Below are 56,981 nucleotides of genomic sequence, written 5' to 3' on the forward strand. Positions count from 1 at the left end.
GCGATGGAACACAACCTGGGCCTGACCTGCGATCCGATCGGCGGGCTCGTGCAGGTCCCGTGCATCGAACGCAACGCGATCGCCGCCGCCAAGGCCATCAACGCCGCCAAAATGGCGCTCTGGGGCGACGGCACGCACCGGGTCTCCCTCGACGAGGTCATCGTGACCATGCGCGAAACCGGCAAGGACATGAGCTCCAAATACAAGGAAACCGCAATGGGCGGCCTTGCCGTCAACGTCGTGGAGTGCTAGGAAGCTGACCGCCGCCGGCCGGGGCTGACGTGGCGCTGGCCGGCTGCTCCGGCCATGCGGCCTACAGCTGTGCGGCCTGCAGCTGTGCAGGCGCTAGTTGTGCAGTGCCGCCCACAGGTTCAGCGAGGATGCGTACACGATCCACGACAGGTAGGGCAGCATCAGCAGTCCTGCCGTCCGACTGATCGGTCCGAAGAGCACCACCGTCACGGCCACGGCCACGGCCAAAGCCACGATGATCCCGAACGCGATCCACAGCGCCGGCGTCCCGAGCGCCGGGTACAAGGCGAAGAAGACCGGCGTCCAGAGCAGGTTCAGCCCCAACTGCACGCCGTAGGCTGTCAGGGCCGCTTTGGACCCCGGGGCGCGGCTGCGCCAGACCAGCCACGCCGCGACGGCCATGGCGGCGTACAGGACCGTCCAGACGGGCCCGAAAACCCAGTTCGGCGGGGACCACGGGGCCTTGTCCGCGGTGGCGTACCAGCCGTTGACGTGGTTGGCCGTGGCCAGGCCGCCCAAGGCCGCAACGAGCGCCGACGCGCCGAGGAACAGCAGCAGCGCGACCACGTGGGAGAAGCCGCTGCCCGCGCCGCTTCCAACGCCCTTAGAGTGGCCGCCGGGCGCCCCGGGACGGCCTTCCAGCGGTTGTTGCTGAGCCTGCATGAGACCAGCCTAACCGCCTGACCCGGACCGGCGGCAGGGTGCGGACCGATAGACTTGGGGCTGCATGTCCGCATGCCGCCGAAGCTCGTACCGCAATGATTGGATACCGCACCCTTGCGAGAATTCACTGCCCGTTTTGCCTCTGCCGAAGAGATTGCCAACTGGGATGCCCACGTCACGGCGAACCCCAACGGCGGCAATCTCCTGCAATCGGAAGCCTTCGCCGAGGTCAAACAGCACTTTGGCTGGAAGCCCTTGCACCTGGTGTACGAGTCGGCCGATTACACGAGCTACAACCTGGTCCTGGAGAAGTCCTTTCCGGTCCTCGGCAAGCTGTGGTACCTGATCAAGGGACCCGACGTGGCGTCGGTCGAGGACATCCCCGGGATCGTCGCGGCGAACGCGGACTTCGTCAAAAGGGCCAAGCTGGGCGTCTTCGCGATCAAGATCGAACCGGATGTTGTCTTGTCCGACGACGCCGCGCGGATCCTTGAGGCCGCCGGACTGGTCAAGACCCACAACCTGCAGCCGAACGACTCCACGGCGCTGCTCGATATTGCGCCCGAGGAAAACCAGCTGCTGCGCAACCTGCACTCCCGGGGCCGCAACGCCGTGCGCCGCGCCATCCGCGAGGGCGTGGAAGTCCACAACGTCGAGCCCACGGAAGAGAACTTCCGGGCCATGTATGCCCTGATGACCACCACGGTGGAAGCCAAGTCCCAGGTCCGGGTGCGCGAGTACGAGTACTACCGCCAGTTCTGGACCAACTTTCTGAAGCGGGATCAGGGCAGGCTGCTCTTCGTGTACGAAAACGGGGTGCCCTCGGTGGGCGCATTCGTGATCAACTACGGCCGCAAGGGAACGTACAAGGACGGCGGCTCCCTGCAGAAGCGTGGCCAGTACGGCGACTCGCACCTGGTGCAGTGGACCGCAATCAACCAGGTCAAGGACCTTGGCTGCACCGAATACGACTTCTGCGGCACGCCGCCGAGCGACAAGCTCAAGGACACCTCAAACCCGTTCCATGGCCTGGGCCTGTTCAAGACGAGCTTCAGCAAAACCGTGACCGACTTTGTCGGCTGCTATGACCAGGTCCTGAGCCCGCTGAAGTACAAGGCCTGGATGATGGCGGGGGAGCGCGTGGCCCGCCAGGTCTACACCCGGCGCACGGGCCAGCAGTTTTACTAAACAGCCGACGAGGACAGTGAGGAGGCCGGAATGAACAACGGAAACGACGGCCACCGCAGGCCACCCACGGACGGCCTGCCCCGGACCCAGCCAATGTCGGCCATGCAGGTGCGCCAGAACGCCGCCGCCAAGAGGATGCTGCGCCGCCTGGTCCAGGGCGAAAACCCGCCCACCGCGCCGATGAGCATCGTCGACCGGCTCGCCGGCAGCCCCTACGCCAATCCGATGATCCAGGTTGGCGGGGTGGACGCCTCTGCCCGCAAAACCATCGACTTCGCCCTGAAGCTGGCCGAATCCATGTTCCGGTACGGGGCCGGCGCCCTCGAAGTCGAGACCAGCATCATCGCCATCACCGCCGCGCTTGGCCTCAAGAACATCGAGGTGGACATCACCAACCAGTCGGTGGCCATCAACTACGCACCCAAGGACCAGACGCCCATCTCACTGCTGCGCGTGGTGCGGTCCTGGACCAACAACTACGCGGGCCTCTCTCAAGTGCACCAGCTGGTGACGGACATCGTGGCCGGCGGCGTCGGCCGCGAGGAAGCCGTGCGCCGGCTTGAGGACATCACCCGCAGCGCCAAGCCGTTCCCGCGGTGGATGGTCACCGTGGCCTTCGGCGTGTTCTCTGCCGTTTTCGTCGGTGTCCTGGGCGGCGGACTGGGCGCCTCGGTCGTCGCGTTCCTCTCCAACCTTCTGGTCAGCCTGCTGGCCCGCCAGCTGGGCCGCTGGCGTACGCCGGACTTCTTCATCACTGCCTCGTGTTCGTTCCTGGTGACCATCATCGCCCTGCTGTTGTGGCGCTTCGGCAGCCCGCTGGGAGTGCAGATTGCTCCCGAGATCGTGGTGGTCGGCGGGATTTTGCTGCTCCTGCCGACGGGACGCCTGGTGTCCTCGGTGCAGGATGCGATCAACGGCTTCCCCGTCACGGCGGCCGGCCGGTTCCTGTCCACCATGCTGACTTTCGGGGCGCTGGTCGCCGGAATCGCCGTCGGGTTCGTCGTGGGGGACATGACCGGCATGGATCCCATAGACGTCACCAAAACATTCCCGCCCAAGTATGACTTGTGGGTGATCGTCATCCTGATCGCCATCGCGGTGCTGATGATCGGCATCACGGAACAGACCAGCTGGAAGCTGCTGCTGCCGACGGCGGCCGTGGGGGTGGTGGGCTACCTGGTCCTCATCGGCGGCGACGCCCTGGGCATCGGATCCCGCTTCGCCCCGGCCCTCGCTGCCGTGGTGATCGGCCTGCTGGCCCGCGTCGTGGCCCTCCGGATGGGCGCCCCACAGCTGGTGGTGGCCGTTCCCGCCGCGCTGATTCTGCTCCCCGGACTCACTATATTCCGGTCGATGTATGTATTGACCATCGAGGAATCGGAGATTCTCATGGGCGCCGGCGGCATGCTCAACGCCGGGGCCATCGTGCTCGGTGTCGCTGCCGGCATCGTGCTCGGCGACACCTTGGCGCGGCCCCTGACGCGGAGCCTGGCGAGCAACGAACGGCGCAGGGCACGCCGCCGCTAGATCTTGCGAGGAATGCCCGTCCGGCTCCCCTAAGGCGCCGGGTTTCCCCACTTTTGCCGGGACGCGACGGCGTGTCAGCCCGCCGCGCCGGCGTGTCCCGGCGTCGTGGTGGCAAAGGTGGGGAAACTCCGCAGCGCCACCCGCCGGACAGCCAGGGGAGGCGAGCCGCTAGATCTTGCCTATCGGCAGCTTCTTCTCCGCCTGGAAGTCGTCCTCCACCCGGCCCGTGGCCCAGTAGCCCGAGAGGGACACCTGGGCCCGCTCCAGCCCGCGCTGCACGTAGAACACGTCCCGGAGGCCCTTCATGTAGCCCCGCTCGCCGTGGGCAAAGACCTGCACCCGGCCCTCGGGCCACTCGGCGTCGCGCACCGCGGTGACCAGCAGTTCGCTCTCACCGGCGGGTGCGCCGCCGCGCAGCAGCCAGCGCAATTCGACGCCGGCCGGCCCGGCGATGGCCTGGACGTCGGCGTCGCTGTCCACTTCGAGCAGGGCGAGGCCGCGGGCATCTTCCGGCAGGGATTCGATCGCCGCGCCGATGGCCGGCAACGCTGATTCATCGCCGGCAAACAGGTACCAGTCCGCGGCCGGGTCCGGGTTGTACCCGCCGCCGGGGCCGGTGAAAGTCAGGCGATCGCCGGGCTGGGCCGAGGCCGCCCAAGGGCCGGCGAGCCCCTCGTCGCCGTGGATCACAAAGTCAATGGCCAGTTCCTGCGCCGCCGGGTCCACCCAGCGGACCGTGTAGGTCCGGGTATGCGGCCACTGACTGCGCGGCATGGTTTCCCGGATGGCCCACAAATCCAGCGGATCCGGGTATTCGACGCCGGGTTGCGGAAAGACGATCTTGACGTACCGGTCCACATAGTCGTTGTTGACGAACCCGGCGAAGCCGGGGCCCCCGGCGATGATCCGGACCATGTGCGGGGAGAGCTGCTCCCTGCGCAGGACCATCAGATCGGTCTGGGGGCGCGAGTTCCGGGTGGCGGTGGTGGCTGCGGGGACGGATGTCATGCAGCTAAGCCTAACCAAGAACCCCCGGCGGGAGCTTTGCGCGGAGGCCTGTTACGGCAACGGCGGAAGCTCCCAGTCGACCGTCCCGCTGCCTTGTTCCAGCAGCAGGGCGTTGGCCCGGCTGAACGGCCGGGACCCGAAGAAGCCGCGCGAGGCCGAGAGCGGGCTGGGGTGGGCGCTGGCGATCACGGCGGCGGACCCCAGCAGCGGCCGCACGGACTCGGCATCCTTGCCCCACAGGATCGCCACCAGAGGGGCATGGCCCGCACCGGATACGGACGAGCGGCCGGCGACTGCCCGGATGGCCGCCGCCGTCACGGCCTCCCAGCCCTTGTTCCGGTGCGAGCCCGCCGCGCCGGCACGGACGCTGAGCACCCTGTTGAGCAGCAGTACGCCTTGGTCCGCCCAGTGGCTGAGGTCCCCGTGGACGCGCGGGGGGAAGCCGAGATCGGCCTGAAGTTCCTTGTAGATGTTTGCCAGGCTGCGGGGGATCGGCCGGGTGGCGCCGTCCACGGCGAAGGACAACCCCACGGCGTGCCCCGGCGTCGGATACGGGTCCTGGCCCACCACCAGCACGCGGACGCCGGCCAGGGGCTGCCGGAAAGCCCGCAGCAGGTTTGCCGGCGAGGGCAGAACGCCGTGCCCGGCGGCCACTTCGCCCGCGACAAAGGCGAGGGCTTCGCGCAACTGCGCCTCCACCGTCGCCAGCGGTCCCGCCCAGTCCGGAGCAACCAGCGCGTCCAGCGGCCTGCGTGCCAGGTCCGCGAAGCTAAGGGTGTCCGCGGCTGCGGGCTCCAGCTCGAACAGCGCGTCGGGTTCACTGGCGGGGTCAAACTCGGCATCAAACACAGCACCCATTCTTCCCCAGCTAAGGCCCGTTTCTGCGCCCGCCCGAATGACAACCCTGTCATTCGGCCGTAGCATTGGGACTGACTTTTTAACGGATACCAGCCAGGTTTTTCGGAATCAACCAGGAGTGTGTCGTGGCCGAAACAGCGCAAGAGCACGTGCTCGCGGGGGATTCTGCCGGATTCCCAACCGCCGGCGCGGGCCCGGACGGGGTGTCCGCGGAGTCTGCGCTGAGCGCCCGCGACCAGCAGATGCTGGCCTTGGAGCGGCAATGGTGGAAGTACGCCGGGGCCAAGGAACAGGCCATCCGCGAGCTGTTCGATCTGTCCGCCACGCACTACTACCAGATCCTCAATGCCCTCATCGATACCGAGGATGCGCTGGCCCACGATCCCATGCTGGTCAAGAGATTGCGTAGACTACGTACATCACGCCAACGTGCCCGCACTGCCCGTCGTCTGGGAACAGATTCGTAAAGTCGCGTCACGAGCAGCCGGATGCGCACGTCCTGTTGCGTCCGTTCCGGCCTCGGGCACCCCGTATGAAATCAGCAAGGACGTCGTTTTACCATGACCAAATACGCTCGGGATGAATTTGATCGGGTCCCGGAGACCTCTACCCGGCAGGGAGTCCACCGGGCCGTCGCGGCATCGCGGCGGCGGAGCCTGGCGCCGATCCTGGCGGCTGGCTGCGTAGCCCTGGCCATCGGCCTGGTGGCCTTCCTGATCCTGCCGAAGCTCGGCTTCTCCGCAGGCCAGGCCGCGGCTGTGACCGCCGGTGGCAGCGCGTCCGCATCTGCCAGCAGCAGCCCGTCCGCCACAAGCACCATGAGCCCCAGTCCCACGCCGACGAGCCCGGAGCCGGCCGGCACGGACGCCGCCGCCGCCGCGCCGGCGGCTTCGCCGTCAGCTACGCCGAGCGCCACAGCCGCCGCCGTCGACAAGACGCAGCCGGTGACGATCTACAACGCGACCACCACCGCCGGCCTCGCCACCCGCGTCGGCGGCACCGTCACCTCCGACGGCTGGGTCCTGGGCGAGACAGGCAACTGGGGCGGTGTCCCGCAACAGACGTCGGTGATCTTCTACAGCGGCGTCGAGCAGAAGGACAATGCGGAGGCACTCGGAGCCCTCCTCGGCGTCGACACCCTCGTGGACTCTGCCGAGTTCAACATGCCCCTTGTCGTCGTGCTCGGCCCCGGCTACCAGTAGCCAATCCGGTTACGCCTCAATAACTATTAGGCGGCGGCCCTGCCCGCCGCCGGCGTTCCTGGGGGACGCTGTGGGTACAGTATCTGCGGATTTCTTTTCGCAGTCCGCGGCGCACATCGAGGTGGGCCGCACGCAAGCTAGCTGAAAGTGTGGACACCATGGCACTGGGAACCGTCAAATGGTTCAACGCCGAAAAGGGCTACGGCTTCATCGCCGTGGACGGTTCCGAGAACGACGTCTTCGTGCACTGGTCCGCGATCGTCGGGGAAGGCTACCGCGCCCTGGACGAGGGCCAGCGGGTGGAACTGGAAGTCGGCGAGGGCGAAAAGGGCCCGCAGGCCGAAAGCGTCCGGCCCGCCTAGTGGTACTGGCTGCCGTCACGAACGCCCAAAGGAACGCGGCCGGGCGCCGCGGAGGACATTTGCCGCTGGGCCGCGCCCTGGCGGCGGGCACAGTAGCGGCCCTGGCCCTGACGGGCTGCCTTGGCCCCGCGGGCAGTGCCCGCGTGGCCAGCGCCGACGCCAGCGGTGACGGCATCCTGCGCATCGGCATGATCCTGGACAACACGGGCAAGCAGAACTTCCTCAACGCCTCCGAGCTCGCGGCGGCCAAACTTGCCGTCAAGGAGATCAACGCTGCCGGCGGGCACAAAGGCAAACCGGTGGAGCTGCTGCCGGAAACCATCAGCACGGACACCGCCGCCCAGGCGAAAGCGCTGGTTGCCGCCAAGGCCGACGTTGTGATCGGCCCGACCGATTCCAGCCGTGCCCCGGCCGCCATCGACGTGCTCGCCAACGCCAAGGTAGCCGTGATCTCCCCGGCCAACACCGCCGCCGCGCTCAGCAACTACAAGAGCGGCGGCTACTATTTCCGCACCTCGGCCGCCGACATCGCCCAGGCATCCGTCCTCGCCAAACTGGTCAAAGACGGCGGCGCCAGGACCCTGGCGGTCCTGCATGAGGAAGGCGACTACGGCAAAGACGTCGCCGCCGCCGTCGGCGGCGCGGCGAAACAGTCCGGACTGGAGGTCGTGGCGGACTCGGAGTTCACCCCCGGCCAGGCTCAGCAGGCTGTCGCCGCCGCTAAGGCCGCCAACCCCGACGCCGTCATCCTGGTCTCGCGCGACGGCGCACAGGGCGCCATCGCCGAGCTGAACAACGCCGGCCTCGCCGGCAAGAAGCTGGTCCTCAGTGACGGAGCAGTCAGCAAGTACGGCTCTGGCCTGGGCGCCCGGGCGCTCGAGGGTGCACGCGGGATCCTGCCCGGCGTGTTTCCCTCCGCCGCCTTCCAGGCGGACCTCGTGGCCGTTGATCCCGGGCTGAAGGACATGGTGTTCGCCGCCGAGACGTACGACGCCGTCGTCCTGGCCGCCGTCGCCGCCGCCGCCGCAGAGGACGACGCCGGCACTTCCATCGCGGCGTCCCTCGTCGCGGTCTCCGGCGGAACCCCGGCAGCAGGCGGAACCGGGGCCGGCGGCAGCCAGCCGCCCGGCGAGTCATGCACGAGCTACAAAGACTGCGTCGGCGTCCTCCGGGCAGGCCAGCGGCCGGACTACGACGGCCAGTCCGGACGGATCAACTTTGATGCCCACGGCGACATCACCGAAGCGAACTACATGGTTTCGACCTACGGCGAGGACAACCTGCCCACGGTGGACGGCACAGAAGCCGCGAGCAGCAGCGGCGGCTGATCGCTCGTAGCGTATTGTGCCCGCGTGGCGGCCGGTTCCGGCCGGCCACTGCTTGCACTCTCCCCGGGGGAGTGCTAATTATTGATTTAGCACTCCAGCGCACTGACTGCTAACACGACGCCCGGTCCGCCCGGCCGCGAAGTGAGGCAGCCGGTCCAGGAGCTAAAGAAACACCTTGCTGGGGTGAGATCCCGGACCCGGCGGCATACAGAGGCCGCGGGGTTGGGATCGTCCGTCGCGGGCACCACAGCGAAGGTTCATTCTTAACGACTGTCCCGAAAGGACTACTGCCGTTATGGCCAAGATCATTGCATTTGATGAAGAGGCACGCCGCGGTCTTGAGCGGGGCCTGAACATCCTCGCCGACGCCGTCAAGGTCACCCTCGGCCCGCGGGGACGCAACGTCGTCCTCGAAAAGAAGTGGGGCGCCCCCACGATCACCAACGATGGTGTTTCCATCGCCAAGGAGATCGAGCTGGACGATCCCTACGAAAAGATCGGCGCCGAGCTGGTCAAGGAAGTTGCCAAGAAGACGGATGACGTCGCAGGCGACGGCACCACCACGGCAACCGTGCTGGCACAAGCCCTGGTCAAGGAAGGCCTGCGCAACGTCGCGGCCGGCGCTGACCCGCTGTCCCTCAAGCGCGGCATCGAGAAGGCTGTTGACGCGGTCACCGTCGAGCTCCTGGCCTCCGCCAAGGAAATCGAGACCAAGGAAGAGATCGCCGCCACCGCGTCCATCTCCGCCGGCGACAACGAGATCGGCGCCCTGATCGCCGAAGCCCTCGACAAGGTCGGCAAGGAAGGCGTCATCACCGTCGAGGAGTCGAACACGTTCGGCCTCGAGCTGGAGCTGACCGAAGGCATGCGCTTCGACAAGGGCTACATCTCCGCCTACTTCGTCACCGACGCTGAGCGCCAGGAAACGGTCCTTGAGGATCCGTACATCCTGATCGTCAACTCCAAGATCTCCAACGTCAAGGAACTGGTTGCTGTCCTGGAAAAGGTCATGCAGTCCAACAAGCCGCTGCTGATCATTGCCGAAGACATCGAGGGCGAGGCCCTGGCCACCCTGATCGTCAACAAGATCCGCGGCACCTTCAAGTCCGTCGCCGTCAAGGCTCCGGGCTTCGGCGACCGCCGCAAGGCGCAACTGGCCGACATCGCCATCCTCACCGGTGGCCAGGTCATCTCCGAGGAAGTCGGCCTCAAGCTTGAGACCGCCGGACTCGAACTCCTTGGCAAGGCCCGCAAGGTTGTTGTCACCAAGGACGAGACCACGATCGTCGAGGGTGCAGGCGACGCCGACCAGATCGCCGGCCGCGTGTCCCAGATCCGCGCCGAGATCGAGAACTCCGATTCCGACTACGACCGCGAGAAGCTGCAGGAGCGCCTGGCCAAGCTGGCCGGCGGCGTTGCAGTCATCAAGGCCGGCGCCGCAACCGAGGTCGAGCTCAAGGAACGCAAGCACCGCATTGAGGACGCCGTCCGCAACGCCAAGGCTGCTGTCGAAGAGGGCATCGTCGCCGGCGGTGGCGTTGCCCTGATCCAGGCCGGTGCCAAGGCATTCGCGAACCTGCAGCTCTCCGGTGACGAAGCAACGGGCGCGAACATCGTCCGCGTTGCCATCGACGCCCCGCTGAAGCAGATCGCCTTCAACGCCGGCCTCGAGCCCGGCGTCGTTGTGGACAAGGTCCGCGGCCTGCCCGCAGGCCACGGCCTCAACGCCGCCACCGGCGAGTACGTCGACCTGCTGGCCGCCGGCATCAACGACCCGGTCAAGGTAACCCGCTCTGCCCTGCAGAACGCGGCTTCCATCGCCGGCCTGTTCCTCACCACCGAGGCCGTTGTAGCCGACAAGCCCGAGAAGGGTGGCGCCCCGATGGGCGGCGGCGACGACATGGGCGGCATGGGCGGCATGGGCGGTTTCTAACCACCCGCGCCAGCCATCACCGGCTGTTCGACGACGGCGGTCCCACCTTCGGGTGGGGCCGCCGTCGCCGGTTAAGCGCGGCCCCTGTCCAAGGGAGCGTCGGTGGGCGTCGGCGGGTTCTGGCAGGATAGGTCAGTGACGATTACAGCAGCGGCCGACGGTTCGGCCTTAGGAAATCCTGGCCCGGCCGGCTGGGCCTGGTACGTGAATGACGACTGCTGGCGGGCCGGGGGGTGGCCCCACGGCACGAACAACCAGGGCGAACTGATGGCGGTGCTGGACCTGTTCCGGGCAACGGCGCACATGCCCGGGGAAGACCTGCTGATCCTCTGCGACAGCCAGTACGTCATCAACGCCGTGACCAAGTGGATGCCCGGGTGGAAACGCAAGGGCTGGCGCAAAGCCGACGGCAAGCCGGTGCTGAACGTGGACCTCCTCAGGGACATCGACCAGGCGCTCGTGGGCCGCAAGTACACCTTCGAATGGGTGCGGGGCCACGCGGGGCACGAGCTCAACGAGGCGGCGGACGTCCGCGCCCGGGCAGCGGCCACGGCGTACCAGCAGGGCGTGGCCGTCCGGCAGGGTCCCGGGTTCGGCACCCCGGAGGGCGAACCGCCAGCGGGCGAACCGCCAGCGGGCAAAACACAGCAGGGCATGACACAGCAGGACAAGATGCAGCCCGCCGCCCAGTCCGCCGCCCCACCCGCAGCCGCCCCTGCGGCCGCAACCCGGCCGCAGGCAGCCCCGGCGCCAGCCGGCCAGCAGGAACTCTTTGGCGCGCCGGGGACCTACGACGAACCGGACCTCTTCAGCGAACTCGAAGAAGAACCTGCCGTAGACCGGGCGGAGGCCAGCGCCGAAGCCGTCGTCGAGTCCCTCGAACGCGAACTGCTCCGCCCCGAAACCCGGGCAGACCTGGGCCGCACGGGCGTGCTGCTCCACCCGGGCTTCACCGAAATCGGCAGCTCCGGCCGGATCTGGACCCGCGACGCCATGATGATGTCACTCGAGGACAACCCGGGCGGAGCCGTGGAGCTGGAACTGTTGGGCGCGGACCGGCTGGGTGAGAAGACTATCCTGCTGACCTACCGCAGCCACACCCGTGAGGGATCAGCCCTGCGCAGCTCCCTGTGGGTCCTTGAAGGCGCCCAATGGCGCCTGCGCTTCCACCAGGGCACACCCGAGGCCTGAGGGCGCGTGCGGCTCACGTGAAGCGCTGCGCATTGCCCAGTTCCGCCTGCGCATAGGTGGCGGCAGCGGAGTTCAGTGCGAGGTTGATGGACGCCAGGGACGCCTCGACCCTGCTTTGGGTCAGCGTCCACTCGGCCACGAGGGTTTGGAAATTAGTCGCCGCGGAGCCCCGCCAGCTGCCCTGGAGCTCGTCCAGCCCCCGTTTCATGGCGTGGACGTCCGCGCTGATCCTCTCCACCGTGGCCTGCACGTTGGCGGACTTCAGCTGGAGGAGTTCGGTATCGACGGAGATGATGCTCATGGAAATGCCTCTCGAATGCTCGGGAGGCGGCCGCGGCCCGGCGGAGCACGGTGAACGTCAGCGGGTCTGCGGTGAGGTATTGCGGTGACATTTTCGGTGAGAGCTGGCGGGGAGCGGCTGCCTCATCCGGATCTTCCGGACACCTCGAGCGTAGGCGGGCGGCGCGCCGGCCGGACACCGCCGTCGGCCCCTATGTGGATAAGTCCGCTGTGGACCGTTCCGTGGCCTCTTCGTCCAGGAGCGGGATGCTGACCACCAGCGTGGCACCGCCGCCGTCGGTCTTCCCGACCCGCACGGACCCGGAATGCGAGCCGACGATGGCGGCCACGATCGCCAGGCCAAGTCCACTGCCGCCGGTCTCCCTGGTCCGGGAGGTGTCGGCCCGGTAGAAGCGCTCGAAAATACGGGCCGCCTCCTCATCCGGAACCCCCGGTCCGTGGTCCCGGACCTCGATCACGGACTGCCGTGTTCCATCCGGTGCGGTCCGGACCCCGACGCCAATTTCGACTGGGGTGCCCTCCGGCGTGTAGCGCAGGGCATTGCCGACCAGGTTGCTGACCACTTGGCGCAGTTTGGCTTCGTCGCCCAGCACCGGGGCGGCGGCCGGGGCCGCGCCGTCAATCCCGGTGAGGGTGATGGTGCGGCTGCGGTCGCTCGCCTGGGTGTCCACCACGGCGTCGTTGGCCAGCAGCAGCAGGTCCGCGGGCTTCTGCTGCAACGGCCGCTGTTCGTCGATCCTGGCCAGCAGCAGCAGGTCTTCGACCATGGCTCCCATGCGTTTGGCTTCGCTTTCGATCCGCCCCATCGCCGTGGCCACGTCTTCCGGGGTGGACAACGCCCCGTGCCGGTACAGCTCGGAGAACCCGCGGATGGTCACCAGCGGGGTTCTCAGTTCGTGCGAGGCGTCGGCGGCGAAGCGCCGCATCCGCGCCTCGGACGCCATCCTGGCGGCGAAGGCCGTCTCAATGTGCGCGAGCATTGCATTGAGCGAGCTCCCAAGCCGGCCCACCTCCGTGCCCGGGTTCTCCACCTCCACACGCTGGGACAAGTCTCCCGCGGCGATCGCGGCGGCCGTCTTCTCCACCCGGGCCAGCGGCCGGAAGGACCGCGAAACAGTCCAGGTGGCAATGAAGAACGCCAGCACGAGCGTCAGCAGGCCCACACCCACCACCACCAGGGCAGCGTGTTCCATCACCGAATCCACGGGGTCCAGCGGCAGCCCGATCACGACGACGGCGCCACGGTTGTTGTTGTCCACCACGCTGACGGCCACGACCCGCCAGCTGCCGCCCTCGGATCCGCGGACCTGGAAGGGCATCTGCTGGCGTTCCCGGGCCTCGACCGAGGAAAAGGTGCTGAGCGCGGGGTGGGATTCCTTGTCGCCGCCGAACGTGTAGGGCGGAAGACCGGGGCTGAAGAGCATCAGCGAGTAGTCGGTGGGGACGGTGGAGTTAGTTTCCTGCAGCTGGCTGAAGGACTGCTGCTGCCGCGCGGATTCGACGGCGGCCCGGAGCTTGTCATCCACCTGGCCCTGCAGGAAGCTGTGCAGCAGCGTCAGCGTGCCCGCCCCGGTAGCCGTGAGGGCCACCAGCATGAGCGCCATCATGATGGCCACGAGTTGAGAGCGCAGCGACGCCGATTTCCAGCGGTACAGCAAGGTCAACGCTTCTCGGCAGTCCGCAGAACGTAGCCGACGCCGCGCTTGGTCTGGATCAGTGCCGGGGCATCGGGATCGATATCCACTTTGCGGCGCAGGTAGGAGATGTACGACTCCACGATCGAGGCGTCGCCGTTGAAGTCGTACTCCCATACATGGTCGAGGATCTGGGCCTTGGACAGGACCCGGTTCGGATTGAGCATGAGGTAGCGCAGGAGCTTGAATTCCGTGGGCGAGAGCTCGATCACGGTCCCGCCGCGGCGGACCTCGTGGGCGTCGTCGTCGAGCTGGAGGTCATCGACCCGGATCACGGCGTCATCGTCGACCTGGGGTTGCGTGCGCCGGAGTACGGCGCGGATGCGGGCCACCACCTCGTCGAGGCTGAACGGTTTGGTGACGTAATCGTCCCCGCCCACGGTCAAACCGGTGACTTTGTCCTCGGTGTCGTCCTTGGCCGTGAGGAACAGGACCGGGAAGTGCTTGCCGGCGGCGCGCAGGCGGCGGGTAACGGTGAAGCCGTCCATGTCCGGCAGCATGACGTCCAGCACCGCCAGATCGGGGGAGTGCAACTCAGCAGCAGCCAGCGCCTCGCGTCCGCTGCCGGCCGAGACGACTTCAAAACCAGCGAAGCGCAGGGACGTGGAGAGCAGCTCGCGGATGTTCGGTTCGTCATCGACGACGAGGAGCTTGGCTTCGGGACCGTTCTTCTTCATGTTCCCATGATGCTCCCAGACTCTGGGAGTTTTCTGAATGGAGGTTGTGTGTTGCATGGCCGCATCCCCGGCCCCCGCCTAGCCCGCGGTGCCGACGTCCTTGGCGTCCATGATCCGGTAGGCGTACCCCTGCTCGGCGAGGAACCGCTGCCGCTTCGCGGCGAAATCCTGGTCCAGGGTGTCCCTGGCCACGAGCGAATAGAACCGGGCGGAGCGGCCGTCCTTCTTCGGGCGCAGCAGCCGGCCCAGGCGCTGGGCCTCCTCCTGGCGGGACCCGAATGAACCGGAGACCTGGATCGCGACCGACGCCTCGGGCAGGTCGATGGAGAAATTGGCGACTTTGGACACCACCAGGGTCTGCACCTCGCCGGCGCGGAACGCGTCGAACAGCCGCTGGCGCTCCTTCACCGACGTGTCGCCCTTGATCACCGGCGCGCCCAGGCGCTCGCCGATCTCGTCGAGCTGGTCGATGTACTGCCCGATCACCAGGAGCTGTTCCCCGGCGTGTTCGGCGACGAGTTCTTCGACCACCCGGGTCTTCGTCTCGGAGGTGGCACACAGCCGGTATTTGTCGGCGTCCTCGGCCATGGCATAGGCCACCCGTTCGTCGCGGGGCAGGTCCACCCGGACTTCCACGCAATCGGCCGGGGCGATGTAGCCCTGGGCCTCGATGTCCTTCCACGGCGCGTCGTAGCGTTTCGGCCCGATCAGGCTGAAGACCTCGCCCTCCCGGCCGTCCTCCCGCACCAACGTGGCGGTCAGCCCGAGCCGCCGACGGGCCTGCAGGTCCGCCGTCATCCGGAAGATCGGCGCGGGCAGCAGGTGGACCTCGTCGTAGATGATCAGGCCCCAGTCGTTGCCGTCCACGAGCTCCAGGTGCGGGTACAGCCCGCCGCGCTTCGTGGTCAGGACCTGGTAGGTGGCGATCGTGACCGGCCGGACTTCCTTAACGGAGCCGGAGTACTCGCCGATCTCCTCCTCAGTCAGCGACGTGCGTTTGAGGAGCTCGTCCTTCCACTGCCGCGCGGCGACGGTGTTGGTCACCAGGATCAGTGTGGTGGTGGAGCTGGTGGCCATGGCGGCCGCGCCGACCAGCGTCTTGCCGGCGCCGCAGGGAAGGACGACGACGCCGCTGCCGCCGGCCCAGAAGTTCTCCGCGGCCAGTTGCTGGTAGGGCCGCAGCTTCCAGCCCGATTCGTTGAGCATGATGGGGTGCGGGGTGCCGTCCACGTAGCCGGCCAGATCCTCGGCCGGCCAGCCAAGCTTGAGCAACAGCTGCTTGAGCTGGCCGCGCTGGGAGGAATGCACCACCACCGTCTCGCCGTCGATCCGTGGCCCGAGCAACGGGGCGATCTTTTTGGCGCGGCTGACTTCCTCGAGCACCGGGTAGTCGGAGGTGCGCATGACCAGGCCGTGCTGCGGGTCCTTCTCCAGCCGGAGCCGGCCGTAGCGGGACATGGTCTCTTCGACGTCGATCAGCAGGGAATGGGGCACGGGGAAACGGGAGTACGTGAGCAGGGTGTCCAGCACTTTTTCGGCGTCCAGCCCGGCCGCCCGGGCGTTCCAGAGCCCCAGCGGCGTCAGCCGGTAGCTGTGCACATGCTCCGGGGCCCGTTCCAGCTCGGCGAACGCCGCGATGGCGTGCCGGGCCTCCGTTGCGAGTTCGTGGTCGACCTCCAGCAGGATGGTCTTGTCACTCTGGACGATCAGGGGCCCGTCATTCACTGGAACAATTCCTCTGTAGCTTCTACGTCGATAATGCGGTGGATGGACAGGACCCGCTCGATTTCCTTGTCCGGATCGAACACCCGCACCCGCCCGCCATTCACAGCTACCGGAACAACCGTCTCGCGGGTGGCATTCCCCATGCTGTCCACGACATTCATGATGACCCGCTGCCTGAGGCGGATCGCCTTCAGCAGGGTCTCGAGGCCCAACTGGGTCGCTTCCTCGCTGCCCGGTGCCGCGGGCGGGTGGGCGCCGGAGCCCGGCGCCCGGGACCCGTTGGCGCGCAGCACGGCCAGCTGGGCCTCGATGTCGGCCTCCGGCGGAGCGGTCCGCGGGGCGGTGTACACCGGCCGGCCACTGCCGGGCGCAGGGGTGCTGCGGCGCAGCCGGACGATGGCGGAGGCAGCTTCCTCCAGGACCGGGGCGAGCCCCAGACCCCGGAGGGCCTGGGCGGTTTCCCGGGGCGCGGCGTGGGAGACGACCACGGTGGGCGCGATGCGCACCAGCCCGAGGCCAGCCACGGCCGGGGCGTTGAGCAGTTCCAGCAGGGCAGCCTCGTCCTCGCTTTGGATAAAACTGGCCGCGGCCCCCACCCGGAGCCGGGAATGGCGCGCGGCGGTGTCTTCGATGAGGTACTGGAGGGGCTGCGGGATGGCGGTGGCCGAATGCTGGCGCAGGAAGTCCAGCATCGCCGCGGCGTCCAGGCCGGTGTCGAGGGCCCGGCGCACGGAGGTGACGGAGAACCGGTAGATGGTGGCCGGTCCCTGCCCTTCGGCCGTGGCCATGGTCAGGAGCCGTTCGCTCAGTTCGGGGTCGAGGTAGCCCGGCGCCACCGCCGTCAGGTCCGCCTGCAGCAACACGTGCTGCAGGGCCGCCGGCAGGTGTTCGCCCAGGATCCCCAGGGCGTCGTCCGGCTGCTCGGCGGCGATCGCGGCGCCCAGCTGGCTCAGCGCCCCAGATCCGATCAGGCCAAGCATCTCGGCCTCCGCGAGGATGCCGCGGATCAGCGAGCTGAAGCGCCTGGCCATCCGGGGCTGCGTCCACTCGGCACGCTCCAGCACGGCGGCGGCATCGAGGACGGGGGCCTGCCCGTCGGGCGCCACGGCCTCAAGGGTGAGTTCGTGCAGGATTTCCAGGACCCTTTTCCGGACCACCGGGGCGTCCGGCCGCTGCGCCTCGGCGGAGAGCGCATTGATGGTGGTCCCGGCCGGGCCCCGGTGCCCGGCCGGGCCCGGGGCGGCAGCATTCACCGGCTGGCCCACGAGGGACGGTGCGCGCTCGCTGGCCAGCCAGGCGTTGACCAGCCACAGCCACTGCTCCTGCCGCGGCAGCGACAGCCACTCCAGCTGCGGCGGCTGCACCCACGCAGAACTGTCGACGTCCAGCCGCAGCAGACCGGCCATTCCGCAGAGCTCCGCGAGGACGCCGGCCTCGTGCACGTCCATCCGCAGGGAATCCGCCAGCCGCTTCATCTCCCGGACCCCGACGCCCCCGCTTCGCAGCGTCGCCAGCGGCTGTTCGCGCACGGTGTAGAGCACTTCGCCGACGAGCCGCAGCGTCTCGGCGATGGCGCCCAGCGCGGCGTTTCGGCGCAGCCCCGCGCTCGTGTTGCCCAGCCGGGGGACAGGCGGCGTGAGCGAAAAGTTCTCGATGACAAACCCGCCGCGCAGCGACACTCCGACGCTGTGCGGCAGTTCGACGTGCGCGGCGTCCAGCGGTACCAGCAGCCCGCGCGCCAGCAGCCAGTCCACGGGGCCGACGTCGGCGCCTTCGTGGAGCACGGACGCCCGGCGCTGCGCCTGCGGGACGGCGCCCATGGCCCAGTTCCCGAACCGGGCCAGAAGGGCGGCGGTCCGGTCCGGTGCGGTGGCCAGGATTTGCTGGAGCGATTCCGGTGTTGCCGTCCAGTGCTGCAGGGACAGGGCGGCTTCCATCGGCGTCGTGGCGGGGGAGACGGACGCCCCGGCGCGGTGAAGTTCCCCCACCAGCTGCACCACGCGCTGCGCGAAAGCAGGCTGGAGCCGCACCAGTTCGGTGTAGCTGCGCCCCAGCCCCGCCGGGTAGATGCCAATCACGTCCTTGAGACTGCCGACCGGAAGGTAGTGGCGCTGCTTGGCGGCGGCGGGGGTCGCGCCGTGCGGCGGATCGGCGCGGTGGACGAGGGCCAGTTCCTGCAGGGAATGGAGGAGCCGGTCGACGGCGGCAACCGAGGAGCCGTTGATCAGTTTCTTCAGCATCGCCGCCGACGCGCTGTGCCCGGTATCGGCGTTGGTGCACAGGTGCAGGGTTTCCAGGACCTGCATCTGCGGGCGGTTGAGCCGTTCGAGTGCCCGCTGGACGCTGACGCGTCCGCTGGCGCGGGCGGCGAGGGCGGCGAAGTCCGGGACGCCGGGAGAAATCAGGTCCGGCCGCGCGGAGAACAAGGCCCGCAACGATTCGTCGCTTCGTGCCTGAAGTTCCTTGCTGAGCGCGCGGATGAGGGACATCGCTCCAACGTTACCTTTCGCCGGGCCCGCGCGGGCGGCGCCGGGCTGCCACCGCGTCGACAACGAGGGCCAGCATGAGCAGGAATGCCACCGGGAGGCCGTAGAGGGCCGTCGAGGTAATCCAGGCGGGCGCCACGGCATTGTTGAAGGCCATCGCCATGACGGCGCCGACGGCAACGAGGGACAGCACAGCAAGGGTGGCCGCTACGATCATCAAAGGCCGCCGGTAACGCGTCAGTGTCATGGGGGCAACGCTAACAGTCCGGCATCGCCCGCGCCTCAAGCCGTTAAAGTGAACCAGGCAGGATAACCTTGGAGATACAGACCAACACGGTCCGGGCAGTCATACCCTGAACCCGCGTATCCATGCGGATGCGGTGACCGCCGGCCGTGTCCCCGCAGAACGAAGAAGGTTGATTACGTGCCTACCGGCAAGGTCAAGTGGTATGACAAGGAAAAAGGCTTCGGATTCCTCGCGGGCGAGGACGGCCAGGAAGTCTTCCTGCCCAAGTCCGCGCTGCCCGAAGGCATCACGGAGCTCAAGGCCGGCACGCGTGTTGAATTTGGTGTAGCCGACGGACGCAAGGGTGCCCAGGCCCTGGGCCTGCGCGTGCTGGACAAGACGCCGTCCATCGCCAAGGCAAAGCGGCCCAGCGCCAGGGACCTTGCCCCGCTGGTCCAGGACCTCGTCAGCGTGCTGGATAACCTGTCCGGGACCCTGTCCGCGGGCAAGTACCCGGAAGGCAACAAGGGCAAGGCGATCGCAGCGGCCCTCCGTAAGGTTGCCGACGAGCTGGACGTATAAGGCTTTTGATGACTCAGGAACCTGATCAGTTGCCGGCGCCGGACGCCGGAACCGCAGCGCCCGCCGGGGCCAAAGCAACCGGCTCCAAGCAGGGAATCCGCCCGCGCGCCGGCGTGCCCGTCTGGCGCACCGGCAAGCCTGACGCCTTTCTGGCCGCCGCCGTCGACGTCGCCCGCACCGCGGTGGAGGGCATTGCCCCCGCCGAGCAGATCGGCGAGCACATCGGTGCCCGGAGCGAGGGCGACCGCCTGGTGACCCACCTGTTCGAATCCAGGCTCCCCGGATACCTGGGCTGGCAGTGGTACGCCGTGCTGACACGCAACTCGCGCTCCAAGGTGGTCACGGTGGACGAACTTGGGCTCCTGCCCTCCGAGGACTCCATCCTGGCACCGGCCTGGGTTCCGTGGGCCGAACGGGTCCGCCCGGAAGACGCGCAGGCTGACGAGGCTGCCGAGGCGCCGTCCGGTTCCGAAGCGCCGTCACAGGCGTCCGACGCCGACCAGCAGGATGACGCCGACGCTGACACCGACGACGACGCTGACACCGACGACGACACCGACACCGACCACGACGACGCTGACGCCGACGCCGACACTGACACCGACGCCGACGAGCGGGAACGCTCCACGGGCGAGGCCGACTAGCGGTTGGAAGCGTCCGGGAGCGTGTCTGGGGAGGGCTGGGGCTGATGTCCACGTTCAAATCCCTGCACATCCTGAACTACCGGATCTGGTTCGTCGGCGCCCTCATTTCCAACGTTGGCACCTGGATGCAGCGCACCGCCCAGGACTGGCTGGTGTTCGCTCACTTGACGGCGCACGATGCCGGGGCGGTGGGAATCACGATGGCCCTGCAGCTGGGCCCGCAACTCTTCCTGGCACCCGTGGCCGGACTGGTCGCCGACCGGTTCAACCGCAAGAGGCTCCTGGTGCTGACGCAGTCCGCCATGGCGCTGCTGAGCGCGGGGCTGGGCATCCTGGTGGTCACGGGCGCGGCGCAGCTCTGGCACGTCTACGCCTTTGCCCTGATGCTCGGGGTGGTCTCAGCCCTGGACGCCCCCGCCCGGCAGACCTTCGTCTCGGAACTCGTCCAGGACGACTACCTGCCCAACGCCGTGGCCCTGAACAGCGCGTCTTTCAATGTTGCCCGGATGATCGGTCCGGCCGTCGCCGGCGTGCTCACGGCCGTCGTCGGGCCCGGCTGGGTCTTCCTCATTAATACGCTCACCTTTGTGCCCCTGTTGCTGAGCCTGGCGAAAATCCCGTCGTCGTCGCTGCGCCGGCTGCCGCGGGCACCGGCGGGCAAGGGCAGGATCCGGGAGGGGCTGCGCTATGTGAGGTACCGTCCGGATTTGGTCGTGGTGCTGGTGGCTATCTTCATCGTGGGAACCCTGGGGCTGAATTTCGCCCTGTTCATCGCGGCCATGGTGGGGACCGAATTCGGCCTGGACGCGGGGGCCTTCGGCCTGATGAATTCGATCATGGCCATCGGATCCGTCGCCGGGGCCCTGCTGTCCGCCGGGCGCGGCAAGCCACGGCTGCGGGTCATCTTCGGGGCGGCCGCCGCCTTCGGCGTGACCTCGGGCATCGCAGCGATGGCCCCGAACTACTTCTGGTACGGCGTCGCACTTGTGCCCGTGGGGCTGTTCGCGATCACCATGATGACGAGCGCCAACGGGTACGTCCAGACCACGACAGAGCCCGTCATGCGGGGCCGTGTGATGGCCCTCTACATGGCGATCTTCATGGGCGGAACTCCCCTTGGTGCGCCGCTCGTCGGCTGGGTGGCAAACACCGCCGGCCCCCGCTGGTCCATGGCGGTCGCGGCGGGCGCCGGCCTGCTGGCGGCCCTGATCGGGCTGGTGTGGATCATCCGCGCGAAGCACCTGCGGCTCCACTTCAACTGCCGCGCCCACGGGCTGCGGTACTTCCGCGTCGAAAGCCGGACCGGGGCGGCCGGTGCCGTCAGGGACGCGCTGCCGGAGGCACAGCAGGGCGGACGGACCTGAAACGACGACGGCGCCGTCACGGCTTAGGTTCTCAGGGGCCGTGGCGACGCCGGACGCAGGGCTACTTCTTCAGTTCCGCCACGACGAAATCGATGCACTCGAGCAGTGCCGAGACATCGTCGGGCTCGATCGCCACGAAGGTGGCGATGCGCAGCTGGTTGCGGCCTAGCTTGCGGTACGGCTCGGTGTCGACGACGCCGTTGGCGCGGAGCACCTTGGCGATGGCCGCGGCGTCGATCGAGTCATCGAAGTCGATCGTGGCGATCACGTTCGAGCGGTCCTCGGCCTTGGCCACGAACGGCGTGGCGTATTCGGACGCTTCGGCCCAGCGGTAGATGCGGCCGGCAGAATCCGTGGTCCGGCCGGCGGCGAAGTCCAGGCCGCCGTTGGCGTTGAGCCACTGCACCTGGGCGTCCAGGGTCACCAGGGTGGCCAGTGCGGGGGTGTTGTAGGTCTGGTTCAGCCGGGAATTGTCGATCGCCGTCTGGAGGTCAAGGAAGTCGGGAATCCAGCGGTTGCCGGCCTTGATCCGTGCCGCCCGTTCCAGCGCGGCCGGGGAGAACAGGCCCAGCCACAGGCCGCCGTCGGACGCGAAGTTCTTCTGCGGCGCGAAGTAGTACACGTCCGACTCCGCCACGTCCACGTCCAGCCCGCCCGCGGCCGAGGTCGCGTCCACGAGCACCAGCGACCCCTCGTCGGCGCCGGCCACCCGCTGGACGGGGGCGGCTACGCCGGTTGAGGTCTCGTTCTGCGGCCACGCATAGACGTCGACGCCGGCCTCCGCCCGGGCGGTGGGGCGGGTGCCGGGTTCGGCCTTGATGATGGAGGACTCGGCAAGGAACGGCGCCTTGTTGGTGGCAGAGGCGAACTTCGAGCCGAACTCGCCGAAGGACAGGTGCTGCGCTTTGTTCTCCACGAGCCCGAAGCTGGAAATGTCCCAGAACGCGGTAGATCCGCCGACGCCCAGCACGACTTCATAGCCTTCCGGTGCCCGGAAGAATTCGCTGAGGCCGCTGCGCACCGAGCCGACCAGGTTCTTCACGGGTGCTTGGCGGTGCGAGGTCCCCAGCAGCTTCGACGATGCCGCGGCCAGGGCGTCCATCTGTTCCGGCCGGACTTTGGACGGGCCGGCGCCGAACCGTCCGTCCTTGGGCAGGAGGTTGGCGGGGATCGTGATGCTGGTGTCGCTCACAGTGGCTCCAATTTTCGGCTGGTTCGTAGCGTGGCTGGGAGGTGGCGGGCAGGGATGGCTACCACGGACACCCCTTTTCATTCTGCCTGTTTCATTCTGCCTGTTTTATTTTGCCTGACAGCTCCCGGCGATACGGAAAAAGGCCTGTCATAGTCCGGTCATTGAGACGCCGGGGACGGCCGGCCGGCTGGGCCTGGGACAATAGCTCCAGGTCGATCGAAAGATTATCCGGAGTAATTCAAAATAGGCTAGGCTGGCATGCGAACGTACGGCGGTTCCCGCCTGGGCGCATCCTGCATGCAGCCCGCACGCGGTACGGTGGGAATGACGCTAGGACTGCGCTCGAGGAGCTGAGCTGAATGACGGATCTGATCGATACCACGGAGATGTATCTTCGGACCATTCTGGAACTTGAAGAAGAAAACATCGTTGCCCTCCGCGCCCGCATCGCCGAACGGCTCCGCCACTCCGGCCCCACTGTGTCCCAGACGATCGGCCGGATGGAGCGCGACGGGCTGGTGGTTGTTTCCGGCGACCGGCACCTTGAACTGACGGAAACCGGACGGAAACGTGCAATCGGTGTCATGCGCAAGCACCGTCTGGCCGAACGCCTCCTCGCGGACGTGATCGGGCTCGACTGGGCCTACGTCCACGAGGAAGCGTGCCGCTGGGAACATGTCATGAGCGAACGCGTCGAGCGAAGAATCTTCGAGATGCTCAACCACCCGACGGTCTCGCCCTACGGAAACCCTATTCCGGGGCTTGCGGATCTTGGCGGTGTGCCCAATGGCGCCCCCGTGGACAGGCCTGTGAACCTGCTGGAGGCCATGGCCGGCTACGGGGTAACTTCCCGGGTTACGGTCAACCGGCTCGCGGAGCCGATCCAGGTGGAGCCGGAGCTTCTGGCCCAGCTCGACGAGGGCGGAATCAGGCCTGGCGCGCTTGTCTCGCTGGAGCGGGTGGGGGAGTACATCTCGGTCCGCGTCCCCGATATCGAAGGTGCCCTGGAACTGCCGCCCGAGGTTGCCGCGCACGTCTTTGTAACAGTCGCCTGACCAGCCACTACGCGCCGGTCATGGGACGACCCATGAGTTGTCCACAATTGCGGTTACGGATTTATTACCGGGCGGCTTAATCGCCTATAGTTAGTGCCCAGTACCGATACCAAAGCGTTACCTGATCCGAAGCCGAGCCCTGCCAGCGGATCAGTCGCAGAACTACCTCCTGGCAGGGGCGGGGGAACCACTTTCGGCTGCTACTTCGGCAGCCTTGGGGTGAAGTCCGTCAGCGGCAAGCAGCTTCCACCGAAGGATCCCCTGGGGATGCATCTGTGCGTGGCTGCTTGCAACGGCGGACCGGGTCTTTGATCTCTCTGACCCGAATCCGACAGCTAACTTCGCAGGCCATCCAGAGAGGAACCGTTCTTGACCACCCAGACCTCCAGGGGCCGTCGCCGCGCGACCGGTCCCGCTCCGGAGCCGCGTCCCGTCGTCGCACACACGGCCGAACGCCCGCGGGACGTGCACCGGGATGAACGCCGTCGCCGTCGCAGTCCGTTCCGCCAGGTCACGGACTTTGCCGCGGCCAGCGGGGTCGGGCAGAAGGCCGGGATCGCCCTGGCCGCAACTGGTCTGGTTCTGACCGTGACGGTCCCCGTCACGAGCCCGGTGATGGCTTCGAATCCGGGCGGGTCCGGCGCACTCTCCGCTGCCGTGCAGCCGGATGTCACCGCTGCCGCCGCCGCCAAAGTCGACTTCAACCGCACGGCCGTCACCACGAAGGGCGATCCGGACGGGAAACTCAAGCAGCTGCTGAGCGCCCAGTCTGTGGGCACCATCACCCGCGCGGCATCGGCCGGCACCCTGGGTGCGCCGCTCGACCAGCTGGTCACGGCCTCGCCCTTCGGCTACCGTGTCAGCCCCATTACCGGGGGCGCGGGGGAGTTCCACCGCGGCCAGGATTTCGCCGCCCAGTGCGGCACGGCGGTCCACGCGGCCGCCAGCGGCACCGTGACCTTCAACGGCTGGCATCCCTTCGGCGGGGGGAACCGCGTGGTCATCGATCACGGCAACGGCCTGGAGACCACGTACAACCACCTGTCCTCGGCCTCGGTCAAGGTCGGCCAGAAGGTTTCCCGCGGTGACGTCGTCGCCATGAGCGGAACCACCGGCGCCTCCACGGGCTGCCACCTCCACTTTGAAGTGATGGTCAACGGCGATGTCGTTGATCCGCTCGGTTGGCTCTAAAAAGCCGATGGGCTGCTCTCAACTTCCTGTGACACGCCGTGATCTGAATGTGACATTGGATCCGGACTGCTGTAGGGTTTGAAGCACGCCAACTTTTCCGAAGTTGGCGCTCTTGAGTGGATTGCCTAGCTCTGCCACCGCTCAAGGTCCGTTCGCATTACATCGTCTGGCAGGGGCGGGGGAACCAATTTTGGCCTTCGAAAGAAGGCCTTGGGGTTAAGTCGTAAAGCTTCCCAGGAAGCAGCGCGGCCGGGTGACTCCCATCCGAATCCGACAGCTCACCTCGTAGGCATTGGGAGAGGCTACTTTCGTGTCTTCACGCCACAATTCTGCGCGCATGCGCACCGGCGAGGCTCTGTCGAGCCCGCTGGAATCCACATCACGTGCCGCCCTTGCCGGCGCCCGGATTGGATCACGTTCCGCAGGCTCAATCTCTAGCGAGCCCGGACAGCATGCAGTTTCCGCTTTTGGCGCGTCTTCGCAGTACACCCTTCGCTAAGTAACCCATTTCGGGGCGATCCGGCGTACCCCCAAGATGCCGGAGCGTCCTCAGTCCGTGCCCGAAAGCGCGCGGTCCAAGGATCACGAAAGAGAGAACTTAATGACTACTCGTGCAAACGTTGCACGGCACCGCGCCGAGGTCACCAAGACCAACTCGCTGGCTGTTATTGCTAAGGCTGTCGGCGACAACGCCGGCGGCGTGGGCCGTCAGGCCGCGGTCATCGCCGCAGCTTCCGGTCTGGTCCTGACCAGCGGAATCGCAGCCAACGCTGCTGAAACCAATGTTCAGCGCGAATCCACCTCCGCTTCGGCCCTGGAAGTCCAGTCCGCAGCTCCGGCCACCATCTCGGCCGCTTCCACCATCGCGATCTCCTACGAGAAGCCCGCCGTGACCACCACGCCGGCTCCCGTTGTCGAGGCTCCCAAGCCCGTTGTCAAGGTCCAGGACGCCACGGCCACCCGCGCCGGCGGCACCGAGCTTGGCGTCAGCGGCGGCGTCGCTGCCCAGGCCCCCGCTGGCATCGGAAGCGGCGCAGGCGCGACCATCGCCGCCGCTGCCTACGCACAGATCGGCGTGGCGCAGGACTGCACCGCCCTCGCCACCAACGCCCTGGCCGCGGCAGGCATCCACTACCACGGCTGGCCGGCAGGTTACCTGTCCCTGGGCCGCACCGTGAGCGCCGCCGAGGCACGCCCGGGCGACCTCGCTTACTACCAGAACGGCGGCGTGGGCATGGCTCACATCGCGGTCTACGTCGGCAACGGCATGGCAGTGCACGGCGGCTGGAACGGCGGCACCACCGCGCTGTACAGCGTCAACGTCGGCTCCGGCCCGGTCTTCATCCGCGTCGGCGCCTAAGCACGAACCCCAGCATTCCGAAAGACCCCCGCCTGCAGGCGGGGGTCTTTTGCGTTGCCGTGCAGTGAACTTTCCGCGCCCGGGACCGCACCGGTGAAAAAATATTCGGTGATCCGGCACTTGAGTGTTTACTCTTGTGTTGTCGATCCATAGCCCGACCATGCAGAGGGCAGCCGGCCCTCGTGCCGCTGGCGGGTGCGGCCGTGAAGAGGTATGCGGATGCGCACTCTCGTTCTGAATGCTGGATATGAACCGCTGGCGGTCATCACCTTCCGCCGGGCGCTCGTCCTTGTCCTGACCGGAAAGGCCAGCGTGGTGGCCGAAGGGGACGACCCCGTGGTCGGCCCCCAGGACATTTTGGGCCGCCCGTCCGTGATCCTGCTGAACCGCTACATCCGGCCCAGGTACAACACAATGACTGCGGTGAGCCGCCGCGGCGTGCTGCGCCGGGATGCCCACCGCTGCGCGTACTGCGGCAAGGCTGCCCACACCATCGACCACATCCAGCCCAAATCGCGGGGCGGGGCCGACTCCTGGGAGAATCTGGTGGCGGCGTGCCTGCGGTGCAACAACGCCAAGAGCGACCATACGCCGGCGGAGATGGGCTGGAAGATCGGTTTTGTTCCGGGCCCGCCAAAGGGTGCCATCTGGCAGATCAAGGAACTCGAGAAGCCGACGCCGGCCTGGGATCCGTTCCTGCTGCCTGAATCGGCTGCCTGATCTGCCCCCTTGCTGATTGATCAGCAGGTGAAGGCGCTGCCGGCGCACGTGACGGCTTGTTCGGTGGCCGCTGTCGCCGCGCTAGGCTGAAACGATGGAGTTCGATGCCATCATTCTCGCCGGGGGGCGGTCCTCACGCCTCGGCGGCGTGCCCAAATCCGGGCTGGTCTACGACGGCGCCACCCTCCTGGAGCGGTCACTGCGGGCCGCCGGCGCGGCGGGGCGCACCGTCGTCGTGGGCCCCGACCCCGGGGGCCTGCCCGGCGGCGTCCTGACCTGCCGGGAAGAGCCGCCCTTCGCGGGTCCGGCCGCAGCCATCGCGGCGGGGCTGGCCGCCCTGGCCGCCGATCACGCGAGCCGGCACGCAGTAGCCGCGCCCTATACCCTCGTCCTGGCGTGTGACATGCCCCGGTCGGAAGGCGCGGTCCATGCCCTGGCCGAGGCGCTGGCCGCGTCCGGTGCAGGCACGCCGGAAAGGGACGCGGCCGACGGCGTCATGGCCGTCTCGGCCGACGGCCGGAAACAGCCGCTCGCGGGCTTTTATGGCACGGCCGTGCTACATCGTTCTGTCGCGGACGCCGCGTCCCGGGACCGGCTGGAAAACGCGTCGGTGTTCGCCCTTCTTGCTAGGCTGGACGTGCGGGAAGTTCGCGTTCCCCCGGGTTCCACGGATGACGTCGACACCTGGGATGACGCGTCCGCACTGGGGGTATCCGGCAGGATTCCCGACGGCGGTCCGGGCTCCGGCCCGGCTCTGCACAGCTGAACTCGACCATGGAGGCAAACGGTGAAAAGCCAGGACGAAACACTGGAAGACTGGTGCCGTGCCCTGCTCCAGGCCCTGGAGCTGGACGACGTTGAGATTGACGTGAATGAGGTCCTCGCCCTGGCCGGCGTGGCCGCCCATTCCGTGGTGCGCCCGGCGGCACCGCTGACCACATTCATTGCCGGCTTTGCGGCCGGCCTGGCCTCAGGCTCCGGGCAGGCCACGGACTCCGTGTCCATGGAGTCCGCGATGGCCGTGGCCCGCCGGCTCGCCAAGGACTACGCAGCCGCCGAAACTTCCGGGGCATGACGGCTGCGGCCCCGGACGGCAACGGCCCCACCACCGCCGCAGGTGGAGATGGCGGCAGAGATGGCGGTGAAGATGGCGTCAACGATACCGGCGGAAATGGCGTCGGAACTGGCGGTGGAGAGGCTCCCGTAGACGGCCCTGGTGGCCCTCACATCGCGGCGCACCAGGATGCAGCGGGCGAAGACACTGCGGACCAGGATGCAGCGGACGAGGAGGCAGGGGACCAGGGCGCCGCGGACCAGGACGCCGCGGACCAGGACGCCGCGGACCAGGACGCCGCGGACGAGGACACTGCCGCGGAGCCGCACAGGCACCTGGCCCACACGTGGCAGGAGGCCCGGCAACTCGCGTTCGAGTGCGCCGTTCCCATCCCGGCCGCCCCTGTTCCGCTGCGGCAGGCGCTCGGCCGGACGCTCGCGGCGGACGTCGTTGCCCGGCAGGACATGCCCCATTACGCTTCCTCTGCCATGGACGGCTGGGCCGTCAACGGCAGCGGCCCCTGGATCCTGGCCGAACCCGGCCAGCGTCTGGCACCACATCAGGCCAGCCCGATTGCCACCGGCGGCCTCATCCCGCCCGGGGCCAAGGCCGTGTTGCGCAGCGAAAGCGGCATCATCGACGTCGACGAGGACGGCCTGCCCGTCCTGAAGCTGGGCGGCACCGCGAAGCCGGGAGACCCGCGCAACGGCGACCACATCAGGAAGGCCGGGGAGGAAGCCGCCGCCGGGGACGTACTGATCAAGCGCGGCACGGTCCTGAACCCGGCCCATCTGGCCCTCGCCGCGCTGGCCGGAAGTGACACCCTTCCCGTGCTCGGCAAGGCCGTGGTCCGCCTCGTTTTCACTGGCTCCGAGGTCGTGACGAGCGGGATACCGGCACCCGGGCAGGTCCGCGACACCTTCGGACCCCAACTGGCCGCCGTGGTGGGAATGCTCGGCGGGATCTGTACCGAAGAAGTGAAAGTCGGCGACACCTACGCCGAGTGGCTCGCCGCCCTCGAGGACACCGATCCTGCCGGTGAAAACCTGCCTGCCGACGTCGTGGTCACCACCGGCGGCACGGGGCGCTCCGGGACAGACCACCTCAGGCGCTCGGTCGCCGAGCTCGGCGGCCGCCTGCTGATCGACGGAATCGCCATGCGCCCGGGCCACCCCGCCGTGCTGGCCGAGCTGCCGGACGGCCGTTACATCCTCGGCCTGCCAGGAAACCCGCTAGCGGCCATGATGGCGCTGTCCACGATCGGTGCCCCACTCCTGGCGGCACTCGGGCACAGCGCGATCCCCCCGCTCAGCGAGGTGCCCTGCGGCTCGACAATTGACGCCGACCCGGGCCGGACCCGGCTCATGCCCTTCCGGCTGCTCTATGGCATGGCATCGCCGGCGCAGCACACCGGCCCGGGAATGATGCGGGGGCTGGCCGCCGCCGACGGTGTGCTGGTGGTCCCGCCCCATGGCGTGCAGCTGGGGGAACTGGTCCCCGCCTTCGCCCTCCCGTGGGGTGCGCCGTTGCCTGACGCGTCGGCAGCGGCCGCCGAACAGAAGCCGGCGGCGAAGCGGACCGCCAGGAAAACCTCGGCCAGTGACGGGCCGGTGGACTGGAGTGCCCTTTTGGGCTGAGTCCTGGCCCGCTGCGCCGGCGCGGAGACAAGGCACGCCGCCAGGATCAGGCACTTACAATGATGGAACCAGCCAAAGATTCAAACAGCCGCTAGCTTCAAACAGCGGCACACTATGTTGCTTAGGAGCACCGGATGGGCCGTGTGACACAGCGCCGCAAGGTGCACAAGATCGTCCTGGACGGGTCCCCGCAGGCCCTCGAATTCCCGGTCCGGCACCGAGAGGACGTCCTTGCCGTCGAGGAACCGCTGGAAATCCGGCTCGGCAACATGTCATTCTCCGTCACCATGCGAACGCCGGGCAATGACTTCGACCTCGTCGCAGGCTTCCTCGTCTCGGAGGGGATCATCTGGGCTCCCGAACAGCTGGTCTCGCTCAGGTTCTGCGCCGGCGAAGACGCCGACGGCATGCAGACGTTCAACGTGGTGGAGGCGCAGCTCAGGCCCGACGTCGTACGACCCGATACCGGACGCAACGTCTTCACCTCCAGTTCCTGCGGCATCTGCGGCACTGACTCGATCGATGCCGTACGGAAGTCCTCGCACTACAGCCCGGCACACGATCCGCTGACCGTCCCCGTCGAAACGCTCGCGGCCCTCCCGGACGCCCTGCGGTCCGCCCAGGAGGTCTTCGAAGTCACCGGCGGCGTGCACGCCGCCGGGCTCTTCAGGATCTCCGACGACGGCTCGGCCGAATTGCTGTGCCTGCGCGAAGACGTGGGCCGGCACAACGCGGTGGACAAGGTGGTGGGCTGGGCGCTCCGCGAAGGCCTGCTCCCGCTCCGGGGCACCGTACTGCAGGTGTCCGGCCGTGCATCGTTCGAGCTCGTCCAAAAGGCTGCCCTCGCCGGCATCCCGGTCCTCGCCGCTGTCAGTGCCCCCTCCAGCCTGGCCGTCGAGCTCGCCGAGGCCAGCGGGATGACACTGGCCGGGTTCAGCCGCGGGACCAGCCTGAACGTGTACGCGGGCCAGCAACGCGTAGCCGTTCCGGCGCCCGCGGCCGGCTAGGGGCAACAGTTGGCCAACGGGTTCTCCGCGGCGTAAGTTTTATCCATCGATTGGAGTCGATCGGACCCCCCAGCGCTGAAGAGGATCACATTGCACGACGACCGCCGTCTTACGGAAGTCCGGCTGGACCGCTTTCTGCGTGACCGGATCGGGCCGGCCGTCTACCCGCGCAGCGTGCCGCTGACGCTAAGCAACTGGGACGCGCCGGACGAACCCGTGCCAGTGCTCGAGGCCCTGCGGCAGGAGTTCACGCCCCAGGAACACGGCGTGGCCTGGGGCCGGCCCTGGAGCACCAAGTGGCTCCGGCTCCGGGGTGAGGTGCCGGACGCCTGGGGAACCGCGGCCGGAACCTCCGTGGAAGTCCTCGTGGACCTCGGCTTCAGCGGCGACCTCCCGGGATTCCAGTGCGAAGGCATTGCCTGGCGGTCCGACGGGACCATCATCAAGGCGATCTCGCCGCGGAACCAGTACATCCCGCTCAAGCTCCTGGGCAGTGGCATGGCCGTTGACTTCTACGTCGAAGCCGCGGCCAATCCCGACTTGTCCCAGAACTGGACTTTCGCCGCCACCCCCTACGGCGACAAGGCGACGTCGGGCAGCGAGCCGAAGTACCGCCTCGGCAGGATCGCCATCGCCGAACGCAACCAGACCGTCTGGGAACTGCAGCAGGACATCCTCACGCTCAGCGGGCTGATGCACGAACTGCCCATGGACCTGCCCCGCCGCCACGACATCCTGCGGTCGCTCGAACGCATGCTGGACATCATGGACCCCGACGACGTTGCCGGGACCGCGGAGGCCGGACGGGCCGCCTTGGCCGGAGCCCTGTCCCGGCCGGCCTATGCCTCGGCGCACCAGCTCGTGGCCACGGGCCACGCCCACATCGATTCGGCCTGGTTGTGGCCGGTCCGGGAAACCATCCGCAAGTGCGCCCGGACGTTCTCCAACGTCGTCGCCCTGATGGACGAGAATCCCGATTTCATCTTTTCGTGCTCCTCCGCCCAGCAGCTCGCGTGGATGAAGGAGTACTATCCGGAGCTCTTCGGGCGCATCCGGGACAAGGTCCGCGCCGGCCAGTTCGTTCCCGTCGGTGGGATGTGGGTCGAATCCGACTCCAACATGCCCGGCGGCGAGGCCATGGCACGGCAGTTCCTCGAGGGTAAAAGCTTCTTCCTGGCCGAATTCGGGGTCGATTGCCAGGAGGCGTGGCTGCCGGACACCTTCGGGTATTCCGCCGCCCTGCCGCAGATCATCAAGGCCGCAGGCAGCCGCTGGTTCCTGACCCAGAAGATCTCCTGGAACCAGGTCAACAGGATGCCTCACCACACCTTCAACTGGGAAGGAATCGACGGCACCCGCATCTTCACCCATTTCCCACCGGTGGACAGCTACAACTCCGACCTCAGTGCCCGGGACCTGGCGCACGCAGAACGGAACTACCGGGACCACGGACGCGGAGGCACGTCGCTGGTTCCGTTCGGGTACGGCGACGGCGGCGGGGGCCCAACCCGCGAGATGCTGGCCGCAGCGCAGCGAACGGCGGATCTGGAAGGATCCCCGAAGGTGCGGGTCGGCTCGGCGGCCAGCTTCTTCAGCCAGGCCCAGGCCGAGTATGAGCCCCTTCCGGTCTGGGTGGGGGAGATGTACCTGGAACTGCACCGCGGCACCTACACCAGCCAGGCCAAGACCAAGCTGGGGAACAGGCGCAGCGAGCACCTCCTCCGGGAAGCCGAGCTCTGGAGTGCCACCGCGGCTGTGCGGACCGGGCACCGCTACCCGGCTGCGGAGCTCAAGCGCCTCTGGCGGCTGGTCCTGCTGCAGCAGTTTCACGACATCCTGCCGGGAAGTTCCATCGCCTGGGTCCACCAGGACGCCGAACGGAACTACGCCGCCGTCGAACGGGGACTGGAAGCGATCATCACGAACGCCGCGGCGGCGGCCCTCGGCACCGGCAGCCGGAAATTCCTGCTCAACGCCGCCCCGCACGAGCGCCTGGGCGTGCCGGCCCTGGCGGCTGCTGAACCGGTCCGGCCCGGGCAGCCGGTAGAGGTCACTGAGGACGGCGGCGGCTACATCCTGGACAATGGCATCATCCGTGCCGTGGTGGATGCCCGCGGACTGCTGGTCTCCCTCACGGACCGGGCCACCGGACGCGAGGCGATTGCTCCCGGCGAGGTGGGAAACCTCCTGGAGCTGCACCGGGACACGCCCAATGAATGGGACGCGTGGGACATCGACGCCTTCTACCGCAGGAACGTCGTCCGTCTGGAACAGGCGCTTTCGGTGGCACTGGAGCGCGACCCCCGGGGCGAAAACCCGGACGCCGTCGTGGTGGTGGAGCGGATGGCCGGGTCCTCCGCGGTGACCCAACGGATTACACTAGCGCCGGGTGCAGACTCGCTCGCGATCACTACGGCCGTGGACTGGCAGGAGAGCGAAAAGCTGCTCAAGCTGGGCTTTGCATTGGATGTCAGGGCCGACCGGTCGGCGGCGGAGACGCAGTTCGGGCACGTGTTCCGCCCGACCCATGTCAACACGTCCTGGGAGGCCGCGAAATTCGAAATCTGCGCCCACCGCTGGATCCACGTCGCCGAGCCGGGCTATGGGGTGGCGATCTCCAACGCTTCCAGCTATGGCCACGACGTCACCCGCAATGTCCGGGAGGGCGACGGCGGCACCACCACCACAGTGCGGCTCTCGCTCCTGCGGGCACCGAAGTTTCCGGATCCCGGCGCGGACCAGGGCAGGCACGAGCTGCACGTCACGGTCCGTCCGGGCGCCACGATCGCCGACGCCGTCGAAGAGGGCTACCGCACCAACCTGGCGCCGCGGATGGTGCACGGGGCGCACGGGGTGGAACCGCTGGTCACGGTGGTCAATCAGGCCCTCGTCATTGAAGCGGTCAAACTCGCTGAAGACGGTTCCGGGGATGTGATTGTCCGGCTCTACGAAGCACTGGGGGAGCGGTCCACCGGCGCGGTGAAGGCCAATTTCCCGGTCCGCGGGCTGCACGCCGTGGATCTGTTGGAACGGCCCGTCGATGCCCCGGGAGTGACGGCGGGCGGCAATTCCGCCGAGCTGACGTTGCGGCCCTTCCAGCTGGTCACGCTGAGGTTTGTGCGCTGACAGGCAGGGCCGCCTGACGCCGCCTTTCCCGCAGGGGAATCCGGCCGGCAGTGTCGGGGAATCCGAATACTGTCGGGAACAACCGGAAAACCCCTTAAACAGGCTGAGTGGGAGCGGTCCTACCGGACCGCTACCACTCATCCCCCCAATGGCGCTTGGACGGCTGCCTCTGCTTCGCACGGCTGACTTCCGTACACGAAGCGATTGCCGCATTCACACATTCATGATTCTCTCACGGTCTAATGATTTTGTGAATGCCTACTTTTGGTTCTTGCGAAATGTTGCGCGAGCGTTATGAGATTCTTTGGCGGCGAGCCCGGAAGCCCAGAACAGTCCCAGGCCCAGGACATAGCCCAGGACGGCCAAATAGTTGACCGTCTGCTGAGCGAGGGTCCACGCTTTCGGGGCGAAGGAGGCAGGTACGCTGCAGGCGGTGGCGAGGGCGCCGAGGCATGTCAGGAGGGCCGCGGCACGCACCAGCCGCGGCAGCTGGCTCCTGGTGGTGGCCACCAATGCCGGCAGCAGGGCGAGGGAGACGAAAGCAGGATAGGTGCGGCCGGCCGCGGCGTAGAACGGCGCCAGGGCGGCATTGCGTCCCCCGTTGTCCGCGATGTCCAGCATGCCGGCCGAGGACCCGCGGGTGTCCATGAAGAAGAAGGTCACCGCCACGACGACGGCGCTGAGGGCCAGGGCCCAGCGCCCTGCCGGCCCAGCGATGAGGCGGTAGCCGGGCTCGTCTGCCAGGCCCCGCGCCACGCGCAGACCGACCAGCAGGACCGCGGCGAATACGAGGAAGCGCAAGATCAGGTGGGCGAGGTTCCATCCCCCCAGCGCCCCATCGATCGCCTCATAGGGGCCGGGCACCGAGAGCAGGCTGCACAGGGTCGCGAGCACCAGGATCCAGAAGACGGTCCTGTTCCGCCCCTGGACCGCATCCGGAACGCGGAGGAGGAGCACCACGGTGCAGATGATCAGCGTGCCCCACTGGAGGGTTGCAATCATTCCCGGTTCTCCCACATCGCTTGCCTGCTCAGCCCCAAAGTGGTCAGATCATGCCAGCATGCTTCTTCGGCGCACGCTTCGCAAGCGTCTTAGCCAGCCAGATCATGCACAGTCCCAGGACCAGGCACAGGACCGCCGAGTAGTTGATGACGAACCGCATGAACCCGAGGGGCGGAGGGATGACCGGGGAGAGCAGGCTGAGGCAGATGGCCACGGTGCCCACGGCCAGCAACCCGGCGCTGGACCGGACAAGGGCCGGAAGTCCGCTGCGCAGGGTCCGCAGCATCGCCGGAAACAGGGCCGCGGTGATGAACGCGGGGTACAGGCGCCCGGCGGCCCCGTAATACTCCACCAGGGCGGCATTGCGGCCGTCCTTGGCGAACACGGCGACCAAACCCGCCGAGGAGCCGGCGGTATCCATCATGAGGAAGACCACCACCACCACAGCCGAGGCGGCAGCGGCTACTGCGATGCCGATGGGGCCGGTGATGAGCCGCAGGGCGTCGCACGCGCTGAAGCCCCGGGCCATCCGGAGACCAAGGAAGAAGATGACGGCGAAAATGACGAAGCGCAGCAGCAGGTTGGCGACGTTCATGCCTCCCAGGGCTTGGTCCACGGCCAGATACGGGGCATCGATGCTGAGCAGGATCGCCAGGGTCATCAGCGCAAGGATCCAGAACAGGGACCGGTTTTCACCCCGCAGGACACTGGGCACGCGGACGAGCGTGGCGACGCAGCACACTGCCAGTGTGGTCCACTGCAGGATCGCGATCATCCGAGGTTCTCCCAAATCGTTTGTGTTTGTGCCTGCTCCTGCTCATGGCGCCGCAGCGATTTTCCGAGCGCCTGAAGACGTTCCCCGGCCAGGGCGCTAAGGTCGCCGTCGGAAAGAGCGTCCAACGCGGCTTGCTTCGCTCCGGCCGTCCAGCCGGCCTCAGCCTCAGTTATCAGGCCCGTGGCGACGAGCCCGCCCGTGAAGCCTACGCCCGCCGCGCGGGCCGTCGCGACCGCAAGCTCGGGGGACAGCCGGTTTGCCGTGAGCTGCGCGGAGTAATTTTGCGGTGCCACCCCGGTGGCGGCCGAAACCCGGTGGCGCAATTCACCATCGTCAATCGCATCCACCCAGTTCCGGACCGACGTGGCGTGCGGTGCGGGGCTCAGAGCCGGGGTCATTGAGCTGCCCTGGTCACCGTAGCCGCCGTAGGCCGGGGAAGAACGCGAAATGACGGCGCGCAACAGGTCCATAGTGGCGACCTGGCTGACGAGTTCGGCCGGGGTCGGCGGCTGCGGCGGGGCGGCCAGCTCCGCATAGTGCTCGAAGGAAGCGAGTTCCGCCAGCGGACTCAAATCCAGGGCCCGGCTGATGCTGACCAGGGTGGTTTCGGCCACCTTCCCGCGGACCAACTGCTGGGCGAAGGTGGTGCGCTTGATCCCGGAGATCCGGCAGAGATCGGCTGTGCTCGCGGACGGGGCAACCCGATGAAGCCAGAGTTGGAACGCCTTTGCGGGTAGTGGCATCTAGGGCTTCCTGCGGAGTCGACGGGCAGTATGGCTACTGGCATGCGGTGGGGCAGCGGCGATTGAGGCGGGGGGTGGCGGCGGTGTGGCGGTGTTGGCTGGGATTTTGCGTGAGGTCCTAATTCAACTATGCTAAATGGTCGAACCCGCTGGTCCGTACACCCCCCAAGTCCGGACCGGCGGGTTCTTCTATGCCCGGCCGGTTTTCTGTCCCGTCCGGACCCGCAGTTTCTCCCAGACGGGAGGCCCGTTTTGGGCCGCAGTGAGAGGATGAAGTAATGACTGCAACCCTTGTTGCCAAGGATCTTTCCGGTGGACACGATCACCGCACACTCTTCTCGAAGCTGTCCCTGACCGTAGCCCCCGGCGACGTCGTCGGCGTCGTCGGCGCCAATGGTGCCGGCAAATCAACCCTGCTGCGGCTGCTGGCCGGCGTCGACGGTCCGCAGGAAGGCACCGTGAGCCTGGCCCCCGCCGACGCCTTTGTCGGCTGGCTGCCGCAGGAACACGAACGGATTGCCGGCGAAACGGTCGCGGGCTACATCGCCCGGCGCACCGGCTGTGCCCAGGCGACCCTGGAGATGGAATCCACCGCGGAGGCGCTGGGCTCCGGCGCTCCGGGCTCCGACGACGCCTACTCCCTGGCCTTCGACCGCTGGATGGCCTCCGGCGCCGCTGACCTGGAGGACCGCATCCCGTCCGTCTTGGCGGACCTTGGCCTCGATGTGGGCCCCGACGCCGGAATGACTGGCCTGTCCGGTGGCCAGGCGGCCCGCGTGGCGCTCGCCGCCCTGCTGCTGAGCCGGTTCGACATCGTGCTCCTGGACGAACCCACCAACGACCTGGACCTCAACGGCCTGGCCAAGCTCGAGGCCTTCGTGCAGGGCCTGCGCGGCGGCGCCGTCCTGGTCTCGCATGACCGCGAGTTCCTGGCGCGCTGCGTCACCACGATCGTGGAACTGGATCTGGCCCAGAACTCGGTGGCGGTATACGACGGCGGCTACGAGGCCTACCTGGAGGAACGCGCCGTTGCCCGCCGGCACGCCCGGGAACGCTTCGAGGAGTACGCGAACACCAAGGCGGACCTCGTCTCCCGGGCCCGCACCCAGCGCGAATGGAGCTCCCAGGGCGTCCGCAACGCCATGAAGAAGAACCCGGACAACGACAAGATCCGCCGGGCGGCCAGCACCGAGTCCTCCGAGAAGCAGGGCCAGAAGGTCCGGCAGATGGAGTCCCGCATCGCCCGGCTCGAAGAAGTGGAAGAGCCGCGCAAGGAATGGCAGCTGCAGTTCAGCATCGGGGCGGCACCCCGCTCCAGCGCCGTCGTGGCCACCTTGCGCGACGCCGTCGCGGTGCAGGGCGACTTCACTCTCGGCCCGGTGAACCTGCAGCTGAATGCGGGGGAGCGGATCGGGATCACGGGTCCCAACGGCGCCGGCAAATCCACCCTGCTCCGGCTCCTGCTCGGCGTCCAGCAGCCCGACTCCGGTGACGCGTCCATGGGCGCGTCCGTGGCCGTCGGCGAGATCGACCAGGCGCGCGGGCTCTTGGCCGGCGGACTGTTGCTCGCAGATGCCGTTGAGGCCGTCCTGACAGAGCAGACCCCGGCCGAGGTGCGCACCCTGTTGGCCAAATTCGGCCTCAAAGCCGATCACACCAACCGGGCCGTGGACTCCCTCTCCCCGGGGGAACGGACCCGGGCAGCCCTGGCGCTGCTGCAGGCCCGCGGCGTGAACCTGCTCGTTCTGGACGAACCCACCAACCACCTTGACCTGCCCGCCATCGAACAGCTCGAGGAAGCCCTCGACAGCTATGACGGCGCGCTGCTGCTGGTCACCCACGACCGCCGGCTGCTGGAAAACGTCCGCCTGGACGTGCGCTGGAACGTCGAAAACGGCGTCGTCACCGAACTGCACGCCGATGCCCCGAAAGGCAACACCAAATGAGCATGGACCGGGTCGCCTGGAGCTCCCTCTACAACATCACCCGCGCCTCCAGCGGGTCCAAGCCGTTCTCGAAGGAGACCCTGAAGCGCGTCTTCAGTTTTGCCCGCCCCCACCGCGGCAAACTGATCGCCTTCGTCCTGCTGTCCATCGTGATGGCCTTCCTGGCCGTCGCCACCCCGGTCCTCGCCGGGCAGGTGGTCGACGCGATCATCGCCCACGCGGAGGCCTCCACGGTGATCTGGCTCGCCGTCCTGATCGCCGTCGTCGCGATCGCCGAGGCCGGAATCGGCTTGGTGACGCGCTGGATGTCCTCCACGATCGGCGAGGGCGTGATCGTGGACCTGCGCACGAAGGTCTTCGACCACGTCCAAAAGATGCCGATCGCGTTCTTCACCCGGACCCGGACCGGGGCCCTGGTCAGCCGGCTGAACAACGATGTCATTGGCGCGCAGTCAGCCTTCGCCGGCACGCTCTCCGGCGTGGTCAGCAACGTCGTGGCCCTGGCGCTGACCCTCGCGGTGATGCTGAACAAATCGTGGCTTGTGACCGTGCTCGCCATGATCCTGCTGCCGATCTTCTTGATCCCGGCCCGCCGGATGGGCTCCAAGCTGGCCGATCTGCGGCGCGAAGCCGCCGAACACAACGCCACCATGGGCACCCAGATGACCGAGCGCTTCTCCGCGCCCGGCGCCACGCTGGTCAAGCTCTTCGGCCGCCCCGACGAGGAATCCCGCGAGTTCGCCCTCCGGGCCGGCCGCGTCCGGGACATCGGCGTCCGCACCGCCATGCTGCAGTTCACCTTCGTCACGGCGCTGACACTGGTCTCGGCCTTGGCACTGGCACTGGTCTACGGCCTGGGCGGCTGGCTCGCGCTCGCCGGGCAGTTGAACGCGGGCGACGTCGTCGTGCTGGCACTGCTGCTCACCCGCCTGTACGCGCCGCTCACGGCACTTTCAAACGCACGGGTCGAGATCATGAGCGCCCTGGTCAGCTTCGAACGCGTCTTCGAGATCCTGGACCTCAAGCCGCTCATCCAGCAGAAGCCGGACGCGGTGGCCTCCCCGCCAGGTCCGCTCTCGGTGGAGTTCGACAACGTCCGCTTCGCCTACCCCTCGGCGGACAAAGTCTCGCTGGCCTCCCTGGAGGACGTGCTGACCCTGGACACCCGCGGCGGCGAGGAAGTGCTGCACGGCATCAACTTCCGGGTGGAGCCGGGCCAGACGGTGGCCCTCGTCGGCTCCTCCGGGGCAGGCAAGTCGACCATTGCGCAGCTCCTGTCACGCCTGTACGACGTCGACTCCGGCGCCATCCGCTTCGGCGGCACGACGCCCGGCGCGGGCGTGGACGTCCGTGACCTCACGTTCGACTCGATGCGCGCGACCCTCGGCATGGTGACGCAGGACGGTCACCTGTTCCACGAGAGCATCGCCTCCAACCTGCGCCTGGCCCGGCCGGAGGCCACCGAAGAGCAGATGTGGGATGCGTTGCGCCGCGCCCGGCTCGAAGACATGATCCGGTCCCTGCCCGATGGGCTGGACACCGTGGTGGGGGAACGCGGCTACCGGCTCTCCGGTGGCGAGCGGCAACGCCTGACGATCGCCCGCCTGCTGATCGCCCAGCCGCGGGTGGTCATCCTCGACGAAGCCACCGCCGCGCTGGATTCGACCAACGAGGCCGCCGTCCAGGAGGCGTTGGGCGCCGCGCTGGAAGGCCGTACCGCCGTCGTGATCGCCCACCGTCTCTCGACGATCCGTGCGGCGGACGCGATCCTGGTGGTGGAGGACGGCTCGATCGTGGAGCGCGGTACCCACCGGGAGCTTCTTGCCGCCGAGGGCCGCTATGCGGAGCTGTACCGGACGCAGTTCTCCGAGGCCAGTGCGGTGGCCCAGGAATCCGTGCCCGGTTACTGAGCCGCCGTTTGGAAGCCGGCGTAGGAGGCCCTGGCCGGTGGAGGTCCTAGCAGGACGGCCTGGCGGACAGGGCCGGCAGCACATGGTCCGTCAGCAGCGGGGCGAGGTCGCCGGGCATCTCGGCGGACAGGTCCAGCCAACGGATCTCGGCGATTTCCGCCGACGGCCGGGCGCTCCACACCCCGGGCGCCGTGAAGACCGTGGCCTCGATCTGGGTGGCCGCCTCGTTGGCGGCATCCGCCAGCCAGCAACCCAGCAGGTCCAGGCGGTCCGGGGCCAGCACGATCCCCACTTCCTCCTCGAGCTCGCGCGCCGCTGCCTGGGCCGCTGTTTCGCCGGCCTCGGGTTTGCCGCCCGGGTGCATGAACTTGTCCGTGCCGCGTTTGCGGACGGTCAGGAGGCGTCCGGAGCGATCGAAAACGCAGACAGCGGAGACGACGATGCGCGGGTTCACCCGGCGCGCCCTGAATCCGGCGCGGCATCCGGGGTTGCATCCGGCGTCACGCGTGGCTTTGTCTCCGGATCCGGGTCTGTTCCTGCACTTGGTCTTGCTCCTAGTTTTGCCTCTGGTCTTGCGTCTGGTTTTGCTTTCAGCCGTCGCAGGACGGACTCCAGCAGCTGGTCCTTGGCCGGCCCGGTGACGTCCCAGCGGTAGCCGCATTGGTCCGGACCGCGGAAGGTGTATGTCACGCGGTACGTGTCCGGGTCGCACCAGTGCTCGTCCTGATTGGTTTGCCCGGCGAAGCCCATGCGGTGGAAGGGGCGGCCATCCGGGAAGTACACGTCCAGGACATCGGGGGTGTCCGCCGGCCGCAACAGATATTCCCGGCTCGCCGGGCCGGAGAACGGCGCGCCGCCCGAGGGTGCCCAGCGCACGGTGCCTTCTTCACGCCACCACAGGCCGCCGTCGTCGTCGGCAGTGAAGCGTACGACGCCGGTGAAGGTTCCGCTGGTGCCGGTGCTGCGGTCCAGCAGGGTGCGGTCGACGGACCAGGAGCCGCGCAGGTAGGCGCGGAGGTCAAAGCCCGGACCCGTGTCCGGGGTTTCGTCCGGGGCAGGAATGTTCAAGTGCCCTCGATTGGAATCGAACCAACGACACCGGCTTTAGGAGAGCCGTGCTCTATCCACTGAGCTACGAGGGCGGGTATCCGCGGGCGGCCGGGGCCGGTCCGGTCGGACACGGATATAAGCATACAAGGTGAGCGCGCGTACTACGCTCTTGGCATGACTGCAGGAACCACCGAGCTTTCCGCCGGAGCCCTCTACTACCCCGATGTGGCCGCGACCAGGTTTTACGTCGGGGCCCTGGCGAAGCTGAGCGTGCTGCAGTATTTCGTGGCCGAGTCGGCTGTGATCGGTGCCTGGGCGGGAGCGGAGCCATACAGCCGCCGCACGGGCTACATCAGCGACCTCGGCGCCGTGGCGTGCGGAGAGTTCTCCGGCCGGGACGTCTGCTCGCCGGCGCACCTGCTGATGAACGCGTCATTTGTGGTCCAAGGCCTTGGCATGGTGGTCGGCGCGTTGCTGCTCGGCTCGGCGCTCCTGTGCTGTGCCGCGCGGACCGCAGTGCCAGTTGGGCGCGGCCGGGTATCGGGGCAGGCGCACGGCCGCGTGCGCTGGGGCGCAGGGGTGGTGGCAGCGGCCGCCGCGCGGCTGCTGACCGGCGCCGCCGGGGCAGGAACGGTCATCGTGGGGCTGGTGCCCGAGGACACGGGATCGGCCTGGCACCTGGCCGGCGCCCTGATGTACTTCGCCGCCGGCGCCCTGGCGCTCCTGATTCTCGGTTGGCTTTGGCTCCGGCAGACGCCGCTCGGGTGGTTCATACTGGGCTGCGGGGCCGTGTCCCTGGCGGCGCTCACTGTGGGCGGGCTGACGGGCATGCACGTGCCGGAACCCGGTGCCCTGGAACGGCTCATGGGCTATCCCATCACCGTCGGCGTCGCCGCGGCCGGCCTTGTCATCGCCCAGCGGGTCCAACACGAACGCACGGCGCGCAAGCTCGCCCGGGCCCAGGCCCGCTGAGGCAGGCTTCAGGGTGCCAGATGACCGGCAGGGGTCTGACCTTGCATTATCATGAGGGCACCCACCGGAACATCCCGGTGCGGGCGTGTGGGTTTTTCCATCAACGCGCCAGTATGCAGACTTTGCAGTCATATGGGGACGAATGTTAAATCAGCGAATCTTGCCGCTCTTCGGTGCGGACAGCGTGACCACCGAACAAAAGGTTGCGTTCCGGCCCCGTCAGTGGGGGCCCGAAGTTCGTCCCGGGGCGCTGTCGATTGTTCGTCTGAGACTGTTCATGTGCAAAATGGTCACTGTTCGGCTAGGAATTCTCACCTCGCTGACCGGTCCGACCAGCCACGTTATTTCCACCGTTCTGAGAGCGCACGCCGACCACCCGAACGCAGTTCGCGGGCGTCGGGTTGGGGCGATTTCCTATCTAGTCGTCGTAATATTCCTGACGCTTTCGACCCTAATGTATGTGGTCCGCCAAGGAGCCCTACGCGGTCTCCGCGACCATTTCAGCCCCAACAGCGCCATCAACTCCGCGGTGGATGTCTTCCTCGGGGTGGTTAACTGGCTGTATGTCAGTCCCAGGCCCAAGAAAGTGAAGGAGAGTCCCGTGATTGCCAAGACAGCCGAGGAAGTCGACTGGGAAACGATTCTCTATCACGGCGACCGACGGCTGAACCGTGACCTCCGGGGCTCCGCGGACCGCCGCCGTCGAATTGCGGTCCGATGACGCTCGAGGCCCTGGCCGGGCCCGAGGGGCGGCTGCCGGAGGGCCTGCCGGACACGGCAGCGGCCGCGGCCGGCGTCGTTCTGGGGGCGTCGGCGGTCACCGCGGCCCGGGCGGCCGACGGTGCGCTCGCCGACGGCGGTGCCGCCCGGAGCATCGGGGTGCGGATGATCGACGGCGGAATCATCGAGGTCCTGTTGCCCGCCAACCAGGAGATCGAGGGTCCGGAGGCGCGCATCGCCGGGGACATCGTCCGCACGCTCGCCGCGGGACGGCGGATGCCGGTGCTCCTGGTGATCACCGGCGTCGTCGGTGTCAGCATGGAGGCCCGCCGGGTCTACAGCGGTTCCATAGCGGCGACAGCGTTCGCCCTGGTGGGCGAGAGCCCGGTGGACAGGGTCATTGCCCACTACCTCCTGCGGTCCCGCAGCGAGACGATCCCGGCCCAGTTCTTCACCTCCGAATCCGCGGCCGTTGAGTGGCTAAGGCAGTACACCCGTGAAGAATGAAGCACCGGACCCCAGGCTGCACGCCCTCGTGGAAGGCATCGTGCGGATCGCCGGCGGCGATCTGAGCACCCGGATCCCGCATTCGGGAGCCCGCGACGACGTCGCCGCCGTCATCGCCGGCATCAACCTGATGGCCGATGACCTGCAGACCATCTACCAGGAGCTGGAAGAGCGGGTCGAAAGCCGCACGGCCATGCTGCGCGAGGCGCAGGTGGAGCTCGAACGCATGGCGCTGACCGACCCACTGACCCAACTCGCCAACCGGACGGCACTGAACTCGGTCCTGAGCCATGCCCTGGCGGAGTCCTCACGCGGCGAAATGCCGCCGGCCCTCCTGATTCTGGATCTTGATTCCTTCAAGGGCATTAACGACACCCTGGGGCACAGCGCCGGCGACGACGTCCTGCGGGCCATCGCACGCCGGCTCCAGGACGCCGTCCGCGAGACTGACACCGTGGCGCGCCTTGGCGGCGACGAATTCGCCGTCATGCTGCCGAAGTCCAATCTGGTCCGGGCACGCAGGGTAGCGAATAGGATCCTCAAGGCACTCAGTGAGAGCCTCGACGTCGGGGACCTGAAAGTCACCTGCGGAACGAGCATCGGCCTGCGGATCGCGGAACCAGGCCAGTCCGTCGATGACCTGGTCATGGAGGCCGACACAGCCATGTACGCGGCCAAGGCGCAGCAGCACAGCAGCATCAAAGTCTTCGAGCCGGCCCTGCTGTACGCACGCCGGCTGCAGAGCGTCATGATTACGGAAATGCGCGAAGCCATCCGGCAGGACCAGCTGACCCTGCACTACCAGCCGGTGGTGGACCTCGCGACCGGCAGGATCGAGGGTGTGGAGGCGCTGGTCCGGTGGAACCACCCGGAGCGCGGTCTGCTCATGCCGGACCAGTTCATTCCCCTGGCCGAGGAAACCGGCATGATCGTGGACCTGGGCCACTGGGTGCTGCGCAATGCAGTGCGCCAATTGCGCAAATGGCAGCAGGACTTGCAGGTGGACAGCACCTTTAACGTCCGGGTCAACATTTCCACCACCGAACTCCAAAACCTCGAGCTGATCGAACATGTGCGGGACATCCTCAGGGAGACCGGCGTGGATGCATCAAACCTGATCGTGGAACTGACCGAGTCCATGGCGGTCAACGGCGGCGACGTCGACCAGTATTCGCTCAACGGCCTTCGCCGGCTCGGCGTGCAACTCGAGATCGATGACTTCGGGACCGGCTATTCCTCCATCAGCTACCTGCGCAAGCTGCCGGTGAACGTGGTCAAGATCGACCGAAGCCTGATCAGCGGCCTCGGCGACGACGAGCAACAGCGGGACTTCGTAGCCGCGGTGCTGCACCTCATCCACGCCTGCGGGCTGAAGGCGCTGGCCGAGGGGATCGAGACGGCGGAACAGGCGGAAGTCCTGCGCGAGATGGGCTGCGGCAGCGGGCAGGGCTACTACTTTGGCCGGCCCGCGCCGGCGGGCGAGATCGTGGCGTTGTTTGCGGGGGGTGGAAAGCTCTTGTAGCTCCGCGTTGATGGTTGTTGGGGCGGGGCTGGTTGGTGCTGTGCTTTCGTCTCCATGTCGCCGTGATGCGGTCTAGATGGTGTCCCTTAAATGAAAAGCGGCGGGCCCGGACTCGATGTCCGATGCCCGCCGCAGCCGTTCCGTTTCCGATTAGTTCTTCGGAGTGGAGTTCGGCCACCAGCCGACCGCTACAACGGAGCCCTGGCTCGAACCGCTGGAGGCAGACACTGCTGCTGAGGCGGACAGGCCGGCGCCGGCCAGCGCGCCGGCGACGAGGAGCGTTGCAAGGATTTTCTTCATTTGGACTCCTGATACGTAAGAGGCTGATGTGACTCATGTGATGCAGGTTTAGTATAGGGTAGATCGACACGCCACAAGGTAACAATTTATAAAGAATTGTCGCCGGATGTGATATTCACACTCGTGTGTGAATCTTGCGTGAACCCTGCGCAGGTCCTTCTTGCGTGGCTGGTTCGATTCCGCTCTCGCGGCAACGGATAATTGAGGCATGCAACGAAACTCAGTTTCACCGTCCTACGCCGCTGCAGAGTTGCAGGCTCGGGAACATCGAAGCAGCCACGACTTCGGCCGTGCGGCCAGCAGCGCCCAGGTGGCCTCGGAAATCGCGACGAACGACGGTGACCTGACGGCTGCCTGGGGCATGCGGCTCTTTCAGGCGGAGAATCTGCTTGACGCCGGCGATTTTGAGGCCTGCGCCGCGCTTGCCGCCGAACTGGTGGATGGCGCCTTCGGAGCTCCGGCTGAAGATGCCCGCGGCAAGGCAAATATCCTGCTCGCAAAAGCCAGGCAAGGCGCCGGGATGTTGGGGCAGGCGGCCGACGCAGCGCGGATGGCCGCGCGTTTATCTTCGGGGGCGGGTGACGTGGAAAATAACGTCAAAGCCCGGCAGGCCCTCATCGCTGCTCTCGCCGAAAGCGGCAGGTTGGAGGAGGCCTGGAGCGAGAGCCTGATGCTGGCCGACGACATATCCAACGAGGTCGACGACCAGCTCGTCGGCAAGGCCTACTGGGTTATCGGCAATGTTGCGTTTCTCTGCAATAAAGTGGCAGAGGGGCTTGAATATCACGAGCTCGCGGCGGAAACTTTTTCGCCGGCTCGAAATCTTGATATTTGGGCCAAATTCAACAAGGCATCCGCGGCAATGCGCCTGGCCGCCGAGGTCGCCGATGCGGACACACTCCGCTGCATCGAACGCGCTGAACTGGCCACGGACGTCATTGGCGGATCCGATGAGGACCACATTTTGCTGAAACTGAACCGCGGTCACTGGAATTTCCTGGCGGGTGACCCGCAGGCGGCCATCGCCATCCTGACCGAGATCAGCACCGTCGCGGAAAAGACGTCACCGCAGATTCTGGGCGAGGCCTCTCTGTTGCTGGGCCGGTCCCATGCTGCCGTGGGGAACGCTTCCGAGGCGCAGACGCACCTGCTGGAAGCAGCAGACCACTTTGAGAAGGCTGGCGCCCCGCAACGTGCCGAACAGGCCCGGGAGTTCCTCACGGCCACGCCCTGAGCCAGCTCTGAGTGGACATGCCCTCCGCTGGACTTGAGGGATGGAGATAATGGCAAGATGCCCACCGGCCGGGCCGAACGCTGGACATGTCCCGTGCTCGGGGCCGGGTGCGAGGGACGGCTCCAGCCGCCGCGCCCAGGAATGGACATGTCCGGTGTCCTATGCCGCGGATCGGGAAACAGCCCTGCCGCCGTGACCAGGAATGGACATGTCCCGTGTCCTAAGCCGGGAATAGAGAACTAGCCCTGCCGCGCGAATCAGGACTGGACATGTCCCGGGGTGGGGGAAGCCGCGGCAGCCTTGCGTCCGACTAACACGGCGGCGACGCCGGCCACGACGCTCAGCGCCAGAAGGACCCAGCCGGCCACGGTGAGCCCGGAGGCCAGGGCGACCTGACCGCCGTCGAGAGTGTCGGCGGACATCATTTCATCGATCACCGTGTTGCCCCACAGCCGGACCGCAGCAAAAAGCAGCGGCAGCGACCACAGCGCCCAGCGCAGGGATTTCCGGGCCACGTTGGTTCCGATCAGCAGCAGCCAGGTGAAGCCAAAGATCAGCGGGAAGAGCATCCCGGCCGTCTTGTGGACATAGTTCAGCTGGCCCCGGGCATCGGCGTCCATGGCCGCGCGCAAATGCTCCACGAAGCCCAGGTCAAAGCCGCCCACCAACGAGTCGGGCATTGCCTGGCCGCCCGACAACTGCGTGAGCTGGTTGAGGGTGAGCAGGTGCAGATACCAGAACAGGAACAGGCTGGCCACGACCCCGGCGATGACAATCAGATTGCTGTTGCTCTGCGCCTTCTGCGGTGTCCGGCTGGTGGTCGGATTGATCACCGGAGGGAGATGGTGCTTGGGGACCGCCGCGTTGGCGCCGTGCTTCTTGATCCGCTGCGCGGGTGTCTTGGCCATGGCTCCATTATCGCCCGTCCCGCACGGCCAATCGGAACGGCAGTCCGCGCCGGCTGTTCACTGCCAGCGGGCGCCGATAGTCTGGAACGCGTGACCGAACTAGGAAAACACCGGCTCGGCCGGCACAGCACCGCAGATCTCGACCCCTCACTGGATGACTACCAACTGGCCGAGGCCCTGGTCCGCGAGGCCGGCACGCTGGCGCTGTTGATGCGGCAGGCGGGTCTTGAGGGCAGACAGAAGACCTCGGTCTCGGACGTGGTCACGGCCGCCGACCACGCCGCCGAGTCCTACGTGCTGGAACAGCTTCGGCGCTGCCGGCCCGATGACGCCGTCCGGGGCGAAGAGGGCGCCTCCGTGGCGGGCAGCAGCGGCCGGACCTGGGTCATTGACCCCGTCGACGGGACCTTCAACTTCCTGCATGGATCCACGTACTGGTGCTCGGCCATTGCCCTGAAGGATTCCTCCGGTGCAGGGCTCGGCGCCATCTTCCAGCCGGAGGAGGACAAACTCTGGCTGGGCGGAACGTCCCGGGCGGCGACGCTCAACGGCGAAAAACTGGCCACCTTCCTGCCCGGCGCGTCCGGTGGCACCGGACGCGCCGACACGCCGGTCTCTGAACTCGGCGCGGCAACGTACATCCACCCGACGTGGCTTGCCGATCCGATGTGTGCCATGCCCTGGCACGCGGCAGCAACCTCGGCGGCCGCCCTTCGCATGTTCGGGTCCGGCTCCTGCGACCTCGGCCGGGTCGCGGACGGGGAGCTCGGCTGCTGGTTCCAGCACAGCTGCCCTGAGTGGGACTGGCTGCCCGGGAAGGCAATCGTCGAGGCGGCCGGCGGCGCGACCGACGTCGTGCGGGTCAACGGACTCGACTGGTTCATCGCGGGAGGCACGACGGCGGTTCGGCAGTTGCGTGCCGCGCTCAGTTCCGGCTCCGTCGGCTAGGCTTCCGCAAGCGAACGGGACCTCGCCCGAGGGCATGCTCATTCCACCGTGAAGTCTCCGCGGAGCATGCTCATTTTTCGCGGTGAGCATCGGACACAGTGGCCTCATGTCCACTGGCCGCGTGTCCATCGGCCGCGGACAGTTTGGGCGTGTCCCGCGCGGAGGGGGTCCCCTCCGCCGTTCCGGGTCTGTTGCCGGGCCAGCGGCGCGGCCTATACTTCCGGACATGGGGGAGCGAAAACAAATTCCAGACGGGCCTGACGTGCTGTCCTTGCGGGGACTGATCGGGTGCGGGCCCGCCTGCTGCGGCGGGCTGGCATGAGCGGCTACCTCGCGGAATCCGTACTCGATGAAGCCCACGGCGCTAAGCGGCTCCTCCTGGAGTCAGGTCTGGGCGCCACCCCCCAAGGACTGGTGGAAAACCCCAGTTTCTTCCACGGGTTTGCCGCGAGGCCGGACGTGGTGTCCAGCGCGGTACTCGCCGTTGCCGACGTGGCGGCGTCGAGGTACTACGACGCCGCGCTCCGGCTCAGCGATGTCATCGACCCGGTCATAACAGCAGGAGGAGACCGCCTGCGCTGTGAGTCGTTTTCCGCATGCAATGGGGTTCAGGCGCGGCTGGACTTGCTGGGCAGCGGCCTGGACGGCGGCGAGATCGGCTTCGGAACCACCAACGTCGACATCAACAGCCCGCTGCGGTCTGCGCTCGCCAACGTGCACCGCAACGAACTGCTCCACTTGGACGTCGGCCGGGACCGGCTGGTGGTCTCCACTCCCGAAGAGAGCCATGTGGAACGGAAGGTGGAGCTGCTTGACCGGTGGGTCCGTGGCTTCGCCGAGACACCCGCCATCGCTGCAGGCATGACGCATCTGGCCACCGTTTCGGGTTCCGCCATTAGTCAGTTCTTGGCCGCCTTACCGGCAGCTCGGCCCGGGCGCACGGTCTTCCTGCAGCCATTAGCCCACGGATTGCGCGAAGTGGCTACGGCAAAGCCGTCAACGGTCGCGCTGGCAGGTACCGGACGACTCGCCGCCGCCAAGCGGGTCGCCCGATTCGCCACTCGCCTGGACATCTTCCGCCACGACAACGGGGCCAGCGGCTGGGTGTTCAGGCTCCCCGGTGCCGACTTCACACTGCTGCTCTCGCCGTCGGCCGGCCGGGGTTTTTCGGGAGAAGGCGGGATCCTTGCCGCGCTCGCAGCCCCTGGCGTGAAGGAAGCAGGGACGACGGTCCTGGACTTCCTTGAATGGCAGGCGGTCATTTCGACTGAGGCGCTCCGCGCAAGGACCGGGCTCGCGACAGAGCGCGTCAGCCACGGGCTGGCCTGGTTGGGTGCGTCCGGGAAGGTGGGTTACGACTTGCTGGAAAACGCCTACTTCCACCGGGAATTGCCGCTGGACCAGGACCGCACTGTCAAGGACCACCCGCGGTTGCAAGCGGCGCGCGGCATTGTGGCCCGGGGCGGCGTATCCCGGTTGGAGGACCGCTGGGATGTCCTGGCCGGGGACGGAACATATGTGTACCGGGTCACGGTCAGGGATGGAAGCTACCAGTGCACCTGTGCTTGGTGGTATGACTTTCGCGGCTCCAGAGGTCCCTGCAAGCATGCACTCGCCGTTCAGCTCGTGCGGCTCGAAACGGCACCAGGCCACGGACTGGAAAACGGATGACGGCGCCGGAGGTCCGCGCCGACCCGCGGCTCGTGCAGGAAGTACGCCGGCTCGCCACAGCAGAAAACCGGATTGCCCTTCTCGAATACATCACAGCGCCCCCGCCTGAAGAGCTCGCCGAGGCGAAGACGTGGTTCGCCAAAGGCGGGCGGACCCTGCTGACCCAGGACCTGGACTGGCGGCTTCATGAGAGCATCAGTCCTGTCGACTCGGACTCCCGCTCAATGGTGAGGGAGATCGTCGTCGTCGCCGTCAGTGCACCTGCCGACGCCGCCAAGTTCCTGCCCTGGCGGGAGATGGCGTGGAACCGCAATGCCCAGATCCTCATGCTGTTGGATGTCCTAGTGGCAAAAGGCAACGACTGGTGCCGGCGCTTTGTGGCCGCGGCGATCAGCCGGAACGCAAAAGCGGGACAACAGAGGGCCAGTACGGTCATCCGTTATTGTCTGCCGCTGATTCTCCATTTTGGAGTTTCCACTGCCGATTTGGAGGCCTATCCGCGGCTCTGGGCGTTTTACTACCGGGAGCTCGCGGCCGGCCGGATCCACGAGGTTTGGAACGATGAGATTTCGGCGGACTTCGCGTACCCCGGGTGGTCTGGAGTGGAGTTCCGTATCGGTCCCGCCGGAAGCGCTGTGGTCTTTCCCAAGACGCAGAAATCGTTGCTGGAGTTGTTGGACCAGGACGTGACCGCAGCGAAAACACTCTTGCGTTGCTTTGAGGTACCGGACGCGCTGGGGCCCCTGGCCAGGAAGCAAACGCAGGAAAGGTGGACCGTCGGAGCCGCCCTCCGTGGCTACGTCGAAAGGGGGACCCTTAGCAGCGACCAGGTCTTCGGCAAGGTCCGCACAGCACTCGCACGGGACGACGGACTCCCGACCCAGAGAGTACTGGCCGCGGTCCTGAAATCGTGTCAGCCCAGTCCGGGGGAGGTGGCGGCCAGCATTCCGCTCCTGCTGTCCACCGTCGCCACGGCAGCCGGATTCCTGTCCGTCCGGGCTTTTGGGCTCCTGCTGCAGGCACCGCTGGACGGCGGCGCCCTCGAGAGCCTGAGCGTCGCCGTGTTCGGCAGAACAGAGAAGAAGCCGCAGGAGCTCTTGGTCCGGCACCTCAAGGTTGTTCAGGCTTCGCAGTCGTACGACGGCGGCGTACTCGCCGCATGTTGGGAGGCGGCGGCGGGATCTTCGGACCTGTTGGTGAGGACCACGGCCAAGGAGATGGCGGGAAAACCGCTGGCCTCAACTCGGGAAGAGCCGCTGTCCGCCACCTCGCTCTGGGGCACGGGGGTCCGGGAGCCTCCACAGATTCCACCGTACGTGGCTCTGGAGGTCGATTCCAAGAGGCCGCTACCTTGGTGGGGCCGACAGGACGAGCATTCCATCGGCGAAGAGCAATACGTCGACCGTTTCCTGCGGACCGTCTACGAGGTTCCTCAGTTTGTACGGGACAGGTATCGGCGAAGATATGCTCGAAACGTCGCGCAATTCCCCGAAAGCGAGGAGCCGCCGACGAGCGGGCGGCGCTGGGCGGCGCCGAGTCCGGAAGTTGTCCTGGCCATGTGGGCATCAGGGGAGCACAACCTAGCCGCTCACCGGAATCTTACCCGGGTCTTCCGGGCTTCACTGTCCCGTCCCGTCGACCGGAACGACCCTTTTTGCGCGTCGAGTCCTTTGGCCGCTGTTCACACATTTCGTCAAAGCGAGCTGGTAGTCCAGGCAGGAACCGTACCCTATTCGCTGGCCACACCGAGCTACGACAACTTCCGTGTGGCACTGGGCAAGTTGGTGGCACTGCTGCGGCTATTTGAGCGGGAAGGCTGGGCGTACGGAGAAGCCGACCTGTTCCAAGCACTCTTGCGGCTGGGGCCGTTGGATGCCCAGATGGGTGCCGATGTCCCTGAACTGCGCGTTCGGCCGCTTGACGGCCCACCCGACCCGGAGCGGCTTGCCGGGCGAATTCTCCGCGAATGGGTCAGGGGAGGAGGATTCAGGCCTCCGTCGGTGGACGCTCCGCTCACCTTGCCAGTTCCTTTGGAACGGTTTCCGTCGATTCCCCCGGAGTTGCTGTCGTCGGAGTTGTGGAATGGCAGCGGACGTGGATACCTGGGTACTTGGCTTGCCTGTGGGGCTTCGGCGGTTGTGCCTTTCTGGCCGGATCTAGGCGCCATCTGGGCGGCCCGGCGGATAGTATATGGCGATCTGGTCGCCCTGGCGGCAGGTGGCCCTGCAGGGGCGACAGCCGGCGAACTGGGGCAATTGACTCACGATTGGTTCGTTGCCATGCTCGCCAGCCCCCGTCAGGACGACCGGGGTCGCGCCGTTGAAACGGTGCTGGAACTGGCCGCGAGGCGCCAACTCTCAGCCGAACACATGGCCATTGCTGCACGGAAACGCGTCGAGGCAGGTGACCAATCGCTGGGCCGACTCGTGCGGACCCTGGCGCTGGTGGCCTATGAGGGCCATTTGGACTTTGTCTTGCCGGTGCTCACCTCCTTGGTGGGGGTGTCCTCTGAACAGCAGAGGCTTCCCGCCGGGACCCCTGAACTGCTCGCAACCTGCACGGAGTTCTGGGAATCCATTCCTGCCGAGCACCGGACAACCGCAGCCACCGCGGACTTCACATCGGCCGTCCTGAGCCTGGCAGGCGCCAAAACTGCCATGAAGACGGGGTTGGAAGCGAAGCGGCTCGCGTCGCGGATGGGGCTCGTGCTTTAGGCCTCCCTGCAGGGCTTCTTCCCGAGGAACACGGCGGCGCCGCCGGCGAGTAGCAGCACCAAAAGCACCCAGCCGGCAACGTTGGGGTCCGACGCCAAGGCCACCTGGCCGGCGTCGGGCGTTGGCGCGGGCGCCGGAGGGCATGCTCATTCCCGAATGCAGTCTCCGTGGGACATGCTCATTCCTCGCAGCCGGGACGTGATGTGTCCGTGGGACATGCTCATTCTTCGCGGCCAGGACTGGGCATAAGGGGATTATGTCCACTGGGCGCGGGCAGGGGAGGGCATGTCCCGACGGGCGGACACGGCTGTCAGCGCCACCGCCTAGACTTAGATACACCATGGATATGTTGTTTGACCCTTACGCCGACGGACCCTTCCAAGCTGCCTCCAAGGCGGCGGCAGGCACTAAATCGCGCTCCGGGTCCGGCCTGGCGGGCCTGGATTCCGGACCGGATTCCGCCCCGCACGGCGGAAGCCCGCACGGCGGCAGCGCACACGGCGACGGCCCTGACAGCGGCTGGGACCGCCCGCAGCTTCCGAACGCCGGCGAACTCCTCGAGGGGCTGAACCCCCAGCAGGAAGAAGCGGTCAAGCACGCCGGCAGTGCCCTGCTGATTGTCGCCGGCGCCGGGTCGGGCAAGACCCGCGTGCTCAGCAACCGGATCGCCTACCTGATCGCCACGAGGCGGGCGCACCACGGCGAGATCCTGGCCATCACCTTCACCAACAAGGCCGCGGCCGAAATGCGGGAACGGATCGAGGCGCTGGTCGGCGGCCGGGCCAAGACCATGTGGATCTCCACCTTCCACTCCTCCTGCGTCCGGATCCTGCGCCGCGAGGCCAAGAACGTCGGGCTCAACTCCAACTTCTCGATCTACGACTCCGCCGACTCGCTGCGCCTGATCACCCTGGTCGCCAAGAACCTGGACCTTGACCCCAAGCGCTTCGCGCCCAAGGCCATCCAGCACAAGATCTCCGCGCTCAAGAACGAGCTGATCGACGCCGACAGCTACTCTTCCAGCGCAAACTACAACGATCCCTTCGAGCAGGCCGTCGCCGAGGTCTTCAAGGGCTACACCCAGCGCCTGCGCCAGGCCAACGCCATGGACTTCGATGACCTCATCGCCGAGACCGTCTACATGTTCCGGGCCTTCCCGGCGCTCGCCGACTCCTACCGGCGCCGCTTCCGGCACGTCCTCGTGGACGAATACCAGGACACCAACCACGCCCAGTACGCCCTGGTGCGCGAGATCGTCGGCGAGGGCCCCGACGCCGCCGAGCTCACCGTCGTCGGCGATTCAGACCAGTCCATCTACGCCTTCCGCGGCGCGGACATCCGCAACATCGTGGAGTTCGAGAAGGACTACCCGGACGCCCGCACCATCAAGCTCGAGCAGAACTACCGCTCCACCCAGACCATCCTCAGCGCCGCCAACTCGGTGATCTCCCGCAACCCCAACCGGCCGGAGAAACGGCTCTGGACGGCCGAGGGCGACGGTGAGAAGATCGTCGGCTACGTCGGCGAGAACGAACACGACGAGGCCCAGTTCATCGCCAAGGAAATTGACCGGCTCCAGGACGAGGGCAACCTGCGCCCCGGCGACGTGGCCATTTTCTACCGCACCAACGCCCAGTCCCGCTCGATCGAGGACGTCCTGGTCCGCGTGGGCCTGCCCTACAAGGTGGTCGGCGGCACCCGCTTCTACGAGCGCAAGGAGATCAAGGACGCCCTCGCCTACCTGCGCGTCCTGGTCAACCCGGACGACGACGTCAACCTCCGCCGCATCCTCAACGAACCCAAGCGCGGGATCGGTGACCGAGCCGAGGGTGCCGTCGCCGCCCTGGCGGAGCGTGAGCGCACCTCCTTCATGGCCGCCGCGCGGCGCGCCGATGAAGCCCCGGGCATGGCGACGCGTTCGGTCAACGCCGTGCTGGGCTTCGTGAAACTCCTCGACGACCTCGCCGAGGTCGCTTCCGGCTCCGGCGCGGCCGCGGCCCTCGAAGCCGTGCTCGAACAAACCGGCTACCTTGCCGGGCTGCGTTCCAGCACTGATCCGCAGGACGAGTCCAGGGTGGAGAACCTCGCCGAACTGGTCGCCGTCGTCCGGGAATACGAAAGGGACAATCCCGAAGGCTCGCTCGGAGCCTTCCTGGAGCAGGTCTCCCTCGTGGCCGACGCCGACCAGATCCCGGACGCCCCCGGCGGTGACGCCGAAAACCTGGCGGCCGCCGTCGCCGAAGCCAAGCGGCTCGGCGTCGTGACCCTGATGACGCTGCACACCGCGAAGGGCCTGGAGTTCCCGGTGGTGTTCCTTACCGGCATGGAGCACGGGCTGTTCCCGCACCAGCGCTCCGCCACCGATCCCAAGGAACTGGCCGAGGAACGCCGGCTGGCCTACGTGGGGCTGACCCGTGCCCGCAAGCGTCTCTACCTGACCAGGTCCGAGGTCCGCAGCATGTGGGGCCAGAGCCAGTACAACCCCGCGAGCCAGTTCATCGAGGAGATCCCGGCCGAGCTCGTCGAATGGAAGCGCGAAGGCGCCAGCCGCCAGAGCGGTGGCTGGGGGAGCGGTGCCGGGATCGGGTCCAGCCGCTACGGCGGATCGTTCTGGGGTGCCGGGACAGCCCGCGGCGCCGCGGCCAGCCCGTCCGCCGGCTTCAACGCCGACGTTCCCGCCGCGGTGGCCAAGAACAGGGTCCAGCCGCAGAAGGAAGTCGTCGCCGTCAGCGTGGGGGACAAGGTCAACCACACCAGCTTCGGCAACGGCACCGTCCTGGCGGTGGAGGGCGCCGGGGACAAGACGGTCGCCAAGGTCAAGTTCGACGTCGGCGAGAAGCGGCTGCTGCTGCGCTACGCGCCGCTGACCAAGCTGGACGCCTAACTGACCGCGTAGCTGGACGTTTGGCTGAAGACCCGGCGGGAGTCCGGAGACCGGTCCGCCGGCACCCCGTGCAGCCGGGTGCACGGGCGTTCGCCGTACATTACGAACGCGGGTCTGGCAGGGCCTCGCCGGCCTTCGGGGCGCCGTCGGACACCCCAAAAACCCCGTAATCTAGCGGTTTTTCTACGCTCCATAGAATAGTGTCCTTACTCACATAACCGGTACTCTGGAGCGGGCTGGTCCGATCGAAGGACTAGAGTTCCCAAAGGAGCATTGCGCCGTGTGGCTCGTTTCCAAGCTTGTCGCAGGGTGCGTTTATTCCGCAGCCCGGTAACCGCGAGTACGTGGGGTCCGGCTGTACAGAAACTACTTCGACGTAGAAGGACACTAAACCGTGGACCTGTTTGAATATCAGGCGCGCGATATGTTCGAGGCGCACGGTGTACCCGTGCTTGCTGGCATCGTGGCGCACACCCCTGAAGAAGCAAAGGCAGCTGCCGAGAAAATCGGCGGCGTAACTGTCGTAAAGGCGCAGGTCAAGGCCGGAGGCCGCGGCAAGGCCGGCGGCGTCAAGGTCGCGAAGACCGCTGACGAAGCGTTTGAACACTCCACCAACATCCTCGGGATGGACATCAAGGGCCACACCGTGCACCGGGTGATGATCGCCCAGGGTGCAGACATCGCCGAGGAATACTACTTCTCCGTCCTTCTGGACCGGGCCAACCGCAACTACCTGGCCATGTGCTCGGTTGAAGGCGGCATGGAAATCGAGCAGCTCGCCGTTGAGCGCCCCGAGGCCCTGGCCAAGATCTCGATTGACCCGGCCGTGGGCATCGACCAGGCCAAGGCCGACGAAATCGTCGCCGCGGCAGGCTTCGCCGAGGAACTGCGTGGCAAGGTCGCCAGCGTAATCCTGAAGCTCTGGGACGTTTTCAAGAAGGAAGACGCCACTCTTGTGGAGGTCAACCCGCTGGTCCTGACCGGCGCCGGCGACATCGTTGCCCTTGACGGCAAGGTCTCCCTCGACGAGAACGCCGACTTCCGCCACCCCAAGCACGCCCACCTTGAAGACAAGGACGCTGCTGACCCGCTCGAGGCCAAGGCCAAGGCGCAGGACCTCAACTACGTCAAGCTGGACGGCGAAGTCGGCATCATCGGTAACGGTGCCGGCCTGGTCATGTCCACCCTCGACGTCGTTGCTTACGCCGGCGAGAACCACGGCAACGTCAAGCCCGCGAACTTCCTGGACATCGGCGGTGGAGCTTCCGCCGAGGTCATGGCAGCAGGCCTCGACGTCATCCTGGGCGACCCGCAGGTCAAGTCCGTCTTCGTCAACGTCTTCGGCGGCATCACCGCCTGTGACGCCGTCGCCAAGGGCATCGTCGGTGCACTGGCCGAGCTGGGCCACTCCGCGAACAAGCCGCTGGTAGTCCGCCTCGACGGCAACAACGTTGAGGAAGGCCGCCGCATCCTGGCCGAGGCCAACCACCCGCTGGTTACCCTGGCCGCCACCATGGACGAGGGCGCCGACAAGGCTGCCGAGCTCGCCAACGCAGCGAAGTAGAGGGACTCGACTATGTCTATTTATTTGAACAAGGACTCCAAGGTCATCGTCCAGGGCAT

General features: G+C 67.2%; 49 protein-coding genes, 1 tRNA gene, 1 pseudogene and 2 riboswitches (1 of these 53 running past the window's edge). Of the genes and pseudogenes, 33 read left to right on the top strand and 18 right to left on the bottom strand.

Going from position 1 to position 56,981, the window contains the following annotated elements; translation table 11 throughout:
• Positions 1-252 (top strand): L-serine ammonia-lyase, iron-sulfur-dependent, subunit alpha (locus tag AC1DN2_RS16895; protein WP_476851260.1); only part of this gene is annotated, 252 nt, incomplete at its 5' end.
• Positions 253-345: 93 nt separating this feature from the next.
• On the opposite strand, the gene AC1DN2_RS16900 is transcribed toward AC1DN2_RS16895, so the two are convergent.
• The gene (locus tag AC1DN2_RS16900) at positions 346-915 is read right to left on the bottom strand and encodes a TspO/MBR family protein (protein ID WP_476851261.1); all 570 of its coding nucleotides are present in this window, start codon (positions 913-915) and stop codon (positions 346-348) included.
• Between the two features lie 114 nt (positions 916-1,029).
• Between AC1DN2_RS16900 and AC1DN2_RS16905 the strand changes: the two genes are divergently transcribed.
• Together AC1DN2_RS16905 and AC1DN2_RS16910 are read left to right on the top strand one after the other, a co-directional pair.
• Positions 1,030-2,103 carry a lipid II:glycine glycyltransferase FemX gene (locus tag AC1DN2_RS16905; protein WP_476851262.1) on the top strand — a complete coding sequence of 358 codons (1,074 nt, stop codon included), beginning with the start codon at positions 1,030-1,032 and terminating at the stop codon, positions 2,101-2,103.
• A 30-nt stretch (positions 2,104-2,133) separates the two neighbouring features.
• Positions 2,134-3,630 (top strand): threonine/serine exporter family protein, encoded by a 1,497-nt coding sequence (locus AC1DN2_RS16910; RefSeq protein WP_476851263.1) that lies wholly within the window; start codon positions 2,134-2,136, stop codon positions 3,628-3,630.
• Between the two features lie 168 nt (positions 3,631-3,798).
• On the opposite strand, the gene AC1DN2_RS16915 is transcribed toward AC1DN2_RS16910, so the two are convergent.
• Positions 3,799-4,638: a siderophore-interacting protein gene (locus tag AC1DN2_RS16915; RefSeq protein WP_476851264.1), complete on the bottom strand. Its 840-nt coding sequence runs from the start codon at positions 4,636-4,638 to the stop codon at positions 3,799-3,801.
• Between the two features lie 51 nt (positions 4,639-4,689).
• A complete protein-coding gene (locus AC1DN2_RS16920; protein WP_476851265.1) occupies positions 4,690-5,496 on the bottom strand; it encodes a uracil-DNA glycosylase in 807 nt (268 codons plus the stop codon).
• 203 nt (positions 5,497-5,699) lie between these two features.
• Here AC1DN2_RS16920 and AC1DN2_RS16925 point away from each other — a divergent pair, with 203 nt between their 5' ends.
• From AC1DN2_RS16925 to AC1DN2_RS16950, 6 genes are all read left to right on the top strand, one after another.
• A complete protein-coding gene (locus AC1DN2_RS16925; protein WP_223915291.1) occupies positions 5,700-5,963 on the top strand; it encodes a DUF3263 domain-containing protein in 264 nt (87 codons plus the stop codon).
• Between the two features lie 93 nt (positions 5,964-6,056).
• Positions 6,057-6,698 carry a LytR C-terminal domain-containing protein gene (locus AC1DN2_RS16930; RefSeq protein ID WP_476851266.1) on the top strand — a complete coding sequence of 214 codons (642 nt, stop codon included), beginning with the start codon at positions 6,057-6,059 and terminating at the stop codon, positions 6,696-6,698.
• A gap of 158 nt (positions 6,699-6,856) precedes the next feature.
• Positions 6,857-7,060: a cold-shock protein gene (locus AC1DN2_RS16935; RefSeq protein WP_230008017.1), complete on the top strand. Its 204-nt coding sequence runs from the start codon at positions 6,857-6,859 to the stop codon at positions 7,058-7,060.
• A gap of 59 nt (positions 7,061-7,119) precedes the next feature.
• Positions 7,120-8,388, top strand: coding sequence for an ABC transporter substrate-binding protein (locus AC1DN2_RS16940; RefSeq protein WP_476851306.1), 1,269 nt, complete (start codon positions 7,120-7,122; stop codon positions 8,386-8,388).
• Between the two features lie 295 nt (positions 8,389-8,683).
• Positions 8,684-10,321, top strand: coding sequence for a chaperonin GroEL (gene groL / locus AC1DN2_RS16945; RefSeq protein WP_079555368.1), 1,638 nt, complete (start codon positions 8,684-8,686; stop codon positions 10,319-10,321).
• Between the two features lie 135 nt (positions 10,322-10,456).
• Complete coding sequence (locus AC1DN2_RS16950) at positions 10,457-11,512, top strand: RNase H family protein (RefSeq protein ID WP_476851267.1); 1,056 nt, start codon at positions 10,457-10,459, stop codon at positions 11,510-11,512.
• A gap of 13 nt (positions 11,513-11,525) precedes the next feature.
• Here the strand turns inward: AC1DN2_RS16950 and AC1DN2_RS16955 are convergent, their stop codons facing one another.
• From AC1DN2_RS16955 to AC1DN2_RS16980, 6 genes are all read right to left on the bottom strand, one after another.
• Complete coding sequence (locus AC1DN2_RS16955; protein ID WP_476851268.1) at positions 11,526-11,813, bottom strand: WXG100 family type VII secretion target; 288 nt, start codon at positions 11,811-11,813, stop codon at positions 11,526-11,528.
• 190 nt (positions 11,814-12,003) lie between these two features.
• Positions 12,004-13,470: a sensor histidine kinase gene (locus AC1DN2_RS16960; protein WP_476851307.1), complete on the bottom strand. Its 1,467-nt coding sequence runs from the start codon at positions 13,468-13,470 to the stop codon at positions 12,004-12,006.
• Positions 13,471-13,472: 2 nt separating this feature from the next.
• Positions 13,473-14,183 (bottom strand): response regulator transcription factor, encoded by a 711-nt coding sequence (locus AC1DN2_RS16965; RefSeq protein WP_018775770.1) that lies wholly within the window; start codon positions 14,181-14,183, stop codon positions 13,473-13,475.
• A gap of 78 nt (positions 14,184-14,261) precedes the next feature.
• A complete protein-coding gene (locus tag AC1DN2_RS16970) occupies positions 14,262-15,908 on the bottom strand; it encodes a DNA repair helicase XPB (RefSeq protein WP_223914292.1) in 1,647 nt (548 codons plus the stop codon).
• Complete coding sequence (locus AC1DN2_RS16975) at positions 15,905-18,397, bottom strand: helicase-associated domain-containing protein (protein WP_476851269.1); 2,493 nt, start codon at positions 18,395-18,397, stop codon at positions 15,905-15,907. Before AC1DN2_RS16975 ends, AC1DN2_RS16970 begins: the two co-directional genes overlap by 4 nt.
• A 10-nt stretch (positions 18,398-18,407) precedes the next feature.
• Entirely contained in the window at positions 18,408-18,641 is a 234-nt protein-coding gene (locus AC1DN2_RS16980) for a hypothetical protein (RefSeq protein ID WP_079555362.1), read from the bottom strand.
• Positions 18,642-18,818: 177 nt separating this feature from the next.
• Here AC1DN2_RS16980 and AC1DN2_RS16985 point away from each other — a divergent pair, with 177 nt between their 5' ends.
• The 3 genes from AC1DN2_RS16985 to AC1DN2_RS16995 are packed head-to-tail and all read left to right on the top strand — an operon-like array spanning position 18,819 to position 21,210.
• Positions 18,819-19,202: a cold-shock protein gene (locus AC1DN2_RS16985; RefSeq protein ID WP_018776003.1), complete on the top strand. Its 384-nt coding sequence runs from the start codon at positions 18,819-18,821 to the stop codon at positions 19,200-19,202.
• Between the two features lie 8 nt (positions 19,203-19,210).
• Complete coding sequence (locus AC1DN2_RS16990) at positions 19,211-19,846, top strand: DUF3027 domain-containing protein (RefSeq protein ID WP_476851270.1); 636 nt, start codon at positions 19,211-19,213, stop codon at positions 19,844-19,846.
• 44 nt (positions 19,847-19,890) lie between these two features.
• Positions 19,891-21,210, top strand: a complete 1,320-nt coding sequence (locus AC1DN2_RS16995) for an MFS transporter (RefSeq protein WP_476851271.1) — start codon at positions 19,891-19,893, stop codon at positions 21,208-21,210.
• Between the two features lie 61 nt (positions 21,211-21,271).
• Here the strand turns inward: AC1DN2_RS16995 and serC are convergent, their stop codons facing one another.
• The gene (gene serC / locus AC1DN2_RS17000) at positions 21,272-22,402 is read right to left on the bottom strand and encodes a phosphoserine transaminase (protein ID WP_476851272.1); all 1,131 of its coding nucleotides are present in this window, start codon (positions 22,400-22,402) and stop codon (positions 21,272-21,274) included.
• A gap of 359 nt (positions 22,403-22,761) precedes the next feature.
• On the opposite strand from serC, the gene AC1DN2_RS17005 reads away from it, so the two are divergent.
• The 9 genes from AC1DN2_RS17005 to AC1DN2_RS17045 all read left to right on the top strand — a co-directional run bounded on the left by AC1DN2_RS17005 (position 22,762) and on the right by AC1DN2_RS17045 (position 33,552).
• Positions 22,762-23,457, top strand: a complete 696-nt coding sequence (locus AC1DN2_RS17005; RefSeq protein WP_079555358.1) for an iron-dependent transcriptional repressor DtxR — start codon at positions 22,762-22,764, stop codon at positions 23,455-23,457.
• A gap of 150 nt (positions 23,458-23,607) precedes the next feature.
• Positions 23,608-23,822: riboswitch (cyclic di-AMP (ydaO/yuaA leader) on the top strand.
• A 4-nt stretch (positions 23,823-23,826) separates the two neighbouring features.
• A complete protein-coding gene (locus AC1DN2_RS17010) occupies positions 23,827-24,648 on the top strand; it encodes a M23 family metallopeptidase (RefSeq protein WP_476851273.1) in 822 nt (273 codons plus the stop codon).
• Positions 24,649-24,784: 136 nt separating this feature from the next.
• Positions 24,785-24,954, top strand: a riboswitch (cyclic di-AMP (ydaO/yuaA leader).
• A 295-nt stretch (positions 24,955-25,249) separates the two neighbouring features.
• Complete coding sequence (locus tag AC1DN2_RS17015) at positions 25,250-26,008, top strand: NlpC/P60 family protein (RefSeq protein WP_230009730.1); 759 nt, start codon at positions 25,250-25,252, stop codon at positions 26,006-26,008.
• 219 nt (positions 26,009-26,227) lie between these two features.
• Positions 26,228-26,728, top strand: coding sequence for an HNH endonuclease (locus tag AC1DN2_RS17020; RefSeq protein ID WP_026266867.1), 501 nt, complete (start codon positions 26,228-26,230; stop codon positions 26,726-26,728).
• A 94-nt stretch (positions 26,729-26,822) separates the two neighbouring features.
• Positions 26,823-27,494 (top strand): molybdenum cofactor guanylyltransferase, encoded by a 672-nt coding sequence (mobA, locus tag AC1DN2_RS17025; RefSeq protein WP_476851274.1) that lies wholly within the window; start codon positions 26,823-26,825, stop codon positions 27,492-27,494.
• Between the two features lie 21 nt (positions 27,495-27,515).
• On the top strand, positions 27,516-27,803 hold the full coding sequence (locus AC1DN2_RS17030) for a DUF6457 domain-containing protein (RefSeq protein ID WP_079555354.1): 288 nt from the start codon (positions 27,516-27,518) through the stop codon (positions 27,801-27,803).
• Complete coding sequence (locus AC1DN2_RS17035) at positions 27,800-29,419, top strand: molybdopterin molybdotransferase MoeA (RefSeq protein ID WP_476851275.1); 1,620 nt, start codon at positions 27,800-27,802, stop codon at positions 29,417-29,419. The genes AC1DN2_RS17030 and AC1DN2_RS17035 overlap by 4 nt, the downstream gene beginning before the upstream one ends.
• Before the next feature lie 134 nt (positions 29,420-29,553).
• Positions 29,554-30,426 carry a formate dehydrogenase accessory sulfurtransferase FdhD gene (gene fdhD / locus AC1DN2_RS17040; protein ID WP_223914284.1) on the top strand — a complete coding sequence of 291 codons (873 nt, stop codon included), beginning with the start codon at positions 29,554-29,556 and terminating at the stop codon, positions 30,424-30,426.
• A gap of 90 nt (positions 30,427-30,516) precedes the next feature.
• Positions 30,517-33,552 (top strand): alpha-mannosidase, encoded by a 3,036-nt coding sequence (locus tag AC1DN2_RS17045; RefSeq protein ID WP_476851276.1) that lies wholly within the window; start codon positions 30,517-30,519, stop codon positions 33,550-33,552.
• A gap of 258 nt (positions 33,553-33,810) precedes the next feature.
• Here AC1DN2_RS17045 and AC1DN2_RS17050 read toward each other — a convergent pair whose 3' ends face one another.
• The 3 genes from AC1DN2_RS17050 to AC1DN2_RS17060 are packed head-to-tail and all read right to left on the bottom strand — an operon-like array spanning position 33,811 to position 36,072.
• Positions 33,811-34,554: a hypothetical protein gene (locus tag AC1DN2_RS17050; RefSeq protein WP_476851277.1), complete on the bottom strand. Its 744-nt coding sequence runs from the start codon at positions 34,552-34,554 to the stop codon at positions 33,811-33,813.
• A gap of 43 nt (positions 34,555-34,597) precedes the next feature.
• Positions 34,598-35,329 (bottom strand): hypothetical protein, encoded by a 732-nt coding sequence (locus AC1DN2_RS17055; RefSeq protein ID WP_476851278.1) that lies wholly within the window; start codon positions 35,327-35,329, stop codon positions 34,598-34,600.
• Entirely contained in the window at positions 35,326-36,072 is a 747-nt protein-coding gene (locus tag AC1DN2_RS17060; protein WP_476851279.1) for a hypothetical protein, read from the bottom strand. The genes AC1DN2_RS17055 and AC1DN2_RS17060 overlap by 4 nt, the downstream gene beginning before the upstream one ends.
• Positions 36,073-36,350: 278 nt before the next feature.
• On the opposite strand from AC1DN2_RS17060, the gene AC1DN2_RS17065 reads away from it, so the two are divergent.
• Together AC1DN2_RS17065 and AC1DN2_RS17070 are read left to right on the top strand one after the other, a co-directional pair.
• Positions 36,351-38,018, top strand: coding sequence for an ABC-F family ATP-binding cassette domain-containing protein (locus AC1DN2_RS17065; RefSeq protein ID WP_223914280.1), 1,668 nt, complete (start codon positions 36,351-36,353; stop codon positions 38,016-38,018).
• Positions 38,015-39,928, top strand: coding sequence for an ABC transporter ATP-binding protein (locus AC1DN2_RS17070; RefSeq protein ID WP_476851280.1), 1,914 nt, complete (start codon positions 38,015-38,017; stop codon positions 39,926-39,928). The genes AC1DN2_RS17065 and AC1DN2_RS17070 overlap by 4 nt, the downstream gene beginning before the upstream one ends.
• Positions 39,929-39,974: 46 nt before the next feature.
• Here AC1DN2_RS17070 and AC1DN2_RS17075 read toward each other — a convergent pair whose 3' ends face one another.
• The 3 genes and pseudogenes from AC1DN2_RS17075 to AC1DN2_RS17085 all read right to left on the bottom strand — a co-directional run bounded on the left by AC1DN2_RS17075 (position 39,975) and on the right by AC1DN2_RS17085 (position 41,070).
• Positions 39,975-40,382 (bottom strand): NUDIX hydrolase, encoded by a 408-nt coding sequence (locus AC1DN2_RS17075; protein WP_476851281.1) that lies wholly within the window; start codon positions 40,380-40,382, stop codon positions 39,975-39,977.
• 131 nt (positions 40,383-40,513) lie between these two features.
• Positions 40,514-40,996 (bottom strand): annotated as a pseudogene (locus AC1DN2_RS17080) (DUF6314 family protein); the annotation flags it as partial.
• A 1-nt stretch (position 40,997) separates the two neighbouring features.
• Positions 40,998-41,070, bottom strand: a tRNA-Arg gene (locus tag AC1DN2_RS17085).
• Between the two features lie 82 nt (positions 41,071-41,152).
• Here AC1DN2_RS17085 and AC1DN2_RS17090 point away from each other — a divergent pair.
• The 3 genes from AC1DN2_RS17090 to AC1DN2_RS17100 all read left to right on the top strand — a co-directional run bounded on the left by AC1DN2_RS17090 (position 41,153) and on the right by AC1DN2_RS17100 (position 44,699).
• Positions 41,153-41,950 (top strand): DUF998 domain-containing protein, encoded by a 798-nt coding sequence (locus AC1DN2_RS17090; RefSeq protein ID WP_476851282.1) that lies wholly within the window; start codon positions 41,153-41,155, stop codon positions 41,948-41,950.
• 717 nt (positions 41,951-42,667) lie between these two features.
• Complete coding sequence (locus tag AC1DN2_RS17095) at positions 42,668-43,177, top strand: DUF7793 family protein (RefSeq protein ID WP_476851283.1); 510 nt, start codon at positions 42,668-42,670, stop codon at positions 43,175-43,177.
• Positions 43,167-44,699, top strand: coding sequence for a putative bifunctional diguanylate cyclase/phosphodiesterase (locus AC1DN2_RS17100; RefSeq protein ID WP_079555342.1), 1,533 nt, complete (start codon positions 43,167-43,169; stop codon positions 44,697-44,699). Before AC1DN2_RS17095 ends, AC1DN2_RS17100 begins: the two co-directional genes overlap by 11 nt.
• Before the next feature lie 150 nt (positions 44,700-44,849).
• Here the strand turns inward: AC1DN2_RS17100 and AC1DN2_RS17105 are convergent, their stop codons facing one another.
• Positions 44,850-44,999: a hypothetical protein gene (locus tag AC1DN2_RS17105; protein WP_164468567.1), complete on the bottom strand. Its 150-nt coding sequence runs from the start codon at positions 44,997-44,999 to the stop codon at positions 44,850-44,852.
• A 208-nt stretch (positions 45,000-45,207) separates the two neighbouring features.
• Between AC1DN2_RS17105 and AC1DN2_RS17110 the strand changes: the two genes are divergently transcribed.
• Complete coding sequence (locus AC1DN2_RS17110) at positions 45,208-46,233, top strand: hypothetical protein (protein WP_476851284.1); 1,026 nt, start codon at positions 45,208-45,210, stop codon at positions 46,231-46,233.
• 257 nt (positions 46,234-46,490) lie between these two features.
• Here AC1DN2_RS17110 and AC1DN2_RS17115 read toward each other — a convergent pair whose 3' ends face one another.
• On the bottom strand, positions 46,491-47,141 hold the full coding sequence (locus AC1DN2_RS17115; RefSeq protein WP_476851285.1) for a hypothetical protein: 651 nt from the start codon (positions 47,139-47,141) through the stop codon (positions 46,491-46,493).
• Between the two features lie 90 nt (positions 47,142-47,231).
• Here AC1DN2_RS17115 and AC1DN2_RS17120 point away from each other — a divergent pair, with 90 nt between their 5' ends.
• The 6 genes from AC1DN2_RS17120 to sucD all read left to right on the top strand — a co-directional run.
• A complete protein-coding gene (locus tag AC1DN2_RS17120; RefSeq protein WP_476851286.1) occupies positions 47,232-48,089 on the top strand; it encodes an inositol monophosphatase family protein in 858 nt (285 codons plus the stop codon).
• 318 nt (positions 48,090-48,407) lie between these two features.
• The gene (locus AC1DN2_RS17125) at positions 48,408-49,760 is read left to right on the top strand and encodes an SWIM zinc finger family protein (RefSeq protein ID WP_476851287.1); all 1,353 of its coding nucleotides are present in this window, start codon (positions 48,408-48,410) and stop codon (positions 49,758-49,760) included.
• A 224-nt stretch (positions 49,761-49,984) separates the two neighbouring features.
• On the top strand, positions 49,985-52,474 hold the full coding sequence (locus AC1DN2_RS17130; RefSeq protein WP_476851288.1) for a hypothetical protein: 2,490 nt from the start codon (positions 49,985-49,987) through the stop codon (positions 52,472-52,474).
• A 340-nt stretch (positions 52,475-52,814) separates the two neighbouring features.
• Positions 52,815-55,358, top strand: a complete 2,544-nt coding sequence (pcrA, locus tag AC1DN2_RS17135) for a DNA helicase PcrA (protein ID WP_476851289.1) — start codon at positions 52,815-52,817, stop codon at positions 55,356-55,358.
• Between the two features lie 394 nt (positions 55,359-55,752).
• Entirely contained in the window at positions 55,753-56,922 is a 1,170-nt protein-coding gene (gene sucC / locus AC1DN2_RS17140; protein WP_018776032.1) for an ADP-forming succinate--CoA ligase subunit beta, read from the top strand.
• 12 nt (positions 56,923-56,934) lie between these two features.
• Positions 56,935-56,981: the beginning of a succinate--CoA ligase subunit alpha gene (gene sucD, locus AC1DN2_RS17145; RefSeq protein ID WP_028275595.1), read on the top strand. It continues 856 nt past the right edge of the window; the window shows 47 of its 903 coding nt (coding positions 1-47); the start codon lies at positions 56,935-56,937; its stop codon lies off the right edge, out of view.

This window comes from Arthrobacter sp. 01L42 (genome assembly GCF_056400005.1).

What these genes read in the sequence shown, in the direction of transcription:
- AC1DN2_RS16900 (WP_476851261.1), bottom strand. Translation starts at nt 915, where the DNA reads ATGCAGGCTCAGCAACAACCGCTGGAAGGCCGTCCCGGGGCGCCCGGC.
- AC1DN2_RS16910 (WP_476851263.1), top strand. Translation starts at nt 2,134, where the DNA reads ATGAACAACGGAAACGACGGCCACCGCAGGCCACCCACGGACGGCCTG.
- AC1DN2_RS16915 (WP_476851264.1), bottom strand. Translation starts at nt 4,638, where the DNA reads ATGACATCCGTCCCCGCAGCCACCACCGCCACCCGGAACTCGCGCCCC.
- AC1DN2_RS16920 (WP_476851265.1), bottom strand. Translation starts at nt 5,496, where the DNA reads ATGGGTGCTGTGTTTGATGCCGAGTTTGACCCCGCCAGTGAACCCGAC.
- AC1DN2_RS16930 (WP_476851266.1), top strand. Translation starts at nt 6,057, where the DNA reads ATGACCAAATACGCTCGGGATGAATTTGATCGGGTCCCGGAGACCTCT.
- AC1DN2_RS16935 (WP_230008017.1), top strand. Translation starts at nt 6,857, where the DNA reads ATGGCACTGGGAACCGTCAAATGGTTCAACGCCGAAAAGGGCTACGGC.
- groL (WP_079555368.1), top strand. Translation starts at nt 8,684, where the DNA reads ATGGCCAAGATCATTGCATTTGATGAAGAGGCACGCCGCGGTCTTGAG.
- AC1DN2_RS16955 (WP_476851268.1), bottom strand. Translation starts at nt 11,813, where the DNA reads ATGAGCATCATCTCCGTCGATACCGAACTCCTCCAGCTGAAGTCCGCC.
- AC1DN2_RS16965 (WP_018775770.1), bottom strand. Translation starts at nt 14,183, where the DNA reads ATGAAGAAGAACGGTCCCGAAGCCAAGCTCCTCGTCGTCGATGACGAA.
- AC1DN2_RS16975 (WP_476851269.1), bottom strand. Translation starts at nt 18,397, where the DNA reads ATGTCCCTCATCCGCGCGCTCAGCAAGGAACTTCAGGCACGAAGCGAC.
- AC1DN2_RS16980 (WP_079555362.1), bottom strand. Translation starts at nt 18,641, where the DNA reads ATGACACTGACGCGTTACCGGCGGCCTTTGATGATCGTAGCGGCCACC.
- AC1DN2_RS16990 (WP_476851270.1), top strand. Translation starts at nt 19,211, where the DNA reads ATGACTCAGGAACCTGATCAGTTGCCGGCGCCGGACGCCGGAACCGCA.
- AC1DN2_RS16995 (WP_476851271.1), top strand. Translation starts at nt 19,891, where the DNA reads ATGTCCACGTTCAAATCCCTGCACATCCTGAACTACCGGATCTGGTTC.
- AC1DN2_RS17005 (WP_079555358.1), top strand. Translation starts at nt 22,762, where the DNA reads ATGACGGATCTGATCGATACCACGGAGATGTATCTTCGGACCATTCTG.
- AC1DN2_RS17015 (WP_230009730.1), top strand. Translation starts at nt 25,250, where the DNA reads ATGACTACTCGTGCAAACGTTGCACGGCACCGCGCCGAGGTCACCAAG.
- AC1DN2_RS17020 (WP_026266867.1), top strand. Translation starts at nt 26,228, where the DNA reads ATGCGCACTCTCGTTCTGAATGCTGGATATGAACCGCTGGCGGTCATC.
- mobA (WP_476851274.1), top strand. Translation starts at nt 26,823, where the DNA reads ATGGAGTTCGATGCCATCATTCTCGCCGGGGGGCGGTCCTCACGCCTC.
- AC1DN2_RS17035 (WP_476851275.1), top strand. Translation starts at nt 27,800, where the DNA reads ATGACGGCTGCGGCCCCGGACGGCAACGGCCCCACCACCGCCGCAGGT.
- fdhD (WP_223914284.1), top strand. Translation starts at nt 29,554, where the DNA reads ATGGGCCGTGTGACACAGCGCCGCAAGGTGCACAAGATCGTCCTGGAC.
- AC1DN2_RS17050 (WP_476851277.1), bottom strand. Translation starts at nt 34,554, where the DNA reads ATGATTGCAACCCTCCAGTGGGGCACGCTGATCATCTGCACCGTGGTG.
- AC1DN2_RS17055 (WP_476851278.1), bottom strand. Translation starts at nt 35,329, where the DNA reads ATGATCGCGATCCTGCAGTGGACCACACTGGCAGTGTGCTGCGTCGCC.
- AC1DN2_RS17060 (WP_476851279.1), bottom strand. Translation starts at nt 36,072, where the DNA reads ATGCCACTACCCGCAAAGGCGTTCCAACTCTGGCTTCATCGGGTTGCC.
- AC1DN2_RS17065 (WP_223914280.1), top strand. Translation starts at nt 36,351, where the DNA reads ATGACTGCAACCCTTGTTGCCAAGGATCTTTCCGGTGGACACGATCAC.
- AC1DN2_RS17070 (WP_476851280.1), top strand. Translation starts at nt 38,015, where the DNA reads ATGAGCATGGACCGGGTCGCCTGGAGCTCCCTCTACAACATCACCCGC.
- AC1DN2_RS17090 (WP_476851282.1), top strand. Translation starts at nt 41,153, where the DNA reads ATGACTGCAGGAACCACCGAGCTTTCCGCCGGAGCCCTCTACTACCCC.
- AC1DN2_RS17095 (WP_476851283.1), top strand. Translation starts at nt 42,668, where the DNA reads ATGACGCTCGAGGCCCTGGCCGGGCCCGAGGGGCGGCTGCCGGAGGGC.
- AC1DN2_RS17105 (WP_164468567.1), bottom strand. Translation starts at nt 44,999, where the DNA reads ATGAAGAAAATCCTTGCAACGCTCCTCGTCGCCGGCGCGCTGGCCGGC.
- AC1DN2_RS17110 (WP_476851284.1), top strand. Translation starts at nt 45,208, where the DNA reads ATGCAACGAAACTCAGTTTCACCGTCCTACGCCGCTGCAGAGTTGCAG.
- AC1DN2_RS17115 (WP_476851285.1), bottom strand. Translation starts at nt 47,141, where the DNA reads ATGGCCAAGACACCCGCGCAGCGGATCAAGAAGCACGGCGCCAACGCG.
- AC1DN2_RS17125 (WP_476851287.1), top strand. Translation starts at nt 48,408, where the DNA reads ATGAGCGGCTACCTCGCGGAATCCGTACTCGATGAAGCCCACGGCGCT.
- AC1DN2_RS17130 (WP_476851288.1), top strand. Translation starts at nt 49,985, where the DNA reads ATGGTGAGGGAGATCGTCGTCGTCGCCGTCAGTGCACCTGCCGACGCC.
- pcrA (WP_476851289.1), top strand. Translation starts at nt 52,815, where the DNA reads ATGGATATGTTGTTTGACCCTTACGCCGACGGACCCTTCCAAGCTGCC.